Genomic DNA, 57,671 nt, shown 5'->3' with positions numbered 1-57,671 from the left:
CGAGACACACAGGACGGCCGGGAACGGGGTCGGCGCGAAGGACGGCCGGTAGCCGAGGAAGGGGGAGGACGCGCCCGCCTCTCGCAGCACGTCGTGCGCCACCTCGTCCAGTTCCAGCAGGGAAACGCCCACGTCGGCGGCCTTCCGGGCGGCCGTCAGCGCGCGGGCGACGACCTGGCCCGCCTCGTACATGGCGTCGATCGATGTGTCTGTCTTCAGCTCCACCATGCCAATTACTATACCGGTATTAGAATGGTGGCATGGTGCGCACCCCTCTCACCCCCGAAGAGCGCGAACGCGGCGAGCGGCTGGGCAGGCTGCTGCGTGAGGCGCGTGGCGACCGGAGCATGGCCGAGGTCGCGGCGAGCGCGGGCATCTCCGCGGAGACCCTCCGGAAGATCGAGACCGGACGGGCCCCGACCCCGGCCTTCTTCACGGTGGCCGCGCTGGCCGGCGTACTGGGTCTGTCGATGGACGAACTCGCCGGGCAGTGCGTCCTCGTGCCGCTCTGACCGGCCCCCGGAGAAGCCCGCTCCGCGGGTGAAAACTCCCCGTAGCACCGCTGTAACACGACTGGTGTTGCCTACGGGGCGGAGTGCTCCGGTCGGGCGGGAGTTGAGCGATGGCGGCGGATCGACTCCCGGCCGGGGTGCGGGAGTTCGCGAACTACCTGGACGGTCTCCTGGCGCGCCTCGACCCGTCCGGCGGCTGGTGCGCGGTGTTCTGGCAGCGGGATCCGGAGGGCATGCGGGCCTGCCTCGACGGGCGCGAGACGCCCCCCTGGGACGTGGTGGAGTCCCTGCTGGCCGACCTCGCCGTGCGGTACGGGCCGGGGAGCACCGGCCCGGAGACCGAACACGCCCGCGTCCTGCACGCCGCGGCCCTGGCCGCGTACGACACCCGGCCGGGCGTCCGCGACTCCCTCGCCGACCGCCTCGACGCCATGCTCCGCGAGCAGCAGTACGCGGCGGAACGCCAGGCCGCCCTGTCCCGCCAGCTGACCTCGGCCACCACCCCCGACCAGGCGGACGCCCTCCGCGTGGACCTGGCCTGGGCACGCGACGACCACGCACGCGCGACCGCACGCTGTGCGGAACTGCGGGCCCGGATGGCCCACGCCGACCGGCACGAGCGGGGAGCGGCCGCGGGGGAGTCCGGTGAGGCGGCCACTCCGCGCGGCGCCGGCGAGACCGGGCAGGACCGTGGGGGTGGTGGCGGGACGGCGGCCGTGCCCGCCCGGCAGGCCGGGCACGGCGAGACCACGCGCGGCTGGTCGGCGCCGGGCGACGGTGGCGGTAGGCCGTCGGTTCCCGACGGTCCTCATGGTGCCGTGGGGTCTTCGACGACACCGGGTCGGGGGGTGGCGCAGGGGGCCGGCGCGGGGAGTGCGGTCCGGTATGACGCGGGTGAGGGCGGGGGTGCGTCGGCGGTTGCCCGTGGTTCGTCCCGGCGTGGCCCGTCCGGCGCCCCGGCCCCCACCCCGGCCGCCCCAACTCCGACCGCCCCCTCCGCCGCCCCCACCCCCTCCGCCGCCCCCACCCCGGCCCCTCCTCCCGCGCCCTCCCCGGCGCAGGCGCAGAGCAGGACCCCGTCGCCCTCCGCCCCCAGGCTCCGCAGGCGCCGGCGCGGCAGTGCCCGGTTCGCCGGGGTCGTCGACGAGGACGACGTGCCCGTCGTGACGCCCGCCGCCGTGCCCGTGCTGCCCCTGCCCGGTGCCCCGGTCGCCGGGGGCGGTCCCCGGGGCGCCCGTTTCGCCGGGGCCGCCGAAGAGACGGGGGACGGGCGCGCGGTGGGGGAGGGGACCGCCGCCGGGGACGCCGACCGGGACGAGGTCGCCAGGGTCGTCGAGACGCTGGCGTGGCTGCGGGGCGAGGGGCGCAGCGGGGAGGCGCACGCCCTGCTCGTCGAGGCGGCCTCCTGGCAACCGGCCCGGTTCCCGCTGCTCGCCGAGCGGCTGCACCGCGCCGGGCTGGACGCCGACTGGCAGACCTTGCTCTGGGAGGCGGCCTCGCTGCCCGCCGGGCAACTGGTCGCCGCCGCCGACGCCCTGGCCGCGGCGGGACGCGAGAGCGACGCGCGGCAGATGCTGCGGCAGGGCGTCGCCCGCCCGCCGGACGAGATCGGCCGGGCTGTCCTCGCGCTGGCCGGCGAAGGGCGCCGGCGTGAGGTGCGCGTGCTGCTCGACGCCTACGTCAGGGTCCGCACCCCCGAGGAGGCCGCCCGCAGCGTCGGGCCCGACCCGCGGCGTCTCGTACCGCTGCTGCTGGAGGCCGCCGCGGCTGTGTCGGACGAGCGCCGCTGGGACCTCGTGCACGCCCTGCGGGTCGCCGGGCACCACGCCTGACCGGCGAAACCGTGGCTCCGGCGACTCACCCACAGGAGTGCGAATCGCGCGATGCCCCGCGGGTTGGCGACGATGGTCTTGGCAAGCCCGGGCGGGAGGCTTACGTTCGTGGCTCTACGGCCCGCTTCTACGGGCGTAGAGGCGCAGACGTCGCGTCGAAGGAGCAGCTCATGCCCAACGTCGTACGTGCCGCCCTGGTCCAGGCCACCTGGACCGGCGACACCGAGTCCATGGTGGCGAAACACGAGGAGCACGCCCGCGAGGCGGCCCGCCGGGGCGCGAGGATCATCGGGTCTAGGAAGTCTTCAACAGCCCCTACTTCTGTCAGGTCGAGGAGCCGGAGCACTACCGCTGGGCCGAGCCCGTCCCCGACGGGCCCACGGTCCGGCGGATGCGGGCGCTCGCCCGCGAGACCGGCATGGTGATCGTCGCGCCGGTGTTCGAGGCCGAGCAGCCCGGCTTCTACTACAACACCGCGGCCGTGATCGACGCCGACGGCAGCTACCTCGGCAAGTACCGCAAGCACCACATCCCGCAGCTGAAGGGCTTCCGCGAGAAGTTCTACTTCAAGCCCGGCAACCTCGGCTGGCCCGTCTTCGACACGGCGGCCGGCAGGGTCGGCGTGTACATCTGCTACGACCGCCACTTCCCGGAGGGCTGGCGGGAGCTCGGACTGGCCGGGGCCCAGCTGGTCTACAACCCCTCCGCCACGCACCGGAGCCTGTCGGCCCACCTGTGGCGGCTGGAGCAGCCCGCGGCGGCCGTCGCCAACGGCTACTACGTCGCCGCGATCAACCGCGTCGGGCAGGAGGAGTACGGCGACAACGACTTCTACGGCACGAGCTACTTCGTCGACCCGCGCGGGCAGTTCGTGGGAGACGTCGCCAGCGACAGCAAGGAGGAGCTCGTGGTCCGGGACATCGACCTCGACCTCATCGAAGAGGTGCGGCAGACGTGGGCCTTCTACCGCGACCGCCGCCCCGACGCCTACGAAGGGCTGGTGCGGCCGTGACCCACGACCTGCTGGGCCGCCACCGGGCCGTGCTCCCGGACTGGCTCGCCCTGTACTACGAGGAGCCGATCGAGATCACCCACGGCGAGGGCCGCCACGTCTGGGACGCCGAGGGCAACCGCTACCTCGACTTCTTCGGCGGCATCCTCACCACCATGACCGCGCACGCGCTGCCCGAGGTGACCAAGGCGGTGAGCGAGCAGGCCGGGCGGATCATCCACTCCTCGACCCTGTACCTCAACCGCCCGATGGTCGAACTGGCCGAGCGCATCGCCCAGTTGAGCGGCATCCCGGACGCCCGGGTGTTCTTCACCACCTCCGGCACCGAGGCCAACGACACCGCGTTGCTGCTCGCCACGACCTACCGGCGCAGCAACACGATCCTGGCCATGCGCAACAGCTACCACGGCCGCTCCTTCAGCTCCGTCGGCATCACCGGCAACCGCGGCTGGTCCCCGACCTCGCTGTCCCCGCTGCAGACGCTGTACGTGCACGGCGGCGTCCGCACCCGCGGCCCGTACGCCGCCCTGAGCGACGGCGACTTCATCGCGGCCTGCGTGGACGACCTGGCCGACCTGCTCGGCCACACCCGCCCGCCGGCCGCGCTGATCGCCGAGCCCATCCAGGGCGTCGGCGGCTTCACCTCACCGCCCGACGGGCTCTACGCCGCCTTCCGCGAAGTGCTGCACGAGCGCGGCATCCTGTGGATCGCCGACGAGGTGCAGACCGGCTGGGGCCGCACCGGCGAGCACTTCTGGGGCTGGCAGGCCCACGGGCAGCACGGGCCGCCGGACATCATGACCTTCGCCAAGGGCATCGGCAACGGCATGTCCATCGGCGGGGTCGTCGCCCGCTCCGAGATCATGAACTGCCTCGACTCCAACAGCATCTCCACCTTCGGCGGCACCCAGATCACCATGGCGGCGGGCCTCGCCAACCTGAACTACCTGCTGGAGCACGACCTCCAGGGCAACTCCCGGCGCGTCGGCGGCCTGCTCATCGAGCGGCTGCGGGCCGCCGCCGCGCAGGTGCCGGCCGTGCGGGAGGTCCGCGGCCGCGGCCTGATGATCGGCATCGAGATCACCAGGCCCGGCACCGACGAGGCCGACCCGGCGGCCGCGGCGGCCGTCCTGGAGGCGGCCCGCGAGGGCGGCCTGCTGATCGGCAAGGGCGGCGGCCACAACACCAGCGCGCTGCGGGTGGCCCCGCCGCTGTCCCTGAACGTCGCGGAGGCCGAGGAAGGCGCCGCGATCCTCGAGAACGCTCTGAGGAGCATCCTGTAGCGGTGCACTGACACAAGGGAACCTCACATGACCATCACCTCGGCTTCCCTCGAACCGGCCCTGTCGGTCCGGCAGGTCCTCACCCTGGAGCGGGTGCTCGCCGGGGAGCCCGAGGTGGTGGCCGGGGCGAGCCACCTCGACCGGCCCGTGCGGTGGGTGCACGTCGCCGAGGCCGCCGACGTCGGCGTCATGCTCAGGGGCGGCGAGATGGTCCTCACCACCGGCGTGCTGCTCGCCGGCGACGACGACAAGCAGGCGGAGTACGTCCGCTCGCTGCACCGCGCCGAGGCCGCGGCGGTCGTCCTCGGACTCGGCCGGGCCTTCCCCGCGCCGCCGGACGTGATGCGCCGGGCCGCCGAGCGGTGCGGGCTGCCGATGGTCGTCCTGCACCGGCCCTTCCCCTTTGCCGAACTGACCGAGGAGGTCCAGTCCCGGCTGGTGCGGCGCAAGTTCGCCGCCGTCAGCCTCTCCGAGGCCGTCCGCACCGAACTCACCGCCCTCATCACCGCGGGTGCCCCGCTGCAGCGCCTGCTCGACGAGGTCGCCCGGCACAGCGCCTGCCCCGTCGTCGTCACCAACCTCGCCCACCGCGTCCTCGGCACGGCGGGGGAGCGGCCCGCGGTCGACGACGTGCTGCGCGACTGGGAACGCATCGCCCGGCAGGCCTGGGGGCACCGCCCAGGCCTGCCGGGCACGGGGGGAGGCACCCAGGACGACGGCTGGATCCGGGCCGAACTCGGCGGGCGCGGGGAGCGCTGGGGCCGGATCGTGCTGTGCGGTTACCGCGGTGACACCGCCACCGGGCGGCTGCTGGCCGACCGCGCCGCCGAGGCCCTCGTCCTGCACCGCATGCTCGCCGGCGGCGCCACCCGCTCCTGGGAGGAGCAGTCCGCGCAGGGCCTGCTGACCGACCTGGTCAGCGGCGTCGTACCGGCGCGGCAGCTGCTGCCCCGGGCGCGGGCCGCCGGACTGCCGGTCAACCGGCGCACGTTCGTGCCGCTGGTGGTCCGCGACGGCGACCCCGCCCGCCTGGAACGGCTGCTGCGGCTGCTCGGCCTGTCCGGGCTGGTGGCGGAGCTGGCCGACGGAGCCACCGCCGTGCTCCTCAGCGTGGCCCGCGACCAGGACGCGGGCGCCCTCGCCGCGCACTTCGCGACCCGGCTGCGCACGGAGTCCGGGACGGTCCGCACCGTCGTCGCCGCGGCCGACCCGCGGCCCGCCTGGGACGACGTGCCCGCCGGTCTGCGCGAGGCCCGGCACGTCGCGGACGCCGTCGCCGACTCCTCGACGGTCCTCGACCTGCCACCGGTGGTCCGCCTGAAGGACGTCCACCTGCGCGGCCTGATCCGCCTGCTGCGCGACGACCCGCACGTGCAGTCCTTCGCGGAGCGGGAGCTGGACGGGCTGTTGCGCGAGGCGGACGAGGACCTGCTGTCTGTGCTGCGCACCTACCTCGCCACCGGCCGCAACAAGTCCCGTACCGCCCAGCTCCACCACGTCTCCCGGCCGGCCCTCTACCGCCGCCTGGAAGCGATACAGGCCCGGCTCGGCGTCGACCTCGACGACTTCGAGCAGGCCGCCTCGGTGCACATCGCGCTCCTCGCGCACGACGCGCAACAGCAGCGAAACACGCAACCACCTGGGAAAACGGCGGTGAAACATGAGACCGTTCGAGAGTGACACGGTGGCACGCCGCACGTCGCGGGACGTGACACGGTGCCACTCGAAGAGGACGTCCCGGCTTCCTAGGCTCACGGCACACCGAGCGACCGGAGGTCCCGATGAGCCGAGTGATCCGTGCCGCCGTCTTCCAGACCGCCTGGACCGGCGACAAGGAGTCGATGATCCAGGTGCACGAGCGGGCCGCCCGCGACGCCGCCGCGCAGGGCGCCCAAGTCCTCTGCTTCCAGGAGCTGTTCTACGGCCCGTACTTCTGCCAGGTGCAGGACCCCGCCTTCTACGAGTACGCCGAGCGGATCCCCGAGGGCCCGGTCGTCCGCCGCTTCCAGGCCCTCGCCGAGGAACTGGGCCTGGTCCTGGTGCTGCCGATGTACGAGGAGGAGCAGCCCGGCGTCCTCTACAACACCGCCGCCGTCATCGACGCGGACGGCTCCTACCTCGGCAAGTACCGCAAGACCCACATCCCCCAGGTCCGCGGCTTCTGGGAGAAGTTCTACTTCCGCCCGGGCAACAGCGGCTGGCCCGTCTTCGACACCGCGGTCGGCCGGATCGGCGTGTACATCTGCTACGACCGCCACTTCCCCGAGGGCTGGCGCGCCCTGGGCCTCGCGGGCGCCGAGATCGTCTTCAACCCCTCGGCCACCTCCCGGGGCCTGTCCGGCTACCTCTGGCAGCTGGAACAACCGGCGGCGGCCGTGGCCAACGAGTACTTCGTCGGCGCGATCAACCGGGTCGGCGTCGAGGAGTACGGCGACAACGACTTCTACGGCACCTCGTACTTCGTGGACCCGGAGGCCCAGTTCGTCGGCGAGGTGGCCAACGACAAGGAGCCCGAGCTGGTGGTGCGCGACCTGGACATGGCGAAGCTGCGCGAGGTACGCGACCGCTGGCAGTTCTACCGGGACCGGGCGCCCGGGGCCTACGGCCCGCTGACGGCCCCCTAGGGGCGCGGGGCCGTATTCGATATGCGGCTGCCGCCGCGTGCGCGCGACCAGCCACGACGAACCCGCAGGCACCCACAGTGAGGAGCGCCCGATGACCCGAACACTGATCCACGGCGGTCTAGTCATCACAGCTTCCGACGAAGTCCACGCCGACGTCCTGATCGAAGACGGCCGGATCGCCGCCCTGGCCGCGCCCGGAGTCCTCACCGCCGACCGCGCGATCGACGCCACCGGGAAGTACGTCATCCCCGGCGGCGTCGACGCCCACACCCACATGGAGCTCCCCTTCGGCGGCACCTTCGCCTCCGACACCTTCGAGACCGGCACCCGCGCCGCCGCCTGGGGCGGCACCACGACGATCATCGACTTCGCCGTGCAGAGCGTCGGCCACGCCCTGCGCGAGGGCCTCGACGCCTGGCACGCCAAGGCCGAGGGCAACTGCGCCATCGACTACGGCTTCCACATGATCGTCTCCGACGTCAACGAGGACACCCTCAAGGAGATGGACCTGCTGGTCGAGGAGGGCGTCACCTCCTTCAAGCAGTTCATGGCCTACCCGGGTGTCTTCTACAGCGACGACGGCCAGATCCTGCGCGCCATGCAGCGCTCCGCCGACAACGGCGGCCTGATCATGATGCACGCCGAGAACGGCATCGCCATCGACGTCCTGGTCGAACAGGCCCTGGCCCGCGGCGAGACCGACCCGCGCTACCACGGCGAGGTCCGCAAGGCCCTGCTGGAGGCCGAGGCCACCCACCGCGCCATCCGGCTCGCCCAGGTCGCCGGCGCACCCCTCTACGTCGTGCACGTCTCGGCGATGGAGGCCGTCGCCGAACTGGCCCGCGCCCGCGACGAGGGACTGCCCGTCTTCGGCGAGACCTGTCCCCAGTACCTGTTCCTGTCCACCGACAACCTCGCCGAGCCCGATTTCGAGGGCGCCAAGTACGTGTGCAGCACGCCGCTGCGGCCCCGCGAGCACCAGGCCAAGCTCTGGCAGGGCCTGCGCACGAACGACCTCCAAGTGGTCTCCACCGACCACTGCCCCTTCTGCTTCACGGGCCAGAAGGAGCTCGGCCGCGGCGACTTCTCCAAGATCCCCAACGGCCTGCCGGGCGTGGAGAACCGGATGGACCTGCTCCACCAGGCCGTCGTCGACGGGCACATCTCCCGCCGCCGCTGGATCGAGATCGCCTGCGCCACCCCGGCCCGCATGTTCGGCCTCTACCCCAAGAAGGGGACGATCGCGCCGGGCGCCGACGCCGACGTCGTGATCTACGACCCGCACGCCGAGCAGGTCATCTCGGCCGAGACCCACCACATGAACGTGGACTACTCGGCGTACGAGGGCCGGCGGGTCACCGGCCGCGTGGAGACGGTGCTCTCTCGCGGCGTACCGGTCGTCACCGAGCGGGAGTACACCGGACACGCCGGACACGGCGTCTTCACCCCGCGTTCCACCTGTCAGTACCTCGACTAGGAGTGGTGGGCATGGACTTCGGACTCGTCCTGCAGACCGACCCGCCGGCCTCGCGGGTGATCAGCCTGATGAAGCGCGCGGAACGCAACGGCTTCACCCACGGCTGGACCTTCGACTCCGCCGTGCTGTGGCAGGAGCCGTTCGTGATCTACAGCCAGATCCTGGCGAACACCACGAAGCTGAAGGTCGGGCCGATGGTGACCAACCCGGGCACCCGCACCTGGGAGGTCACCGCCTCCACCTTCGCCACCCTCAACGACATGTTCGGCAACCGCACGGTCTGCGGCATCGGCCGCGGCGACTCCGCGATGCGCGTGGCCGGCCGCAAACCCAACACCCTGGCCCGGATCAGCGACGCCATGCGGGTCATCCGGGCCCTCGGCAGCGGCCGGGAGGCCGACCTCGGCGGCGGCAGCGTCGTCAGGTTCCCGTGGATCAGGCCGGGCGCCGAACTGCCCGTGTGGATGGCCGCGTACGGCCCCAAGGCCCTGAAGATGACCGGCGAGGAGGCGGACGGCTTCATCCTCCAGCTGGCCGACCCGTACCTGACCGAGTACATGGTCAAGGCCGTGAAGGACGCGGCCGTCGCCGCCGGACGCGACCCGGCGGAGGTGACCGTCTGCGTGGCCGCCCCCGCCTACGTCACCGAGGACGACTCGCCCGAGGCGCTCGCCCACGCGCGCGAGCAGTGCCGCTGGTTCGGCGGCATGGTCGGCAACCACGTGGCCGACCTGGTCGCCAAGTACGGCGAGCACTCGGCCGCCGTACCCGGCGAACTCACCGCCTACATCAAGGCCCGCGAGGGCTACGACTACTCCCACCACGGCCGCGCCGGAAACCCGGACACCCGGTTCGTGCCCGACGAGATCGTCGACCGGTTCTGCCTGATCGGCCCGGTCGAGCGGCACGTCGAGAAGCTGAACGCACTGCGCGCCCTCGGCGTGGACCAGTTCGCCGTCTACGACATGCACGACGCGCAGGAGGCCGTGATCGACGCCTACGGCTCCCGGGTGATCCCGGCGGTCAACGGCTGACCCTCCCGCACAGCGGCCCTTCCCCACGCACTCCCCCTTCCCCCGGCCCGGGAAGGGGGCGCAGGACGCCCCGGGCGCACCCCCCATCGGCATCACCCGCACGGCCTTTCCCGTCCCACCTCCCTGATTGGCCCGGCCCATGACCGATACCGCTCCCACGGCCACACCCCCGAGCACCCAAGTCACCCTCGCCGACGGCCGGGTGGAGATCGCCCCCGGCGCCCCGGTGCCGAGCGGTCCCTACGCCAACGAGGACCTGCTGCCGGTCCCCGTCGCCCAACGCACCTGGACCACGTACAACTTCTCCGCACTGTGGGTCGGCATGGCCCACAACACGGCCTCCTGGACCCTGGCCTCCGGGCTCATCGCCGTCGGCATGGACTGGAAGCAGGCGGTGTTCACCATCGCCCTCGCCAACGTCATCGTGCTGATACCCATGCTCCTCACCGGGCACGCCGGGCCGAAGTACGGCATACCCTTCCCCGTCTTCGCGCGGGCCTCCTTCGGCATCCGCGGCGCCAACCTGCCCGCCGTGGTACGGGCGCTGGTGGCCTGCGGCTGGTTCGGCATCCAGACCTGGATCGGCGGCGAGGCCATCTACTTCCTGGCCGGGAAGCTCATCGGCGGCGGCTGGACGGACGCCGCGAAGGTCGGCGGCCACGCCTGGACCATGTGGCTGTCGTTCGCGCTCTTCTGGGCGCTGCAGGTCGTCATCATCTACCGGGGCATGGAGACGATCCGCCGCTTCGAGAACTGGGCGGCGCCCTTCGTGCTCATCGGCGCGTTCGTGATGCTGTGGTGGATGAGCGACAAGGCGGGCGGCTTCGGACCGCTGCTGGACCAGCCCTCCAAGCTCGGCTGGGGCGCCGACTTCTGGACGCTGTTCGCCCCCGCCCTCATGGGCATGATCGGCTTCTGGTCCACGCTGTCGCTCAACATCCCCGACTTCACCCGCTACGGCAGGAGCCAGAAGGCCCAGACCTGGGGCCAGGCCCTCGGCCTGCCCACCACCATGACGCTCTTCGCGTTCCTGTCGGTGATGGTCACCTCCGGCTCCCAGGCCGTCTACGGCGAGGCCATCTGGGACCCGGTGCAGCTCGCGGCCAAGACCGACAACACCGTGGGCCTGCTCTTCGCGCTGGTCACCGTCCTGGTGGCGACCCTGTCCGTCAACGTCGCCGCCAACCTCGTCTCACCGGCGTTCGACTTCTCCAACATCGCGCCGCGCCGCGTCAGTTTCCGCGCCGGGGCCCTCGCGACCTGCGTCCTCGGCGTGCTGATCTTCCCGTGGAAGCTGTACTCCGACCCGCAGGGCTACATCTTCACCTGGCTCGGCCTGGTCGGCGGCCTGCTCGGCACCGTCGCCGGCATCCTCATCGCCGACTACTGGATCCTGCGCCGTTCCCGGCTCGACCTGGCCGACCTGTACCGCACGGGCGGCCGCTACTGGTACGAAGGCGGCTGGAACTGGCGGGCCGTCGTCGCCTTCGCGGCCGGTGGTGTCCTCGCCGTCGGCGGCGCGAGCTTCGAGCCGCTGATCGACGGCCGTCCCCTCCCCGCCCTCGCCGGTCTGGCCGACTACGGCTGGGCGGTGGGCCTGGGCACGTCGATGGCGCTGTACCTGCTGCTGATGGCGCCGCGCGGCCGCGCGACCCGCTGAGCCGGGTGACCGCCGCGCCGGGGAGCGCTCAGCCCTTCTCGCTCTCCAGCGCGGCCACCGCCTCCTTCGCCGCCCTGATGGCGCCCTTGTTGATGGTGTCCGTGCCGGGCGCCTTCTTCGACTCGAAGTCGCTGCCGTTGTAGGTGATCGTCACCAGCGCGTTGGACGCCCGGGCGACCACCACGCCCTCCCGGGTCTGCTGCCCGTCCTCGGTGGTGAGGTTCACGACGGAGTACGCGCCGTCCCCCAGACCGGGGACGGCCCCGCCGCCGCTCCTGCGCTCCAGCTGCTCCCGGTACGACTTCTCGGCGGCCTCGTCCGACGCCATCACCTCGTAGGACACGTCGAGCCAGCGGTAGTCGTACCCCTTGAGGGCGTTCCACGAACAGGTCCGGCGCAGTGTCGAGTCCGTGGAGGGGATCTCCTTGCCGGCGGTCCTGGCGCCCGGGACCAGCGACTCGACGGTCTTCTCGGCGATGCTCTCGCAGGGGGCCGGTGCCGCCGCGTACGTCTTGGGCGCCGTGGACGTCGAGGGAGCGGAGGCGGACTGGGTCTCGGTCTTCTCCTCAACCGGCCTGTGCTCGGCGGCCGTCGGCGCGGCGAGCGGGCCGGCCGACAGCGCCCAGCCCGCCGCGGCGAGCACGGCCACCGGCGACAGGCGTGCGGTCAGGGCCAGGGGGAGGGGTAGGGAACGCACGGCGCCCTTCTCGTGGGGGAACGGACGGTGCGGAACGGGTCCGCACGGCGGACGGGACGACAGTTTCACACGAGTCCCTGTAGGGCGGAAGTACGAACTCGCAGCGTGGCCGCGCGGTGACGGTGCCGCAGTGCGCACGCGGGTGGTTCGGGCCGGTTGAGCGGCATGTGGCCGGTCTGCGGCCAGTCGCCCGGCATCGGCACACCGGAACCGAAGAGATCGTCAAGACTGCCGGACCCCGGCAGTGTCCCGGCATCCGCCGCCACGCCATAGTGGGGCGGCACCACGCCGGCGGGCCCGCTCAACAGCACCCGGGGGGACTGTTCGACCTGGACCGGGCGAACGCGTCGTCCCCCGGGCTGATGGGCTGCTCGTGCGGTTACGTGCAGCTGTTCGTCCATGGTGACCTGAGACCGCACCGGCTCTCGTGATCTTCGCGGCGCCGTTCCGCCGCAGGGCCCGCGCCTTCTCGTCACCCACGCAGTGAAAGCAGTCCCGTGGCCTTCCTCTTCTTCATGGCGTGCGGTTTCGTCACCGCCGCCCTCGCCGCCCTGTGGGGCAACTGGCGTGACGGATCCGCCGAGCGTGCCCGTGCCGCGGGCAGGGCGGTCGGAGTCCCCGCGGAGGTCTCCTGGCCGGAGGCCGACGGACGGGGCGCCGGGAACCGTCGCGTGCGGGGCGACCTGTGGCTGGCGGCCGACGCCGGCCTGCCGGTCCGCTTCGTGTCGGACTCCGCCGTGCTCACGGTCGCCCCCGGCGGCAGGATCGCAGACGTCGTCCCCTCGCACCGATGGGGTACCACCCGGCTGTCGTTCGGCCCGTGCAGCACCGTCCTCTACGAACTCCCGGGGACCGGCCGCGTCCTGGGGTTCACCGTGCCCCGGCCCGCCGCCGGGACCGTGAGCACGGCGCTCACCGCCCCCGTCAGCGAGGGAAGCCCCCGGCACGCGCAGGAAGACGCCTTGCGCGTTCCCCTCCTGCGGCGGGTACGGGTCCCCCGGGTTGCCGCCGTCCTGCTGAGCTGCGCGCTCGCCCTGGGAATCTTCGGGGCACACACCTTCGCGCTCGGCCGGGAAGTCACCGCACGGGTGACCGGAGTACGCGGCGACTCGTGCCGGGTGACGTGGCAGGATCCGTGGGACGGGAGTCACGACCGGCACGCGAGCGTGGACTGCTACGCGCAGCAGAAGCCGGGGGACACCCTGCGCGTCAGCGCCCGGCCGTGGCCGGTCCGCGGGGAGGCGGCCGATCTGGAGGACTCGCCGTTCATGACGGCTGTCGGCGTCGCCGTCACGGGAGCGGGGGGACTGGCCGGCACCCTGGCGGCGACCGCGGGGTACGCCCGCCGTCTGCGACGGCTGCGCACCCATCTGCGAACCGGTGACGGTCCGTCCGGCACCACGTCCCGGACGCTGGTCGTGCCCTGGTGGAGCTGGGCCGCCGGCACGGTGGGCGTGACGGGTCTGTGCGCGGTGGCGCTCGCGTACGGCTTCGGCCGGCCCGTCGAGGCGGAGGTGACCCGCGTGACCGAGTACGGCTGCGCGGTCACCTGGGCCGACCCCTGGGACGGTGCCCGCCGGACGGCGGAGGTCGACTGCGAGGGAGCCGCCCGCGGTGACAGGCTGGACATCAGCGCGCTGCCGTGGCCCCTGCGGGGCGAGGCGTTCGACCGGGACCTCACCCCGGTGGCCCTGGGCCTGGCCACCTTCCTCGGTGCGGGCATCGCGTCGGCCGGAATCGTCTACCGCACCCGCCGCGCACGGCGAGCGAACGCCCTCGCGGGTCTTAGCGCCCTTCCGCCCGCCGGTGACGCCGGCCGCCCGGCAGCCCGCGCCACGCCCCGGGCCCGGCCCGACGACGTACTGGCGCGGGACCACCTCGCCGCGGTCAGCGCCCTGCTCCTCGCGCGCACGGCCTCCGGCCACGGCGGGAAGCGGCGACCCGCCGAGCCCGGCCCGGGCGCCGGGCCGTGGTGGCGCTCACCGGCCCTGCGCCGCGTGGCGGCGAGATCGGGCATCTCCTGGGGCGCGCTGATCGCCCTGGCCGTGATCGGCGGGTTGTCGGGGGAGTGGTGGCTGACCACGGCCCGGCTCGCCACGGACGCGCCCGTGGCCGCGACCGCGCGGGTCCAGCTGGTCCACAGAGGACTGCCGTCGGAGCCATGGCTGCTGCCGGCCACGGCCGAGATCGGCTTCACGACCGCGAACGGCCGCAGCGTCGTCACCGACATCGCCGTCGCCGGTCCCGTTCCGGCCGAGGGCGCCACCGTGCGCATCGAGTACGCACCCGGCGCTCCGTCCGCCGCGAGGATCCCCGGGGACCCCGGTCTCACCCGCGGACTGTGGGTGAGCGCCACCGCCGCGTCGCTGGCCCTCGGCCGTGCGGTCTGGTGCGCCGTCGCCGCCGGCCGGACGCTGCGCCGGGTGCTGCGCGCCGCCCGCTCGTCACCGGCGGGAACCTTCGACTACCTGGTCCTGCCCGACGGCGAGGAACCGGTGTCCGAGCCGCCCATGCTGCTGCTGTTCGAACCCGGCGCCGACCGGCCGGCCGCGCTGCTGTACGTCGAACCGGGCGCTCTCCACCTGCCGCCGTGGGGCACCGCCCGTCTGCACCGGGCCGCCGGGGACCCGTGGGCCGTGGCCTTCGTCGAGGGGCGGCCGGTATGGCCGACCAGTCCCCTGTTCGACCTCACCGACGAGGAAGAGGCCAAGGACCTGCGGGCGTACGTGGAGGAGCTCGTGCCGCCCGGTGTCATCCCGGCCGTCGAGACTGCCGGGAGAGAATCCCGGGCAGGCGAAAGCCCGGTCACCAACGCCGACAACCGATAGGTGAGGAGCCGTATGTTCACCACCCGCCCGACCCTGCAGGGCACCTTCGGCATGGTCTCCTCCACCCACTGGCTGGCCTCCCAGGCGGCGATGGCCGTGCTGGAGGACGGGGGCAACGCCTGCGACGCGGCCGTCGCGGGCGGCTTCGTGCTGCACGTGGTCGAACCCCACCTCAACGGCCCGGCCGGCGAGGTGCCGATCCTGTTCGCGCCGCCCGGCGGCGACGTGCGGGTGGTGTGCGGGCAGGGCGTCGCACCGGCCGGGGCGACCGTCGGCCACTACCGCGGCCTCGGCCTGGACCTCGTCCCCGGTACCGGGCCGCTCGCCGCCGCCGTGCCCGGCGCCTTCGACGCCTGGATGCTGCTGCTGCGCGACCACGGCACCAAGCCCCTCGACGACGTCCTGAAGTACGCCATCGGGTACGCCGAGCACGGCCACCCGCCCGTGGAGCGCGTCGGCCAGACCGTCGAGACCGTACGGGAGCTCTTCGAGACCGAGTGGACCTCCTCGGCGGAGGTCTACCTGCCCGGCGGCAAGGCACCGCGCCCCGGCGAGCTGTTCCGCAACCCCGCGCTCGCGGCCACCTGGAAGCGCCTGCTCGCGGAGACCGCCGGAGCCGGTGACCGGGAGGCGCGGATCGACGCGGCGCGGCGGGTGTGGCGCACCGGGTTCATCGCCGAGGCCCTGGTCCGGCAGGCCGCCCGCCCCACCCTCGACACCAGCGGCACCCACCACACCGGCACCCTCGCCGCCGACGACCTCGCCGCCTGGTCCGCGACCTGGGAGACACCGGCGACGTACGACTGGAACGGCTGGACCGTGTGCAAGCCCGGCCCCTGGAGCCAGGGCCCGGTCCTGCTGCAGCAGCTCGCCCTGCTCCCGCCCGAGCTGCCCCCGTACGGCTCGGCCGACTACGTCCACCTCCTGGTCGAGGGCTGCAAGCTCGCCATGGCCGACCGGGAGGCCTGGTACGGCGACGCCGCCGGCGTACCGCTCGACGACCTGCTGTCCACCGGGTACAACACCGCCCGCCGGGCCCTCGTCGGCGAGCGGGCCGAGCACGACCTGCGGCCCGGCAGCCCCGGCGGACGCACCCCGCGTCTGAGCGCGCACGCGCGCGTGGCGGCCGCCGCCCAGGAAGGCTTCGACGCGCTCGGCACCGGCGAACCCACGGTCGCGAAGCTCCCGGCCTCGCCCGTGCCCGGCGAACCGGAGATCCTCCCCGACGGCAGCACCCGGGGCGACACCTGCCACCTGGACGTCGTCGACCGCTGGGGCACCATGGTCTCGGCCACGCCCAGCGGCGGCTGGCTCCAGTCCAACCCCGTCGTGCCCGAACTCGGCTTCCCGCTCGGCACCCGGCTGCAGATGACCTGGCTGGAGGAGGGCCTGCCCGCCACTCTCACCCCCGGTCGCCGTCCCCGCACCACGCTCTCCCCGTCGATCGCGCTGCGCGAGGGCGTGCCCGCCGTGGCGTTCGGCACGCCCGGCGGCGACCAGCAGGACCAGTGGCAGCTGCACTTCCTCCTGGCTCTCGCGCTGCGCCCCCAGGCCCGCGGCGGGCCCGACCTGCAAGGCGCGATCGACGCCCCGAACTGGCACAACGACAGCTTCCCCGGCTCCTTCTACCCGCGCGGCATGCGCCCGGGCAGCGTGACGGTGGAAGGCCGCACCGACCCGGCCGTCGTGGCGGAGCTGCGGCGACGCGGCCACGAGGTGACCGTCGGCGCCCCCTGGTCGGAGGGCCGGCTCTGCGCGGTCGCCCGGGACCCGGAGACGGGCGTGCTGTCGGCGGCGGCGAACCCGCGCGGCATGCAGGGGTACGCCGTCGGCCGGTGACCGCGCCCCCGAGCACGCCGGAGTTCACCGCGATGCCACCCGGGGTGCACCCGGCGGGTGGGGATTGTCAGCGGCGCGTGTTGTGATGGAAGGGTGATCGACAGCAACGAAACCATCGAAGAGTTTCTCGGCCGGCACGCCTCCGACGTCGAAGAGACGATCCGCAAGGCGGCCGCCGCGGAGATCCTGCCGCGCTGGCGCCGGCTCGCCGCGCACGAGATCGACCAGAAGGCCGGCCCGCACGACCTGGTGACCGACGCCGACCGCAAGGCCGAGCTGTACCTGACCGAGGAACTGGTCGCCCTGCTGCCCGGCTCGGTCGTGGTGGGCGAGGAGGCGGTCCACGCCAACCCGTCCACCTACGAGGCGATACGCGGCGACGCCCCGGTCTGGATCGTCGACCCGGTCGACGGCACGCGGCAGTTCGTACACGGCGAGGCCGGGTTCTGCACCCTCGTCGCGCTGGCCCTCGGCGGCACCCTCCTCGCCTCCTGGACCTACGCCCCCGCCCGCGACCGGCTCGCCACCGCCCAGCGGGGCAAGGGCGCCTACCTGGACGGCGAGCGGCTGTTCGCCGGCGTTCCCGAGCCGGGACGGGACCTCCGCGTGGCCACCTCCCACCCGGACTACACGACGGACGAGCAGAAGCACGCCCTGCTCGCCCTGCGCACCGAGGGCGTGGCACCGCGCGCGTGCGGGTCGGCCGGCCTGGAGTACCTCGCCATCGCCCGCGGCGAGTCGGACGCCACGGCCTTCTCCTGGGAGGCGGCGTGGGACCACGCGGCCGGTCTGCTCCTCGTCGAGGAGGCGGGCGGCGCCCATCTGACCCTGACCGGCGAGCCGTTCCGGATCACGGGCGGCAACGCCCTGCCGTTCACCGCGGCCCGGGACGCGGCCACGGCCCGCCGGATCGCGGGGCTGCTGGCGGGCGGCGCGTGACGGCGGAGCCGTCGCGCGGTGCGCACCGGCGACGACCCTGCGCGCACGGGCGGGCGGCCACCGTCGCGAACCGGTCGCCCGCTGCGGATGTCCCCCGCGGCCGGTGACGGTCCGTTCCCGGGCATATCCTGATCCCCAGTGGCCGTCGGCTGACGAAGGGGTCCGAAGGTGCCGTCGATGCTCGATGCGGTCGTAGTGGGTGCGGGTCCGAACGGACTGACCGCGGCCGTGGAGCTGGCCCGGCGCGGCTTCTCCGTCGCCGTCTTCGAGGCCAGGGGCACCGTGGGCGGCGGTGCCCGCACCGAGGAGCTCACCCTGCCCGGCTTCCGGCACGACCCGTGCGCCGCGGCCCACCCCCTCGCCGTCAACTCCCCGGCGTTCCGCGCCCTGCCGCTGGAGCGGTACGGCTTGCAGTGGCTCCATGCCGAGCTGCCCATGGCCCACCCCTTCCCCGACGGCTCGGCGGCCGTGCTGTCCCGGTCCGTCGGCGAGACCGCCGCCTCCTTCGGCCCGCGCGACGCCGGGGCCTACCGGCGGCTGGTCGAGCCCTTCCTGCCCAAGTGGGACACGCTCGCCCGGGACTTCATGTCCCTGCCGCTCACGGCGCTGCCGCGCGACCCGGTCACGCTCGCCCGCTTCGGGCTCGCCGGCCTGCCCCCGTCGACCCTGCTGATGCGCCGCTTCCGCGACGAACCGGCCAGGGCGCTGTTCGCCGGGCTCGTCGCCCATGTCATGGCACCGCTCGGCGGGCTCGCCACCGGCGCCGTCGGCCTGGTCTTCGCGCTCGCGGCACACGCCCGCGGCTGGCCGCTCGCCCGCGGTGGCTCCCAGGCGCTCTCCGACGCCCTCGCCGCCCACCTGCGCGACCTCGGCGGCAGCGTCCACACCGACTACGAGGTCAAGCGCCTCGACGACCTGCCGCCCGCCCGGGCCTACGTCTTCGACACCTCGCCCACGGCCCTGGCCCGCATCGCCGGATTCGGCAGCCACTACGCCGGCTACCGCTACGGACCGGGCGTGTTCAAGATCGACTACGCGCTGGACGGGCCCGTGCCGTGGACCGCGAAGGAGGCCCGCGTCGCCGGCACCGTGCAGGTCGGTGCGGACAGCGCGGAGATCGGTGCGGCCCTGCGCGCGGCCGCCCGTGAGGGCAGGGCCCCCGACCGGCCGTTCCTCATCACGACCCAGCCGAGCGTGGTCGACCCGACCCGCGCTCCCGAGGGCAAGCACGTCTTCTGGGCCTACGGGCACGTCCCGCACGGCTGGACGGGCGACCTCACCGACGCCGTCGAACGCCAACTGGAGCGCTTCGCCCCCGGGTTCCGCGACCGCGTCCTGGCCCGCGCCACGGCCGGCCCGCCCGAACTCGCCGCCCGTAACCCCAACTACGTCGGCGGCGACATCGCCACCGGTGCCGCCTCCGGCCTCCAGCTCCTGCTGCGCCCGAAGCTCACCCTGTTCCCGTACCACACGCCCCACCCGGCGGTCTTCATCTGCTCCTCGGCGACCCCGCCGGGCCCGGGCGTGCACGGCATGTCGGGACACAACGCGGCGAAGGCCGTCTGGAAGCGACTGAGGCAGACATGACCACCATCGAAGCGGTCCGGGGCGACATCACGCGCGAGAGCGTCGACGCGATCGTCAACGCGGCCAACTCCTCGCTGCTGGGCGGGGGAGGGGTCGACGGCGCGATCCACCGGCGCGGCGGCCCGGCGATCCTGGAGGCCTGCCGCGAGCTGCGCGCTTCCCGCTACGTCAAGGGCCTGCCCACCGGCCAGGCGGTCGCCACCACCGCCGGGGACCTGGACGCCCGCTGGGTCATCCACACCGTCGGCCCCGTCCACAGCACCACCGAGGACCGTTCCCACCTCCTCGCCTCCTGCTACCGCGAGTCGCTGCGCGTCGCCGACGGACTCGGCGCCCGCACGGTCGCGTTCCCGGCCGTCTCCACCGGCGTCTACGGCTGGCCCATGGACGACGGCGCCCGCATCGCCGTCGAGACGGTCCGGGCGGCGGACACGGCGGTCGAGCGGGTCAGGTTCGTGCTCTTCGACGAGCGGGCCCACGAGGTGTTCGCCGCTCGGCTGCGCTGAGGCACCACTCGGGGCGGTCGCGTCGCCGTCGTACGGATCCGGCCCGAACGGATGGCGGCCCCGACCGCATCGACCTCCCCTGGGCGCGTCCGGCACAGTCCTGGACGAACACGGCCCGCCGGAGTGGCCCCCCACGCGCTCAGGCGTGCCGGCGCACCAGCAGCAGGGCCACGTCGTCGTCCGGCTCCGGACGCAGCGCGCCGAGCAGGTGGTCGCCGGCCCGCTGCAGGTTCGGCGCCGCGTTCCCCACCAGGCGGGTCAGCGTGTCCAGGCCGGTGTCGATCGGCTCCCCCCGCGTCTCCACCAGCCCGTCGGTGTACAGCGCGAGCAGCGAGCCCGGGGCGAGTTCCACCTCGACCGTGCCGAACTCCACGCCGCCCACCCCGAGCGGCACACCGCCGGGCACGTCGACGAGGCGAGCGCTCCCGTCCGCCCTGGCGAGCACGGGCGGCAGGTGACCGGCGCTGGACAGCTCGCACACGCCGCGCCCCAGGTCGCACACGGCGTACACGCACGTGGCGATCGCGTCGCCGAGGGAGCCCGCGATGTCGTCGAGGTGCCGCAGCAGTTCCGCGGGCGGCAGGTCGAGCCGGGCCAGCGCCCGGGTCGCCGTGCTCAGCTGCCCCATGATCGCCGCGGCCTGGACGCCCTTGCCCATCACGTCCCCGACGACGAGTCCCGTGCGCCCCGGTCCCAGCCGCAGTACGTCGTACCAGTCGCCGCCGACCTCGCTGAGGGCCGGGCGGTAGCGGGCGGCGATGTCCAGCCCCTCCTGGGCGGCGGGCGCGGCCGGGAGCAGGCTGCGCTGGAGGGTCAGCGCGGTGCCGCGCTCGCGTCCGTAGAGGCGGGCGTTGTCGATGCAGATCGCGGCGCGGGCGGCGAGTTCGGAGGCGAGCAGCTGGTCCCGTGAGTCGAAGGGGCGTTCGTTGACCGTGCGGTACAGCGAGAGCGTGCCGAGCACCTTGCCCCGGGCCAGCAGCGGCAGCGCCAGGTAGGAGTGGGCACCGGCCTCGTGCAGGGCCTGGGCGGCCCGCGCGTCCCGCGCGAGGCGACGCAGCATCCGGGAGTCCACGTGCTCCACCAGAACGGGGCGGGCGTTGCGCACGCACCGCGTGATGATCCGCGACGAGCCGTAGGTGGCCACCTCGCCCACCGGGTCGGCGGCGTGGATGGCGTCGGTGGGGTAGCCGGCCGCGACGGCCAGGGCCCGGAACTCGGCGGGCGCGCCGCCCGTCACGGGCACGATCGTGCCGTGGGCGACGACGGACTCGAGCACGTCCACGGCGGCCAGGTCCGCCAGCTGCGGCACGACCACGTCGGCCAGCTCCCGGGCGGTCTGCCGCAGGTCCAGAGTGGTCCCGATCCGCACCCCCGCGTCGGCGATCACCGACAGGTGCTGGCGGGCCTGCGCGACCTCGGCGGCGGCCTGCTGGCGCTCGGTGACGTCCAGCACGGCCACGGCGAGACCCAGGACCCGCCCGTCGATGTCCTCGATGCGGTGGTACGACTCCGAGTACGCCCGGTCCTGGGTGGCCCCCGGCGTGCGGCCGACGGTCTGCTGGTCCAGCAGCGGGCGGCCGGTCCGCAGCACGTGCCGCATCCGGGCCTCGATGGCCGCCACGTCCAGACCGGGCAGCACCTCGCCGACCCGGCGCCCCAGCAGGGCCTCCTCGGGCACGTTGTTGATCCGCTCCAGCGCGGGGTTGACCCCCACCCAGCGCAGGTCGTTGTCGAAGACGGCGATGCCGATCGGGGTCTGGTTGACGAGGCTGTGCGAGAGGGCGAGGTCCCGCTCCACCTTCCGCACGGTCGTCGCGTCCGTGGCGAGCCCGAGCAGGTGGGGCTGGCCGTCGGGGTCGAGGAGGCGCATCGTGCGGAACTCCACGGCGCGTGCCGTGCCGTCGCGGTGGCGCAGCGGGAAGACACCGGCCCAGCGTTCGCCCGCGGCGACCTGGGCGAACAGCTCCCGGCCCCGGGTCCGGTCCGCGGGCGCGACCAGCAGCGTGTCGGCGCGCTGCCGCAGGGCCTCCTCGGCGGTCCAGCCGAGCAGCTGTTCGATCTCGGGGCTCCACAGGGCGATGTGCCCGGACGCGTCCAGGACCACGGCGGCGACCTTCAGCAGGTCCAGCAGTCCGCCGGGCGCGCCCGTGACGGCGTCGGGGTCCGAGGTCGCGTAGCCGCTCATGCGAGCCGCTCCTTCCGGCGCGGCAAGAGGTACCGCCGAGATCCGTTCCAGGCCGTCCGATGAGGTCACAGTACGGTTGTCGGAGCGGCACTGTCGCGCCGAAATGACAAAACCCCCCGCCGTGCGGAGCGAAGGAGCAGCGTCTTGAGTGACTGGTCGTTACGCCGACATGTGGCCACCGCGTCGGGAACCGTCCGCTGGGACCGGTTCGGCGACCCCGGCGGCGAACCGGTCGTGCTGCTGCACGGCACGCCCTTCTCCTCCTACGTGTGGCACGAGATCGCTCCCGCGCTGGCCGCCGCCGGGCACCTGGTGCACGTGTGGGACATGGCGGGCTACGGCGCCTCGGAGATGCGATCCGGCCAGGACGTCTCACTGGCCGCCCAGGGCCGCGTCCTCACCGAGCTGCTCGCCCACTGGGGCCTGGACGAGCCGTCCGTCGTCGCGCACGACTTCGGCGGCTGTGTGGCACTGCGCGCCCACCTGCTGCACGGCGCCCGCTACCGGCGGCTCGCCCTGGTCGACGCCGTGGCCCTGAGGCCCTGGGGCACACCCTTCTTCCGGCTGGTGGGCGAGCACGGCCGCGTCTTCGAGCAGCTGCCGCCGGCGTTGCACCGGGCCCTGGTGCGGGAGTACGTCTCGTCGGCCAGCCACCCCGGACTGCGCCCCGCCACGCTGGACGCGCTGGTCGAACCGTGGACGGGAGAGACGGGCCAGGCCGCCTTCTACCGTCAGATCGCGCAGGCCGACCAGCGCCACACCGACGAGATCCAGCCGCTGTACCCGACGCTCGACCTGCCGGTGACGGTCTGCTGGGGTGCCGAGGACACGTGGATCCCCGCCGGCAAGGGGGAGGAGCTGGCCGGGCTCGTCCCGGGTGCCCGGCTGGTACGCGTCCCGGAGGCCGGGCACCTGGTGCCGCTCGACGCGCCCGCCCGGCTGACGAGTGAGCTGCTGAGGTTCCTGGGGAGCTGAACCACCGGGTCCGGTGAGCTGAGCTGTCGGGGGCCCGCGGAGGCGAACCACCAGGACCGCACAAAGTCCGACGCGGTCATTGCTTCGATTGTGTTCGGGTCCTAGGGTGTGCCTGCTCAGCAGTTGCTCCGTCACCGTCAGTTGCCCGGGTCCCCGCAGAACCCCCCGTCGCGGGCGCCCCGTTGAAGGTCCCAGCTGACGTGCCTCAGTCCGTGCAGCACGACCCTGTCGAACCGAGGAAGGCCACGGTATGCCGCACCCGCACCCCTCTCCCGCCGACCGGCCCGCCCACCCCGAGCGGCCGGTCGTCAGCCGTCGCCGCCTGCTGGAGGGCGGAGCCGCCGTGCTCGGCGCGCTGGCGCTGTCCGCGTCGCCGCTCGCGGCGCACGCGGCCGGCCGGCGCCCGGCGGCGGACGGTCCGCCGGAGTGGAACGACGGACTGTCGGTGTACCGCGTGGGCACCGAGCCGCCGCACACCACGCTCATGCCCTACGCGAACCTCACCCAGGCCCTGGCCGGTGACCGCGAGCGCTCGCCGTTCCGGCTGAGCCTGGACGGCACCTGGAAGTTCGCCTACGCCGACCGCCCGGACGACCGCGACCCCGACTTCCACCGCACCGACGTCGACGACTCCGGCTGGGACACCATTCCCGTGCCCTCCGCCTGGCAGCTGCACGGCTACGACTTCCCGATCTACGTCAACATCACCTACCCCTGGTGGGGCCCCAACGGCGGCGGCGAGAACGCCCAGCCGCCGGCCGCCCCCACGCGCTACAACCCCGTCGGCCAGTACCGCCGCACCTTCACCGTCCCCCGCGACTGGCGCGGCCGGCGCACCTTCCTGCACTTCGAAGGCGTCAAGTCCGCCCACTACGTGTGGATCAACGGCGAACTGGTGGGCTACCACGAGGACTCCTACACCTCCGCCGAGTACGACATCACCCGCCACCTCAAGCCGGGCACCAACCAGATCGCCGTGGAGGTGTACCGCTACTCCGACGCGGAGTGGCTGGAGGACCAGGACATGATCCGGCTGAGCGGCATCTTCCGCTCGGTCCACCTCTACTCCACGCCGAACGTGCACCTGCGCGACTTCAAGCTGGACACCCCGCTCGGCGACGGCTACACCTCCGCCGAGCTGAAGGTCACCGCGCACGTGCGCGACTACGGCGGCGAGGGCGGGGGCCGCTACACGGTCGAGACCCAGCTGTACGACGCCCGCGGTCACGCCGTCTGGTCCCGGCCCCTGAGCCGGCCCGTCGAGGTCCCCGACGGCGACGAGGCCACCGCCGCGGCGTCCCGGGCCGTGCCGTCGCCCAGGCTCTGGTCGGCCGAGCACCCGGACCTCTACACGGCCGTGCTGCGGCTGCGCGATCCGTCCGGCAAGGTGGTCGAGACCCTCTCGCACCGGGTCGGCTTCCGCGAGTTCGCGCTGAAGGACGGCCTGATGCGCATCAACGGCAAGCCGGTCTCCTTCCGCGGCACCAACCGCCACGAGATGCACCCCGTCACCGGCTCGGCACTGACCCGGGCGCAGATGATCGAGGACATCACGATCATCAAGCGGCTCAACATCAACAGCGTCCGCACCTCGCACTACCCCAACAACCCGCTGTGGCTCGACCTCGCCGACGAGTACGGCCTGTACCTCGTCGACGAGACCAACCTCGAAACCCACGGCATCCGCGACAGGTACCCCGGCAGCGGCCGGCCCGAGTGGACCGAGGCGTGCGTGGTGCGCGCGCAGAACATGGTCCACCGCGACAAGAACCACGCCTCGGTGGTCATCTGGTCCCTCGGCAACGAGGCGGGCGGCGGCACCACCTTCAACGCCATGCACGACTGGATCCGCTCCTACGACCCCAGCCGGGTCATCCAGTACGAGGGCGACGACCGCCCGGGCATCAGTGACATCCGCTCCGAGATGTACGACAGCCCGCAACGGGTCGAGCAGCGCGCCAAGGACCCGAACGACACCCGCCCCTACGTGATGATCGAGTACTCGCACGGCATGGGGAACTCCAACGGCAACTTCAAGAAGTACTGGGACGTCGTCCGCCGCTACGAGGTCCTCCAGGGCGGCTGGATCTGGGACTTCGCCGACCAGGCCCTGCGCTGGCCCACTCCGGCGCGCAGACTGCTGACCGAGTCGGGTCCGGGCGCGCTGCGTGGCGAGATCATGGCACCGGCCGGCACCTTCGACCGCGACAGGGGCGTCTCCGGCGGCACCGTCTTCCCGCGCGACCCCCGCCTCGACCTCACCGGCTCCCTCACCCTGGAGGCCTGGGTCACCCCGCACATCACCGGCGGACACCAGCCCATCCTCGCCAAGGGCGACACCCAGTACGCCCTGAAACAGACCGAGAGGACACTGGAGTTCTTCATCCACGGCGGCGGCCAGTGGGTCACCGCGAGCTGGGCCCTGCCCGAGGACTGGACCGGCAGGGAGCACCACGTCGCGGGCGTCTTCGACGCCGAGGCGGGCACGCTCACCCTCCACGTCGACGGCCGGGTGCGCGGCACCCGCACCACCACCCGGCGCCCCGGCGTCAACACGGCGCCGCTCTCGCTCGCCACCGATGTCGACAACCCCACCCGGGAGTTCAGCGGTACCGTCCGCCGGGCCCGCGTCTACGCCCGCGCTCTCGGCGCCGCCGAGCTCGCCTCGGACACCCGCGGCCCCGACGACGAGGGCGTGCGCTTCTGGTTCGACGCCGCCACCGCCGGCCTCACCGAGAGGCGCCCGCGCGACAAGACGTTCTACGCCTACGGCGGCGACTGGGGCGACAACCCCAACGACGGCGCCTTCGCCGGAGACGGCATCGTCCTGCCCGACCGCGCCCTCACCGGCAAGTCCGCCGAGGTCAAGCAGATCTACCAGGCGATCAACGTCATCCGCGCCCAGGGCGGCCCCGGCGCCGTCACGCTCGTCAACGAGTACCTCTTCACGCACCTGCGCGAGTTCGACGGACGGTGGTCGCTGATCGCCGACGGCAAGGCGGTCCAGCGCGGCCGGCTGACCCGGGAGCAGCTGGACGTCGCACCGTCGAGCCGCAAGGACATCGAGGTGCCGGTGCGGCTGCCGGCCACGCCCGCGCCCGGCACCGAGTACTTCCTGCAACTCTCCTTCACCACCAGGGAGACCACCCCCTGGGCCAAGGCCGGCTTCGAGGTGGCCAAGCAGCAGATCGCCCTCGACGCGGGCGGCCCGGCCGTGAGACCCGCTCCCCTGCGCAGCGTGCCCGCCCTGCGCCACACCGACGGGGAGAAGACCGTCACGGTCAAGGGCAAGGGCTTCGCGGTCACCGTCGACAAGGCGACCGGCACCCTCACCTCCTTCGAGGCGGGGGGCGAGCGGCTCATCACCTCCGGCCCCGTCCCGAACTTCTGGCGGGCGCCCACCGACAACGACCGGGGCAACGGCCACCACACCCGCAACCAGACGTGGCGCGACGCCGGAGCGAAGCGGACGGTGGCGGACGTCCGCGTCCGGCCGCTGGACGACCGGGCCGTGGAGATCGCCTTCACCGGCACCCTGCCCACCAGCACGGCGTCCACGTTCAGCACCACGTACACGGTCTTCGGCAACGGCGAGATCAAGGTCGACAACACCCTGCACCCGGGCGCGGCCGGCCTGCCGTACATCCCCGAGGTCGGCACCCTGCTGTTCCTCCCGCGCCGCCTGGACCGGCTGCACTACTACGGCCGCGGCCCCGAGGAGAACATGTGGGACCGCAACAACGCCAACGACGTGGGTCTGTACTCCGGGAAGGTCGCCGAGCAGTGGACGCCCTACCTGCGCCCCCAGGAGAACGGCAACAAGACCGACGTCCGCTGGGCCGCCCTGACCGACGCCGCCGGGCGCGGACTGCTCGTCTCGGGTGAGCCCCTGCTGGAGGTCAACGCCTCGCACTTCACGCCCGAGGACCTGTCGGCCGGGGTCCGCCACGACTACCAGCTGACGCCCCGGGACGCGGTCGTCCTGCGCCTCAACCACCGCCAGATGGGCGTGGGCGGCGACGACAGCTGGGGCGCCCACACGCACGACGAGTTCAAGCTGTTCGCCGACCGGGACTACGCCTACACCTACCGGCTGCGTCCGCTGGCGCGCGTGAGCGAGGCGATGCGGGCCTCACGGCGGCCGACCGCCACCGAGTAGGACGGGCGGGCAGACAGCGGCGCCCCCTCACTCGTCGGCGGCGTCGCTGAGGCCCAGGCGCAGGTGCTCCACGTGGTAGACGGCCTGGTCGAGCAGTTCGGCGACATGGTGGTCGTGCAGTGCGTAGACCACCGAACGGCCCCTGCGCTCGCCCACCACCAGGCCCAGGTTGCGCAGCAGCCGCAGCTGGTGCGAGCAGGCCGACTGCTCCATGCCCACCTCGGCCGCCAGCTCCGTGGCCGGCAGCGGCCCCTCGCGCAGGCGCGCCAGGATCAGCAGCCGGGAGGGCGTGGACAGGGCCTGGAGCGTGGTGGCGACCTTCGCGACGTTGTCCGCGTCCAGGCGTACGCGCTGCGCGTCCTGCGCGGGGATGACGGCTCCATGACCCATGACGTCATCGTACCGGGCCGGCACGAACACATGAATGAATCTTCATCTGTCCCGGTGCGCGGCGCCGTGCCACGAGGTCCATGTCGGATTCTCGCCAGACCCGCCCCGACGCGTGCCCGATGCTGGAGGCATGCAGATGGGGATGCACACCGACACCGAGCGCTGCGTGCGCGCCGTCCGGTCCAAGGACGCGCGGTTCGACGGATGGTTCTTCACGGCCGTCCTGACGACCGGCATCTACTGCCGTCCCAGCTGCCCGGTGGTGCCGCCCAAACCGGAGAACATGGTCTTCCACCCCAGCGCGGCCGCCTGCCAGCAGGCCGGATTCCGGGCCTGCAAGCGCTGCCGGCCCGACACCAGCCCCGGCTCCCCGGAGTGGAACCAGCGCGCCGACCTGGTGGCCCGGGCCATGCGGCTGATCGCCGACGGCGTCGTGGACCGCGAGGGCGTGCCCGGGCTCGCCGCCCGGCTCGGCTACAGCACCCGGCAGGTCGAACGCCAGCTCCTCGCCGAACTCGGGGCGGGGCCCCTCGCGCTCGCCCGCGCCCAGCGCGCCCAGACCGCACGGCTGCTCATCGAGACGACGGCCCTGCCGATGGCGCGGATCGCCTTCGCCGCGGGCTTCGCCTCCATCCGCGCCTTCAACGACACGGTCCGCGAGGTCTTCGCCCTCTCCCCGAGCGAGCTGCGCGCCCGGACCCCGAAGCGGCAGGGACCGAGCACGCCAGGCGCGCTCTCCCTGCGGCTGCCGTTCCGCGCCCCGCTCAACCCCGACAACCTCTTCGGCCACCTCGCCGCCACGGCCGTACCCGGCGTGGAGGAGTGGCGCGACGGCTCCTACCGGCGCACCCTGCGCCTGCCCTACGGCCACGGCATCGTCTCCCTCACCCCCGGCCCCGACCACATCGCCTGCCGCCTCACCCTCGGCGACCTGCGCGACCTGCCCGTCGCCATCAGCCGCTGCCGGCGCCTGCTCGACCTGGACGCCGACCCGGTCGCCATCGACGACCAGCTGCGCGCGGACCCCGTCCTGGCACCGCTGGTCGACAAGGCGCCCGGGCGGCGCGTCCCGCGCACGGTCGACGAGGCGGAGTTCGCCGTCCGGGCCGTGCTCGGCCAGCAGGTCTCCACGGCCGCCGCCCGCACCCACGCGGCCCGCCTGGTCAGCGCGCACGGCGAACCGGTCGACGACCCCGAGGGCGGCCTCACCCACCTCTTCCCGGCCCCCGGCGCCCTCGCGGAACTCGACCCGGAAACCCTGGCGATGCCCCGCACCCGCCGCGCCACCTTCACCACCCTGGTCCGCCGGCTCGCCGACGGCGAGCTGCGCCTCGGCGTGGGAAGCGACTGGCCGCGCACCCGCGCCCAGCTCCTGGAGCTGCCCGGCTTCGGCCCCTGGACGGCCGACGTCATCGCCATGCGCGCCCTGGGCGACCCCGACGCCTTCCTCCCCACCGACCTCGGCATCCGCCGCGCCGCCCGGGAGCTCGGCCTGCCGTCCACGCCCGCTGCGCTCACCGCACGCGCGGCGGCCTGGCGCCCCTGGCGCGCCTACGCCGTCCAGTACCTGTGGGCCACCGACAACCACCCGATCAACTTCCTTCCGGTATAGGGACGTCCGATGAAGCAGCACACCGTGACCGACAGCCCCTGCGGCCCCCTCACCCTCGTCGCCGACGACGGCGTCCTGTGCGGCCTCTACATGACCGGCCAGCGCCACCGCCCGCCGGAGGAGACCTTCGGCCCTCGCGACGACACCCTCTTCGCGGAGGCCGAGGAACAGCTGAAGGCGTACTTCGCGGGCGAGCTGCGGGAGTTCACCGTCCCGCTGCGCCTGACCGGCACCCCGTTCCAGCGCCTGGTCTGGGAGGAGCTGCGCCGCATCCCGTACGGCGAGACCCGCACCTACGGCCGGCTGGCCGCCGACCTCGGCAGTCCCACCGCCTCCCGCGCGGTCGGCCTCGCCAACGGCCGCAACCCCATCGGCATCATCGTCCCGTGCCACCGCGTCATCGGCGCGAACGGCGGCCTCACCGGCTACGGCGGCGGCCTGGAACGCAAGCAGCGCCTGCTGGACTTCGAGCGCGGAGCGGCTCTTTTCTGACCGGTCCGGCCATCCCGCCACCTCGGCTCGTCAAGTTTGACTAGGGTGGCTGTCATGCCGGACAAGACGATCCCGGTCCTGCCCTGCCGGACCCTCCAGCCCGTCCTCGACTTCTACACCGCCCTCGGCTTCGAGGTGACGTACGCGCAACGCAGCCCCAATCCGTACGCGGTGGTGGAACGCGGCGCCATCGAACTGCAGTTCTTCGCGATGAAGGACTACGAGCCGGCCGGCTCGTACAGCACCTGCTACGTCCTGACCGACGACGTCGACGGCCTGCACGAGGCGTTCCGGTCCGGGCTCAAGGCGGCGCACGGCAGGATCCCCACCCGGGGACTGCCCCGGCTCGGGCCCTTGAAGGACATGTCCTACGGCGTGCGGCAGTTCCTCATGACCGACCCGGGCGGCAACTGCGTCCGGATCGGACAGCGCACCGGAGCGCACCCCGGCCACGGGCCCGCCCCCGAGGAGACGTTCGCCCGGGCCCTGCACCACGCGTCCCTGCTGGCGGACTCCAAGGCGGACCCGGCGGCGGCCGCGAAGGTCGTCGACCGGGTCCTGGCCCTCACCGGCGAGACACCGACGGACGTACAGCTGGTGCAGCTGCTCGTCCTGCGCGGGGACGTCGCCGGACGGCTCGGGGACGAGGACGGGGCGGACCACTTCCTGACCCGGGCCGCCGCGGTCCGCCTCGGCGACGCCGAGCGCGAGGCGGCCCGGGACGCGCTCAGCCGGCTGGAGGACCTGCGGGCCGGCCCCCGGCCATGAGCCCGCGCAGCAGCGCGGGCAGGGCCGTGCCGATGGGCTCGCGGACGATCTCGTCGGCACGGTCGTCGTACGGCGTCGGCTCGGCGTTGACGATGATCAGCCGGGCACCGTGGTCGGCGGCGACACCGGCGAGACCGGCCGCCGGATGCACCTGAAGGCTCGTGCCGACGGCGACGAAGATGTCACAGGCCTTGCTGACGGCGGCCGCCTCGCCGAGGACGACCGGGTCGAGGCGCTCGCCGAACATCACCGTCGCCGGCTTCAGGATCCCGCCGCACGCCCGGCAGCGCGGATCATCCTCACCGGCCTCGATCCGCGCGAGCGCGTCCTCCATCGGGCCGCGTGCGTGACATCCGGTGCATACGAATTCCCGCGCCGTGCCGTGCAGCTCGAACACCTTGCGGCCGGGCATACCGGCCTGCTGGTGCAGCCCGTCCACGTTCTGCGTGATCACCCGCACCGGCACCCCGGACCGCTCCAGCTCGGCCACCGCCCGGTGCGCGGCGTTCGGCTCGGGGCGCAGCGCGTGGGTCCGCAGCCGCATCCGCCACGACCGGCGGCGGATTGCCGGGTCGCCCATGTAGTACTCGTACGTGACGAGCTTCTCGGCGTCCGGATCCTGCCGCCACAGCCCGTTCGGCCCGCGGTAGTCGGGGATGCCGGAGTCGGTGCTGACACCGGCACCGGTGAGCAGGGCGAGAAGGGGCTTGGCCATGTCAGCGAGGGTAGGCCGCACCCCGGGGCCGCGGCGAGCGGATATCGAACTGAAGGCCGCCGGGCGCGGAACCCGTGTCCCGGGGGGCCGTCAGCCGACCCGGTGGCCGTTCTCCAGCTCCGCCGTGCCCGAGCCGTCCGCCAGGACGTCCAGGCCCGCCAGGACCCGGCGGCCGAGGGCGCCCGGCAGGTACTGGGGCAGCTCCTCGCGCGGGACCAGCCGCCAGGACAGCAGCTCCTCCTCCTGGAGGCGGATCGCCTTCAGGTCGTCCTCGCCGAGCACGCCGCCGTCGTACAGGTACGCCACCAGCGGCGGGCGGCCCGTGCCGTGGACCCAGTCCACCGCCAGCAGCCGGCCGGGCTCCCGGTCCAGGCCGATCTCCTCGGCCGTCTCACGCCGCGCGCCCTGCCGCGGGGTCTCCCCGTCGTCGGACTCGACGGTCCCGCCCGGCAGTGCCCAGCCCTCCCGGTAGTTGGGCTCCACGAGCAGGACCCGCCCCTCGCCGTCCCGGAACAGCGCGGCGGCGCCGGCGAGGACGCGAGGCAGGGACGCGATGTAGGCGGCGTAGTCCGAGGTGCTCATCCCGGCAGGATAGCGGCGCGGCGACTCGGGACCCCCGGGAGCCGGCGGATCAGCCGCCGGCCTCCGCGAGCCGCACCGTCCGCTCCGCCAGTTCGCTGATCCGCACGCCGTCGAAGCCGAACACCGCGCTGCGGACCGTGTCCTCCAGCGGAACCTTCCACTGGTCCGGGATGGCCGCGGCCCCGCCGAACACACCCGCCACGGAGCCCGCGGTCGCGCCGTTGGAGTCGGTGTCCAGACCACCGCGGACGGTCAGCGTGATGGTGCGGGTGAAGTCGCCGTCGCCGTAGAGCAGGCCCGCGGTGAGGACGGCGGCGTTGGGGACGGTGTGGATCCAGCCCAGCCCCGCGGTCTCCTCGGAGACGGTGGTGAGCGTGTCCTCCCAGGACATCCGGGTGTCGTGCAGGGAGGCGACCCGGCGCACCGTGCGGGCGAGGCGGCTGCTCGCCGGGATCACGCTCAGCGCCTCGTCGAGGGCGTGCCGCACGGTGGGCGCGGTGAACGCCGCCGCGATCAGCGCCGCCGCCCACATCGCCCCGTAGACCCCGTTGCCGGTGTGCGAGAGCACCGCGTCGCGCCGGGCCAGCGAGGCGGCCCGGCGCGGCACGCCGGGGCAGGTCCAGCCGTAGACGTCGGCGCGGATGAGGGCACCGATCCACTCCTGGTACGGGTTGTCGTACGTCGCCGTCAGCGGCGGCTTCAGCCCGTTGGCAAGATTGCGGTAGGCGGCCCGCTCGGCCGTGAAGGTCTGCAGGTACGGCAGCCGCAGCAGCCACAGGTCGCCGACCTGCTCGGTGCTGAAGCCGAAGCCGTGGGTCTCCAGCAGGTCCAGGCCCAGGATCGCGTAGTCGACGTCGTCGTCGCGGCAGCTGCCGTGGATGCGGCCGCGGACGCACTGGCGCCATTCCGGACGCAGCTCGTAGCCGTCGTGCTCGCTGATCGGCTCGGGCAGGTAGTCGGTGAGGGGCAGGGCGGCGGCCCGCCGGAGGTAGCGGTCGATGCGGTCGCGGGTCCACACCTCGCCCTGCTCGACGGGCTTGCCCAGCATGTTGCCCGCGATGCGGCCCTGCCAGCCGCCCAGGACGCGGTTCGCCAGCTCTATTTCGGTGCGTGCGGGGGTCATGGTTACGGTCTACCCGTTCCGGGGCGTGGTCCGAGGGCTGGGCAGAGGCTGACGGCCGGGGTGTCCGCCGGTTAGGGTCGCAGCGGCGCGACTGGCCCTGACGTGCGTGAGGGCCCGGAGAGCAAGGGGAGTGCAAGTGGCGGACGCTGCAGTGGGCGGCAACCGAGGGACCCGGCGGGTGCTCGTCGCCGCGGACAAGTTCAAGGGATCCCTGACGGCCGTGGAGGTCGCCGAACGGGTGACGGCAGGGCTGCGCCGGGCCGTGCCGGGCCTTCAGGTCGAGGCGCTGCCCGTGGCCGACGGCGGCGACGGGACCGTGGCCGCGGCGGTCGCGGCCGGGTTCGAGCGCCGGGAGGTACGCGTCGCCGGTCCCCTCGGCGACGAGGTGACGGCGGCGTTCGCGCTGCGCGAGGGCACCGCGGTCGTGGAGATGGCCGAGGCCAGCGGACTGCAGCGGCTGCCGGCCGGGGTGTTCGCCCCGCTCACCGCGTCGACGTACGGCTCGGGCGAGCTGCTCGGGGCCGCCCTGGACGCGGGAGCCCGCACGATCGTCTTCGGGGTCGGCGGCAGCGCCACCACCGACGGCGGTGCCGGAATGCTGTCGGCGCTCGGCGCCCGCTTCCTGGACGCGGACGGAGAGCCGGTGCCCCCGGGCGGCGGCGGTCTGGCCGGACTGGCCTCGGCGGACCTGTCGGGTCTTGACCCGCGTCTCGCCGAGGTCGAACTGGTCCTCGCGAGCGACGTGGACAACCCGCTGACCGGCCCGAAGGGCGCGCCCGCGGTCTACGGGCCGCAGAAGGGCGCCTCACCCGGCGACGTCGAGGTGCTGGACGCGGCCCTCGCGCACTTCGCGAAGGTCCTGGAGGGCGCGGTCGGCCCCAGAGCCGCCGAGTACGCCGCCTCGCCGGGCGCGGGAGCCGCCGGCGGCATCGGCTACGGCGCGCTGCTGCTCGGCGCCCGGTTCCGCCCCGGCATCGAGGTCATGCTCGACGTGCTGGGCTTCGCCCCCGCGCTGGAGCGCGCCGACCTGGTGATCACGGGTGAGGGCTCGCTCGACGAGCAGACCCTGCACGGCAAGGCCCCGGCCGGCGTCGCCGCCGCGGCCCGGGCGGCGGGCAAGGACGTCGTGGCGGTCTGCGGCCGCCTGGCGCTGCCGCCGGAGGTCCTGGGCCGGTCCGGCTTCCGCCGCGCCTACCCGCTGACGGACGCCGAGCCGGACGTGGCGAAGTGCATCGCCCAGGCGGGCCCGATCCTGGAACGGGTCGCGGAACGCATCGGGCGGGACTTCCTGACCTGAGCCGGTGGGTCCGTGTGCCGCACCGGCCGCGAGCACGACGAAGGCCCCGGGCGTTCAGCCCGGGGCCTTCGTCGTCGTTCCGTCGGATCGGAAGCAGCTTCCGCCGTTACGGCAGCTGCGCCGCCCGTGCCTCCCGCCGGTTGTCACGGAAGTTGTTCACCCGCCGGGCCGTCGCGAACAGCGGGATCACCGCCCCCATGACCAGCTGCAGCGCGCACCCCGTCTGCAGCAGCAGCTGCCCGCTGGGCGCGTCGAACGCCCACGCCGCCAGCAGACCCATGCTCAGCACGATCCACGACAGCATCGCCACCGCGAGTCGTCCCCGGGGTTTGGGGTATTCCACACGGGACACCATCAACCACGCGGTCCCCAGGATCGCCAGCAGCGTCGCCACGAAGGGCAGCTCCAGCAGGACGATGGACACGACGGTCAGCGCGCCGAACGGCGACGGCATGCCCTGGAAGGTGCCGTCCTTCACCGTGACGCACGAGAACCGGGCGAGCCGCAGCACCACCGCCAGCAGCACCACGATCGCCCCGACCGCAGCCACCCGCTGGTGCGCGTCGTCCGCGACCATGCCGTACACGAGCACGAAGTACGCCGGTGCCAGGCCGAAGCTGATCAGGTCGGAGAGGTTGTCCAGCTCCGCGCCCATGGGGGAGGAGCGCAGCTTGCGCGCCACCAGCCCGTCGAAGAGGTCGAAGACCGCCGCGCAGAGCATCAGGATGACCGCCGTCGCCGCGCTGTGGCGGGCCATGCCGGTCTCCTGGCTGCCCGTGAGGTGCGGGATCAGGATGCCGGTGGTGGTGAAGTACACCGCCATGAAGCCGCACGTGGCGTTGCCCAGCGTCAGGGTGTCCGCTATCGACAGACGCAGAGAGAGGGGCATCTCCTCTTCTTCGTCGACGTCGTCGGCCTCCGGGACCCAGCCGGCCTTGGTGTCAGGATCAATCACGGTCAATGCGAGTCACCCCAGCCACGGTCTTCTGCCCCACCTCGACCGCGACCTCCACGCCCTCGGGCAGGTAGAGGTCGACCCGCGAGCCGAAGCGGATCAGGCCGATCCGCTCGCCCTGCTCGACCTTGGTGCCCTCGGGCACGTAGGGGACGATGCGGCGGGCGACCGCGCCGGCGATCTGGATCATCTCGATGTCGCCGAGCTCGGTGTCGAAGTGCCAGACGACGCGCTCGTTGTTCTCGCTCTCCTTGTTGAAGGCGGGAACGAAGCCACCGGGGATGTGCTCGACCGACGTCACGGTGCCGGCCAGCGGGGCGCGGTTCACGTGGACGTTGAGCGGGCTCATGAAGATCGCGACGCGGGTGCGGCCGTCCTTCCACGGCATGATGCTCTGCACCACACCGTCGGCGGGCGAGATGACCCGGCCCTGGGCGATCTCGCGCTCGGGGTCGCGGAAGAACCACAGCATTCCCGCCGCGAGCGCGGTGGCGGGAACGGCGACGGCCTTCGCGGCGCCGGAGCGGCGGGCGCGGGCCAGGCTGAGGGCTGCGGTGGCGACGGTCGGAAGGAGCCACGGCGATGCTCCGCGCGCGAGGCGTACGCCGGCCCGGCTGTCGCGAGGTGCAGAGGTTTGGCTGTGGGGCATGGATGACCTTCGTAGCGGATGATGCCGCACTCTGACGGGGGACGGCGGCTTTCCGGCGATCGTAGCGGCTCGGGGCCGTAACTGGGTAAGCCAGGCAGCCGAGTCGGCGGCCGAAGAGTGCTGACGGGGTGTGATCTTCTTCTCCAAGAAAACACCCCGTATCCGGACATTCAGCCCTGGAATCGATACTCCTCGAGCAGGCGCCTGCCGATGATCATTTTCTGGATCTCGGCGGTACCTTCACCGATCAGCAGCATCGGCGCCTCACGGTAGAGGCGTTCGATCTCGTACTCCTTGGAGAAGCCGTAGCCGCCGTGGATCCGGAAGGCGTCCTCCACGACCTCCTTGCAGTATTCGGAAGCGAGATACTTCGCCATACCGGCTTCAAGGTCGTTTCGTTCCCCGGAGTCCTTTTTGCGTGCTGCGTTCACCATCATCGCATGCGCGGCCTCGACCTTGGTAGCCATCTCGGCCAGCTTGAACTGGATCGCCTGGTGCTGGGCGATGGGCTTCCCGAACGTGTGACGCTGCTGGGCGTACTGGACGCCCAGTTCGAACGCACGCTGAGCGACGCCGCAGCCACGCGCCGCCACGTTCACGCGGCCGACTTCGACCCCGTCCATCATCTGGTAGAAACCACGGCCGGTGACCCCGCCGAGCACCCGATCCGCAGGAATCCGCAGGCCATCCATGATGAGTTCGGTGGTGTCGACCCCCTTGTACCCCATCTTGTCGATCTTGCCGGGGATGGTGAGGCCGGGCCGGACCTCGCCGAAGCCGGGCTCCTTCTCGACGAGGAAGGTGGTCATCGACTTGTGCGGCGCGGTGCCCTCGGGGTGACCTTCGTCACTTCGCACCAGAACGGCCACCAGAGAGGAGGTTCCGCCGTTCGTGAGCCACATCTTCTGGCCGTTGAGGACGTACTCGTCGCCGTCCTTGACCGCCTTCGACGTGATCGCCGACACGTCGGAGCCGAGCCCCGGCTCCGACATCGAGAACGCGCCCCGGATGTCACCGGCCGCCATCCTCGGCAGGAAGTGGTCCTTCTGCTCCTGCGTGCCGTGCTGCTTGAGCATGTACGCCACGATGAAGTGGGTGTTGATGATGCCGGACACCGACATCCAGCCGCGGGCGATCTCCTCCACGCAGAGGGCGTAGGTCAGGAGCGACTCGCCCAGACCGCCGTACTCCTCGGGGATCATCAGGCCGAACAGGCCCAACTCCTTCAGCCCGTCGACGATCGCCTGCGGGTACTCGTCGCGGTGCTCCAGCTCCGTGGCGACCGGAATGATCTCCTTGTCCACGAAGTCCCGGACGGTGGACAGGATCTCCTGCTGGACGTCCGTCAGACCGGCGGTCTGGGCGAGTCGCGCCATGACTACTTCTCCTGCTCTCGCAGCTCCGGGCGGCCGGGCTGCTCGCCGCCGCGCTCCTTGATGTAGGTCTCGGTCGGCACCATCACCTTGCGGCGGAACACGCAGACCAGCGTGCCGTCCTGCTTGTAGCCCTTGGTCTCGACGTAGACGATGCCGCGGTCGTCCTTGGACTTCGACGGCCACTTGTCGAGCACCGTCGTCTGCCCGTAGACCGTGTCGCCGTGGAAGGTCGGCGCCACGTGCTTGAGCGACTCGATCTCCAGGTTGGCGATGGCCTTGCCGGAGATGTCCGGCACGGACATGCCGAGCAGCAGGGAGTAGACGTAGTTGCCCACGACGACGTTCTTGCCGAAGTCGGTCGTCTTCTCCGCATAGTTGCTGTCCATGTGGAGCGGGTGGTGGTTCATGGTGAGGAGGCAGAACAGGTGGTCGTCGTACTCCGTGACCGTCTTGCCCGGCCAGTGCTTGTACGTCGCCCCGACCTCGAACTCCTCGTAGGTGCGCCCGAACTGCATCGCGCTCAGCCCTCCGGGATCTCGAACTTGCTGGTGCGCTTCATGCCGGCGGCGCGTCCCTTGCCCGCGATGACCAGGGCCATCTTCCGGCTGGCCTCGTCGATCATCTCGTCGCCGAGCATCGCCGAGCCCTTCTTGCCGCCCGCCTCGGACGTGTAGTACTCGTACGCGTCCAGGATCAGCTCGGCGTGGTCGTAGTCCTCCTGGGACGGCGAGAAGATCTCGTTGGACGCCTCGACCTGGCCCGGGTGCAGCACCCACTTGCCGTCGAAGCCGAGCGCGGCGGCGCGCTGCGCGACCTCGCGGTAGCCCTCGACGTTGCGGATCTGCAGGTAGGGGCCGTCGATCGCCTGGAGGTCGTTGGCGCGGGCCGCCATCAGGATCTTCATCAGGATGTAGTGGTAGGCGTCCGCCGGGTAGCCGGGCGGCTGCTCGCCCACGACCAGCGACTTCATGTTGATGGAGGCCATGAAGTCGGCCGGGCCGAAGATGATGGTCTCCACGCGCTGGGAGGCCTGAGCGATCTCGTTGACGTTGTTCAGGCCCTGGGCGTTCTCGATCTGCGCCTCGATGCCGATGCGGCCGACCTCGAAGCCCATCGTCTTCTCGATCTGCGTCAGCAGCAGGTCCAGGGCGACGATCTGCTGGGCGTCCTGGACCTTCGGGAGCATGATGCAGTCGAGGTTCTGCCCGGCGCCCTCGACGACCGTGACGACGTCGCGGTACGTCCACTCGGTCGTCCAGTCGTTGACCCGGACCACGCGCGTCTTGCCCGTCCAGTCGCCCTCGTTGAGGAACTTGACGATGGTGTGCCGCGCCTCGGGCTTGGCCAGCGGGGCGCAGGCGTCCTCCAGGTCGAGGAAGACCTGGTCGGCGGGGAGGCCCTGGGCCTTCTCCAGGAAGCGCGGGTTCGAGCCCGGTACCGCCAGGCAGGAACGCCGGGGGCGAAGGCGGTTGACCTGCGGAGCAGGGCTGGTCATGCGGGGACCTCCAGGGGGTCGAGCTGGTTCGCTTTCCGGATCTCGTCGACGATGCGGCCGATGATTCCGGTGATGTCGAAGTCCTTCGGGGTGAAGACCGCGGCCACTCCGGCTGCCCTGAGCTGCTCGGCATCACCGTTCGGGATGATGCCACCGGCGATCACCGGTATATCTGTGGCACCGGCCACACGGAGCCGTTCGAGGACGTCCGGCACCAGCTGGGCGTGCGATCCGGAGAGGATGGACAGGCCGACCGCGTGCACGTCCTCGGCGAGGGCCGCGTCCACGATCTGCTCCGGCGTCAGCCGGATGCCCTGGTAGACCACCTCGAAGCCGGCGTCACGGGCGCGCACCGCGATCTGCTCGGCGCCGTTGGAGTGCCCGTCCAGGCCCGGCTTGCCGACCAGGAAGCGCAGCTTGCCCACGCCCAGGTCCTTGGCCGTCAGTTCCACCTTGCGGCGCACCAGGGCCAGCGTGCTGCCCTCCTCGGCGGGCACGGCCACCGGCGCCGAGGACACGCCCGTGGGGGCCCGGAACTCGCCGAACACCTCGCGCAGCGCCCCGGCCCACTCGCCGGTCGTCGCGCCGGCGCGGGCGCACTCCAGGGTGGCCTCCATGAGGTTCTCGGTGCCCCTCGCGGCCTCCTTCAGCCGCTCCAGGGCCTTGCAGGGCCGCGGGTGGTTGAAGGGCGGCTGGTAGCGGCTGTCGCGCCACTGCTGGAGCGCCTCGATGACCCGGGCCTCGACCGCCGGGTCCACCGTCTGGATCGCGGTGTCCAGGTCGGCGGTGAGCGGGTTGGGCTCGGTGCCCTCGAAGATGTTGACGCCGACGATCTTCTCCTGGCCGGACTCGATCCGGCCCCGGCGCTCGGCGTGCGAGGCGACCAGCTGCGACTTGAGGTAGCCGGACTCGACGGCCGCCATCGCGCCGCCCATCTCCTCGATGCGCCCCATCTCGGCGAGCGCCGCCTCGACCAGGCCCTCGACCTTTCCCTCGATGACCTTCGAGCCCTCGAAGATGTCGTCGTACTCCAGCAGGTCGCTCTCGTAGGCCAGCACCTGCTGGATGCGCAGCGACCACTGCTGGTCCCAGGGGCGGGGCAGGCCCAGGGCCTCGTTCCAGGCGGGCAGCTGCACGGCACGCGCGCGTGCGTCCTTGGAGAGGGTCACGGCCAGCATCTCCAGCACGATCCGCTGGACGTTGTTCTCCGGCTGCGCCTCGGTCAGACCCAGGGAGTTGACCTGGACGCCGTAGCGGAAGCGGCGGTGCTTGGGGTTCTCGATGCCGTACCGCTCGCGCGTGACCTTGTCCCAGATGCGGCCGAAGGCGCGCATCTTGCACATCTCCTCGATGAAGCGGACGCCCGCGTTCACGAAGAACGAGATGCGGCCGACGACATCGCCCATGCGCTCCTGCGGCACCTGGCCGGAGTCGCGCACGGCGTCCAGGACGGCGATGGCGGTGGACATCGCGTACGCGATCTCCTGGACCGGCGTGGCGCCCGCCTCCTGCAGGTGGTAGCTGCAGATGTTGATGGGGTTCCACTTCGGCATGTGGGAGACCGTGTACGCGATCATGTCCGTCGTCAGGCGGAGGGAGGGCCCCGGCGGGAAGACGTGCGTGCCGCGGGACAGGTACTCCTTGACGATGTCGTTCTGGGTCGTGCCCTGGAGCTTGGTGATGTCGGCACCCTGCTCCTCGGCGACGACCTGGTAGAGCGCCAGCAGCCACATGGCCGTGGCGTTGATGGTCATCGAGGTGTTCATCTGCTCCAGGGGGATGTCCTGGAACAGCCGGCGCATGTCACCGACGTGCGCGATCGGCACGCCGACCCGGCCCACCTCGCCGCGGGCGAGGACGTGGTCGGAGTCGTAGCCGGTCTGCGTGGGCAGGTCGAACGCCACCGACAGACCCGTCTGGCCCTTGGCGAGGTTGCGCCGGTACAGCTCGTTGGACGCCTCGGCCGTGGAGTGGCCGGCGTACGTGCGCATGAGCCACGGCCGGTCCTTCTCCCGCCTGCCTTCGGCTGGCTGACGCTCAGTCATCTATGGCCTCCGCTGCCTTCAGACGTTCCGGAAGCGGTTGATGGCGTCGATGTGCCGGGCGCGCTTGTCCTGGTCGCGCACGCCCAGGCCCTCCTCGGGGGCCATGCACAGCACGCCGACCTTGCCCTGGTGCAGGTTGCGGTGCACGTCGTAGGCCGCCTGGCCGGTGTCCTCCAGGGAGTACACCTTCGACAGGGTCGGGTGGATCTTGCCCTTCGCGATGAGCCGGTTGGCCTCCCAGGCCTCGCGGTAGTTGGCGAAGTGCGAGCCGATGATCCGCTTGAGGGACATCCACAGGTAGCGGTTGTCGTACTCGTGCATGTAGCCCGAGGTGGAGGCGCAGGTGGTGATGGTGCCGCCCTTGCGGGTGACGAAGACGGACGCGCCGAAGGTCTCGCGGCCGGGGTGCTCGAAGACGATGTCGATGTCCTCGCCGCCGGTGAGCTCGCGGATGCGCTTGCCGAAGCGCTTCCACTCCTTGGGGTCCTGGGTGTTCTCGTCCTTCCAGAACCTGTAGCCCTCGGCGTTGCGGTCGATGATCGCCTCGGCGCCCATGGACCGGCAGATCTCCGCCTTCTGCGGCGAGGAGACGACACAGACCGGGTTGGCGCCGCCGGCCAGCGCGAACTGCGTGGCGTAGCTGCCCAGTCCGCCGCTCGCGCCCCAGATGAGCACGTTGTCGCCCTGCTTCATGCCGGCGCCGTTGCGGGAGACCAGCTGCCGGTAGGCGGTGGAGTTGACCAGGCCGGGGGCGGCGGCCTCCTCCCAGCTGAGGTGGTCGGGCTTGGGCATCAGCTGGTTGGACTTCACCAGCGCGATCTCGGCGAGGCCGCCGAAGTTGGTCTCGAAGCCCCAGATGCGCTGCTCGGGGTCGAGCATCGTGTCGTTGTGGCCGTCCGAGGACTCCAGCTCGACCGACAGGCAGTGCGCGACGACCTCGTCACCGGGCCGCCAGGCGTTGACGCCCGGGCCGGTGCGCAGCACGACGCCCGCGAGGTCGGAGCCGATGATGTGGTACGGCAGGTCGTGGCGCTTGGCCAGCTCGCTGGTGCGGCCGTAGCGCTCCAGGAAGCCGAACGTCGACAGCGGCTCGAAGATCGAGGTCCACACCGAGTTGTAGTTGACCGAGGAGGCCATGACGGCCACCAGGGCCTCGCCCGGGCCGAGCTCGGGCAGCGGCACCTCGTCCAGGTGGATCGACTTGCGGGGGTCCTTGTCGCGCGTGGCGAGCCCGGCGAACATCTCCGTCTCGTCCTTGTGCACGGTGATCGCGCGGTACGACTCGGGGAGCGGGAGGGCGGCGAAGTCCTCCGACGTGGAGTCGGGCGACTGGATCGCGGCCAGGATGTCCTTCACGGTCACGGTGTTGCCTCCGGCGGTGAGCGCCCTGAGGGAGGGGCGCCGATGGGTACGTCGGTGCTGCTGAGGGTCGAGGGTGTGCCGTCGGTTCGGCGGTGGTGCTGTTCGGCAGCGCTGGTGGCGCGGGAGGTGCCTGTGACGCAGGCGTCCGGGGCGGACGGGCGCGGAGCCCGTTGGGACGTCGCCCGGACCCCCTCAACGTATGACACCGCGTGTCACCCCGCAAGGCACTGAGTGCCAGAACTTGCTCTCAGATGAAATCTTTGCGTAACAGATGAGCGATGATCGATCGAACGGGCTCGCCGAGGCCCTGCAAAACGGCTCCTGACATGCCAAAACGGCCACCCCGTGGGGTGGCCGTCATCACAGCGGCGGCAGCGCGGAGGGCGCCGCTCAGCGCTCCTTGAGCGCCTGCTCGATCGTGCGCATGACCTCGTCGAGGGGGGCGTCGGTGCGGGCGACCGTGACCAGCACCTCGCCCTGAGCCGAGGCCGCGGCCGGCTGCGGCTCCGCCGAACGCCCGGCGCCGATCCCGGTGCCGAACGTCCTGCGCACGATCGCGAAGGCGTGGTCGAGCTGCGCCTCCACGTCACCCTGCCCGCCGGCCCGCAGCCAGCGCCGCAGGACGTGGTTGTGGGCGGTGACGACCGCGGACGCGGCGACCTCCGCCAGCAGCGGGTCGTCGTTGGCGTCGTCGGCGTGCGCGCGCTCGTCGAAGTGGCCGAGGAGGTAGCGGGTGAACAGGCGCTCGTAGCGGGCCACCGACGCGATCTCCGCCTCGCGCAGGGTGGGCACCTCGCGCGTCAGCTTGTAGCGGGCGACCGAGATCTCCGGCCGCGCCGCGTACATCCGCATGACCTCCTTGATGCCGCGGCACACCGTGTCGAGCGGATGCTCGTGCGCCGGCGCCGCGTTGAGCACCGCCTCGGCGCGGATCAGGGTGTCGTCGTGGTCGGGGAAGATCGCCTCTTCCTTGGAGCGGAAGTGGCGGAAGAAGGTGCGGCGGGCGACCCCGGCCTGGGCCGCGATCTCGTCGACGGTGGTCGCCTCGTACCCCTTGGTCGCGAACAGCTCCATCGCGGCGGCCGCCAGTTCCCGGCGCATCTTGAGCCGCTGGGCGGCGGCACGGGAGCCTGCGGCACTTTCCGGCGCGTCGGCCGTAGCGGGTGTACGTGAGGACTTGGCGGGCTGGGACATGCCCTGAACGTACTGCATGTGCGCAGCTCGGTGCGCATGAGCCGGTTCCCCGCCCCGGCCGGAGGGGGGCGGGAACCGGTCCGGGCCGAGCAGGCCGCCCCACTCGGAGCCGGACCGGAACCAGTCGCCGGGACGCTCAGCGCTTGGCATATTCGCGGAAGCCACGGCCGGTCTTGCGGCCGAGGCAGCCCGCGGCCACCAGATGCTCCAGCAGCGGCGCCGGGGCGAGGCCCGGGTCGCGGAACTCGCGGTGCAGGACCTTCTCGATGGCGAGCGAGACGTCGAGCCCGACGACGTCCAGCAGCTCGAACGGGCCCATCGGGTAGCCGCCGCCCAGCTTCATCGCCGCGTCGATGTCGTCGAGCGAGGCGTAGTGCTCCTGGACCATCTTGACCGCGTTGTTGAGGTACGGGAACAGCAGCGCGTTCACGATGAACCCGGCCCGGTCCCCGCAGTCCACCGCGTGCTTGCGGATCCGCCCGCACACCTCGCGGACCGTGGCGTGGACGTCGTCGGCGGTCAGCACCGTGCGGACGACCTCGACCAGCTTCATGGCCGGCGCCGGGTTGAAGAAGTGCATGCCGATCACGTCCTGCGGGCGCGCGGTGGCCCGGGCGCAGGCGACGACCGGCAGGGACGAGGTGGTGGTGGCCAGGACCGCGCCCGGCTTGCAGACCTTGTCCAGCGCGGCGAACAGCTGCCGCTTGACGTCCAGGTCCTCGGCGACCGCCTCGACGGCCAGGTCGACGTCGGCGAAGTCCTCGTACCTGCCCGTGGCCGTGATGCGGTCCAGGGTCTCGGCGGCCGCCTCCGCGGTCATCCGGCCCTTGTCGACCGAGCGGGCCAGGGACTTGCCGATCCGGGCCTTGGCGGTCCGCGCCTTCTCCTCGCTGCGGGCGGCCAGCACGACCCCGTAGCCGGCCTTGGCGAAGACCTCGGCGATCCCGGAGGCCATGGTGCCGGAGCCGGCGACGCCGACCGAGCGGACCGGACGTCCGGCGACCAGGTCACCGCCCTCCGGCGGGGTCAGCGCGTCCGGCACGACCGTGGCGCTGCCCGGCGCCTCGTAGGTGTAGAAGCCGCGCCCGGCCTTCCGGCCCGTCAGGCCCGCCTCGCTGAGCTGCTTGAGGATCGGCGCGGGGGCGTGCAGCCGGTCGTGCGACGCGGTGTACATCGCCTCCAGGACCGTGCGGGCCGTGTCGACGCCGATCAGGTCGAGCAGCGCCAGCGGCCCCATGGGCAGCCCGCAGCCGAGCCGCATCGCGGCGTCGATGTCCTCGCGGGAGGCGTACTTCGCCTCGTACATCGCGGCGGCCTGGTTGAGGTAGCCGAACAGCAGGCCGTCGGCGACGAAACCGGGCCGGTCGCCGACCGCGACGGGCTCCTTGCCCAGGTCGAGGGCGAGGTTCGTGACGGCCGTGACGGCGGCGGGGGCGGTCAGCACCGAGGAGACGACCTCGACCAGGCGCATCGCCGGGGCCGGGTTGAAGAAGTGCAGGCCCAGCACCCGCTCGGGACGTGCCGAGTCGGCGGCAAGCCGCGTCACGGACAGGGCGTTGGTGCCGGTGGCCAGGATGGTTTCGGGACGCACGATCCCGTCGAGCTCCCGGAAGATCTGCTGCTTGACCTCGTACGACTCCGGCGCGACCTCGATGACCAGGTCGGCGTCGGCCGCGGCCCGCAGGTCGGCGGAGGTGCGGACGCGGGCGAGGATCGAGGCGCGGTCCTGCTCGGTCAGCCGCCCACGCTCGACGCCGCGGGCCGTGGAGGCCTCCAGGGCGGCGACGCACTTCGCGGCCTGGGCCTCGCTGATGTCGATGCCGACGACCTCGCGGCCGGCCTTGGCGAGGACCTCGGCGATGCCGGTGCCCATCGTGCCGAGGCCGACGACGGCGACGGTCCGCAGCGGGGACAGGGACGGGTCGGAAAGGGGAGTGGCCATCGCGGGACTCCAGGATGAGGGTGACGACGGGGAACGCCGCCCGGGTGCGCCGGGGACGGCCCGGCGAGGGCCGGGGTCCCGGGCGCACACCGGGTGCGTGAGAAGTGCGGGTGTGGACCGGGCTGCTTCGCGCACACGCCCGGTGCCGTCCGTCGCGGGCGTGCACACGCCCGGGATCGACGGCCGTTCCGACCGGCCCTGTCCCGGGGCCGAGCCGTACTGCGGTACCAGAAGGCACCGAACCGACTTCCCCCACTGCCCCAAGGCCGTGGGAGGAACACCCATCGCGGTGGCCGCGTCACCAGACCGCCGCGAGGAAGGCGAGTGGGTAACTCGCTCGTCTGAGCTTAACTGGCGGGTAACGAGCGCGCCAGTCCCCGTCTTTGTGATGTACGTCCCGAGCGGCGGGCCGGGGTCCTAACCTCGGTGTCATGGACGAAGAGTTGCGATCACTCACGGAGCGCTTACGGCGGGAGTCGGGGGCGTCGCCCGCCTTCGAGCGGCTCGTGGCGACCAACGACCTCGACGCCCTGGCGGGGGTGCTGACCGAGCCCGGACAGCCGCTGTGGGCCCGGGAGCTGGCCGCGTTCCGGCTCGGTCTCGCCGGGGACCGGCGGGCCTTCGAGTCCCTGGTGCTGCTGCTCAACCACCGTGATCCGCCACGCTGCGCCTCCGCCGCGTACGCCCTCGCCCGCCTCGGCGACCCGCGCACCGCCCGCGCCGCCGCCGCCCTCGCCACCAACGAGCTGCGCGTCGCCTACGCCCTGCACCCGGTCCGCCTCCTGGTCGAGCTGCGCGCCCCGGAGGCCGTACCCGCGCTGATCACCACGCTGCAGCGCCGGCTGCGCCCGCACGATCCCTACCGCCGCGTGGCCCTCGCCTGCGTGGACGGTCTGGGCACGCTGGGGGACGGCCGGGCCAGACCCGTCCTGAACGAGGCCCTGGCGCACCCGGCCCTGGCGGAGGCGGCGGTACGGGCCCTGGGGCGGATCCCGAAACAGAGGTGAGTCACAGCGCCGCGCCTTCAGGGCGCCTCGGCAGAGTCAGCTCGCAGCGGCCTGCCGTGGGGCGCCCCGGCAGCGGTGGGTCGCAGCGCCCCCTGCGCCGCACCTCGGCGCAGGCGGGTCACAGCGGCCTGCCGTACCGGACCTCCGGCACCGCGACGCCCTCCACCTCGAAGGGCTCCTCCGCGCCGTCCGGCCGGAAACCGGCCCGTTCGTAGAAGCGGCGGGCGCGGGCGTTGTCCTTGAGCACCCACAGCAGGAGACGGCCGTGGCCCGCGGCGGCGCAGCGCGTGAGCGACTCCGCGAGCAGGGCCTGCCCCGCCCCCCGGCCGAGATGCTCCGGGTGGACGTAGATGGCGTACAACTCGGCTTCACCGGTGAGGATTTCGCCCTCCCGGTACGGCCCGTGGCAGGCCCAGCCGACGATCTCGCCGCCCGCGTCCTCGGCGACCAGGTTCACCACCCCGCCGTCGGCCTGGCCGAGATACGCGCGGCGCCGCTCGGCGTCCTCCACGACGCTGAGCCCGTCGAGGTACGACTGCGGCACCATGCCGCGGTACGCCTGCTGCCAGCCGCGGACGCGGATCTCCGCGACGCGGTCGCAGTCGGCGGGACTCATCTCCCGTACCCGCACGCCCGTCATGCGGGCACCACGGCGAACGCCTCGATCTCCAGCAGGCAGTCGGGACGGACCAGCCCGGCGACCCGCACCGCCGACGCGGCCGGCAGCCGGTCGTCGGGTATGTACGCCGCCCGGGCGGCGCGGATCGCGGGCATGTGGGCCATGTCCGTGACGAAGTAGGTGAGCTTGACGACGTCGTCGAAGGCCGCCCCGGCGGCGGCTAGGCAGCGCCGCAGGTTCTCGAAGACCTGGCGGGCCTGGGCCGCCGGGTCGCCCGCGCCGACCGGCCGCCCCTCCTCGTCGAGCGGGAGCTGACCGGCGATCGCCACGAAACGGCCCGTGCCCATGACCACATGGCTGTACTGCGCCGCGGGCGCCACCCCGGCGGGAGCGGGAATCCTCGTCAGATCGTTCACCGGTCCATGATGGATCACCGGTCCGGCGACGCCCGCACCGGCCGGCGGGCCGTCAACGGCCTAGCCGCGGAAGCCGAGCAGACCGTGCAGCGTCGAGCCCCTCGAGGCGGCCGACCCCGTCTTCTTCGACGCCCCCTCGGCCGCCGCCGGCTGCGGATCCGGCAGCGCCTCGCACACCGCGTCCGCGGTGCCGTACCCGCGCGGCACGGTGCCGTCGGCCAGGTACGCCGCCAGGTGCTCGTCCAGACAGGCGTTCCCGCTCAGGGTGATGCCGTGGTTGCCGCCGCCCTCCTCCACGACCAGACTGCTGCGGGCCAGCAGCCGGTGGGCGGTGACGGCGCCCTCGTACGGGGTGGCCGCGTCGCCGGTGGCCTGGAACAGCAGCACCGGTGGCAGCTTGCCGTTGGCGACGTTCACCGGAGGCAGTGAGTCCGTGGGCCAGAAGGCGCAGGGCGCGTTGTACCAGGCGTTGTTCCAGGCCATGAACGGGGCCTTCTCGTACACCGCCCAGTTGTCCTCGCGCCACCGCCGCCAGTCGCGCGGCCAGTCGGCGTCCCGGCACTGCACGGAGGTGTAGACGCTGTAACTGTTGTCGTCGGAGGCGTCGACCGCGCCGAGGTCCTGGTACGCCTCGACCAGCGGCCCGGGGTCCTTGTCGTTGACGTAGGCCGCGAAGGCCTCGGCGAGAGCCGGCCAGTAGCCGTTGTAGTAGCCGCCCGGGACGAAGGTGTCCTCCAGTTCCGAGGCGCCCACCGTGCCGCCCGCCGGCTTCTTCGCCAGGGCGGAGCGCATCGCGTACCACCGGGCCTCGATCTTCTCCGGGTCGGTGCCCAGCTCGTACGTCGCGTCGTGCCGGGCGACCCAGGCCAGGAAGGCGCGGTGGCGGTCGTTGAAGGCCAGGTCCTGGTTCAGGTTGGCCTCGTACCAGACGCCGGTCGGGTCGACCACCGAGTCCAGGACCAGCCGCCGGACCCGCTCCGGGAAGAACTTGGCGTAGACCGCGCCGAGGTAGGTGCCGTACGAGTAGCCGAAGTAGCTGAGCTTCCCGGCGCCCAGGGCCCGCCGGATGGCGTCCATGTCGCGCACGGCGCTGGGGGTGTCGATGTACGGCAGGAGGTCCCCGTACTTCCGGCCGCAGGCGGCGGCGAAGGCCCGGGCGCGGTCGAGGTTGGCCTTCTCGACCGAGGGCGAGGTGGGCAGGGAGTCCGGGCGGACCGGGCCGGAGTGGCCCGGCCGGCAGTCCAGCGCCGGCTTGCTCGCTCCCACGCCGCGCGGGTCGAAGCCGATGACGTCGTACTGGGCCGCGACCTCCTTCGGCAGCGCGGAGGCGACGAACCCGGCGAGCGTGCGGCCGCTGCCGCCGGGACCGCCCGGGTTGACCAGGAGCGGGCCCTGGTAGGTCCTGGCGGTGTGCGGGACGCGCGACAGGGCGAGGGTGAGCTGCCGCCCCTGCGGCCTGCGGTGGTCCAGCGGCACCTTCAGGGACGCGCACTGCAGCGTCGGGTACTTCTCGGTGGCGCACTTCTTCCAGGTGAGTTTCGTGGTGTGCGCCCGGTTCGCGGTGCCCGGTGCGCTCGCCTCGGCGGGAACGGCCGTGAAGGTCCCGGCCAGGACGACGGCGGCGCCGCACAGCGCGGCTGCGCGTTTTCTCATGGAGTCCTCCCAGGACGGCGGGATCGAGGCCCGCGAGGGTCGCCGTCCTCGCCGCATCGTCCCGGAAAGCGGTCCTGGAAGAACTCATTCCGTCACACTCATGACCCAATTGGATCTTCGGATGCGCTCGTATGCTCCTAAAGAAGCGAAAGTTGGGTGGGGCCGGACACGGGGGGTTCCTCCGCCGGCTCGGGAGGCCGGATCCGGCGCGGCGTCTCCGCGCGCGTGGGCCCGATGCCGTACTCCTCGGCCAGTTCGTGCACCTGACGGGTGATCCGGCGCTGGTACCACTTGGGCGCGTAGGAGCCCTCCGCGTACAGCCGCTCGTAGCGCGGCACCAGGTGCGGGTGGTGCCGCCCCAGCCAGGTCATGAACCACTCGCGGGCGCCGGGCCGCAGATGCAGCACCAGCGGGGTGACGGAGGTGGCGCCGGAGGCGGCTATCGCCCGCACGGTGTGCCGCAGTTGCTCGGGCCGGTCGCTCAGGAACGGGATGACCGGCGCCATCAGCACCCCGCAGCCGATGCCGTGCTCGCCGAAGGTGCGCACCACCTCCAGGCGCCGCTCCGGCGCGGGCGTGCCCGGCTCGACGGTGCGCCACAGCTCCTGGTCGGTGAAGCCGACCGAGACGGAGACGCCGACGTCGGTCACCTGCGCCGCCTGCCGGATCAGGTCCAGGTCGCGCAGGATCAGCGTGCCCTTGGTCAGGATGGAGAAGGGGTTCGCGTGGTCGCGCAGGGCCGCGATGATGCCCGGCATCAGCCGGTAGCGGCCCTCGGCGCGCTGGTAGCAGTCGACGTTCGTGCCCATGGCGATGTGCTCGCCCCGCCAGCGGGGTGAGGCGAGCTGCCGGCGCAGCAGCTCCGGCGCGTTGATCTTGACGACGATCTGGCTGTCGAAGCCGAGGCCCGTGTCGAGGTCGAGGTAGCTGTGCGTCTTGCGGGCGAAGCAGTACACGCACGCGTGCGAGCAGCCCCGGTAGGGGTTCACCGTCCACTGGAACGACATCCGGGAGACCGCCGGCACCCGGTTGATGATCGACCGGGCCCGGATCTCGTGGAAGGTGATCCCGCGGAACTCCGGCGTGTCGAAGGTACGGGTCGTCACCGCGTCCGCGCCGAACAGCGCGGCGTCGGCCCGGCTGTGTTCGGAGTCCACTGTGAGGTTCTCCCAGCGCATGGCGCCTCCTCGGTAGCACTGACCACAGAATAGAACACATGTTCCCTTGATCGTGCGAGGGTGTTTTCCGAACGTGTTCGACCAGCTGGGGACACCCCGATTTGGGGGGCCGGGCGGCGGGGTGGTTGGCTTTGCCCCGACCCCCGAGCAACCAGGTCCTGGAGGTAAGCGATGGCGCAGGTCGAGGCCACTACGGAGCGGATCGTCGCGGCGGACGCGGAGACGGTGTTCGACGCCCTCGCCGACTACAGCGGCACACGCGCGCGGCTGATGCCCGAGCAGTTCAGCGAGTACGAGGTCCGCGAGGGCGGCGACGGCGAGGGCACCCTCGTCCACTGGAAGCTCCAGGCCACCAGCAAGCGGGTGCGCGACTGCCTGCTGGAGGTCACCGAGCCCACCGACGGGGAACTGGTGGAGAAGGACCGCAACTCCTCCATGGTCACCACCTGGCGCGTCACCCCGGCCGGCGAGGGCAAGTCCCGGGTCGTCGTCACCACCACCTGGACCGGCGCCGGCGGCATCGGCGGCTTCTTCGAGAAGACCTTCGCGCCCAAGGGCCTCGGCCGCATCTATGACGCCCTGCTCGCCAGGCTCGCCGCCGAGGTCGAGAAGTAACCCCTGCGGGCTCAAGCCCCAAGTGGGCGGCGGGTGTTGAGCCCCTCACCGGTTCGGGTGATCTCCGTACCGCTCGGCTCTGTGCCGTAACTCGTCGCGCTTGCTCATAGTTGTCGCTTTTACGCGGGAATGGTGCAGCAGCGCGACGAGGGGAGCGGTGAGTGGGCGGGATCACTCTGGCGCAGGACGAACCGGCGGTGGCACCTCCCGACACCCCCGCCCCACCTCCGACTCCGGCCGCCGGACTGAGCCCCCGGCGGGTGCGGTTGGTCTTCATCGCGCTCATGCCGGCCCTGCTCCTGGCGGCCCTGGAGCAGATGATCGTCGCCACGGCCCTGCCGAAGATCGTCGGCGAACTGCACGGCCTGGACCGGATGTCCTGGGCGATCACCGCCTACCTGCTCACCGCCACGGTCGGCCTGCCGATCTACGGCAAGCTCGGCGACCTGCTCGGCCGCAAGGGCGTGTTCCAGTTCGCCATCGTCGTCTTCGTCGCCGGCTCCGCGCTCGCCGGCCGGGCGCAGACCATGGACCAGCTGATCGCCTTCCGCGCGCTCCAGGGCGTCGGCGCGGGCGGCCTCATGATCGGCGTCCAGGCGATCATCGCCGACATCGTGCCGCCCCGGCAGCGCGGCCGCTACCTGGGGCTGATCGGCGCCGCCTTCGGTCTCGCCTCGGTGGCCGGGCCGCTGCTCGGCGGCTACTTCACGGACCACCTCAGCTGGCGCTGGTGCTTCTACGTCAACGTGCCCTTCGGCCTGCTCACGCTCGTCGTCGTCGCCGTCGCGCTGAAGCTGCCCAAACCGGCCGTGAGGGCCCGGCTGGACCTCCTCGGCGCGCTGCTGCTCACCGCCGCCTCCACCTGCCTGGTCCTGCTGACCAGCTGGGGCGGTACCGAGCACGCCTGGGACTCGCGCGTGATCCTCGGCCTCGGGGCCGGAGCCGCGGCGTCCACCGTCCTCTTCCTCGTCGCCGAGCACTTCGCCGCCGAACCCCTCATCCCGCTGCGGCTGTTCCGGGACTCCGTCTTCAACGTCACCGGCCTGATCGGCCTGGTGGTCGGGGCCGGGCTGTTCGGCGCCGCCAGCTACCTGCCGACGTACCTGCAGATGGTCGACGGGGCCTCGGCCACCGAGTCGGGCCTGCTGATGCTCCCGATGATGGGCGGCATCGTCGGCGCCTCGATCATCGCCGGGCAGCTCATCAGCCACACCGGCCGCTACAAGGCCTATCCCCTCCTCGGCGGCGCCCTGTCCGTGGCCGGCATGTGGCTGCTGTCCCGTCTGGAGGTGGGCACACCCCGGCTGCACTACAGCATCTGGATGGCCGTCCTCGGCGCCGGCATCGGCATGGTGATGCCGGTGCTGATCCTGGCCGTGCAGAACTCGGTGCGCCCCGCCGACCTCGGCACCGCCACCAGCGCCAACAACTACTTCCGGCAGATCGGCGGCAGCGTCGGGGCCGCCGTCTTCGGCACCCTCTTGGCCGACCGGCTCACCGACGCCCTGGCCGACCGCCTTCCCGCGCGGGCGGGCGGCGCCCTGCCCGACCCCGAGTCCCTCACCCCGCAGCTCGTGCACAGCCTGCCCCCGGCCCTGCGCGACGGCTACATCCGGGCGTACGCCGACGCCATGCCGCGGATCTTCCTCTACCTGGTGCCGGTGCTGGTCCTCGGACTGCTCGCCGCCCTCTTCCTCAAGGAGAAACCCCTGGTGTCCCACAACGCCTCCGTCACCGACCCGGACACGGCGCCGGGGAGGGCCCCGATCCCGCCGGCGCGCGGCGCCCACACCGCCGGAGTGCCCGTCTGCGGCTCGGTGCAGCACCACGACGGAACCGTCGTGCCCCGCGCGGCCCTCACGCTCATCGACGTCACCGGACAGCAGACCGGGCGCGGCGCGAGCGGCGAGGACGGCCGCTACGCGCTCGCCACACCGGGCCCCGGCTCGTACGTGCTGATCGCCGCGGCCGGCGGCCACCAGCCGCAGGCGGTCTCCGTGACCGTCGGCGAACGCCCCGTCGAGCTCGACATCGTCCTCGGCGGCGCCGGCAACCTCGTCGGCAGCGTCGTCACCGCCGACGGCACCCCCGTCCGGGACGCCACCGTCACGCTCACCAACGTGCACGGTGAGGTCGTGGCCACCACCCGCAGCGGCCGCGAGGGCGGCTACGTCATCACCGAGCTGGTCGCCGGCGAGTACACCCTCGCCGCCAGCGCCCCCGCCTTCCGCCCGGCCGCGCTCCCCGTCACCGTCCAGGCCGCCCGCGAGACCCGCCGGGACATCGAGCTGGCCGGCGGCGCCGTGCTGCGCGGCACCGTCCGGGCCGGGGGCGGCCGGCCCGTGGAGGACGCCCGCGTGACCCTGCTCGACGTGGCAGGCAACGTCGTCGACACCCTCACCACCGGCCCCGACGGCACGTTCCGCTTCGTCGACCTGTCCTCCGGCGAGTACACCGTCATCGCCGCCGGTTACCCACCCGTCGCGACCGTCCTCCAAGTGGCCGGGGGCGGACGGACCGAGCGGGATCTGCAGCTGGGGCACGAGCACTGAATCCGACGGCGCGCGGGGTCGTACGCCGGTGCGCACCCCGCGCGAGCAATTCCCCCATTGCCTCACATCGCGCGGGGCGGTCGCCGTACGGTGGTGACGCTGGCACAGATGTTGCGGATCCGTGGGGAGAGAGGGCCTGGGCCATGGACCGTGGCACCGAGAGGGACACGCCTCCCCGCCCGGAAGCAGGGCAGGGCGCGCCGGGGGAGCCCGCCGAGCCCGGACGCGTCCCCCTGGCGGTGGTCGTCGTCGACCGGGAAGGCCTCGTGTCGCACTGGAGCCGGGGCGCACGCCGCCTGTTCGGCGTCCCCAAGGAAGAGGCCATCGGCCGTACGGCCCTCGACCTGCTGCCCGTCTCCGGCGCCCTGGCCGGGGAGCGGGAGGCGCCTCCGTACGCCGACGACGGTCTCGGCCCCGGCCTCGAGTCCTCCCTGGACGGCGGGTTGTCCTACCCCGCGGCGGGCCGCGCCCGCCTCGCCGCGCCCGGCCGGGAGCGGGCCGACGTCCTGTGGTGGGCCTACCCGCTGGTCGGCCCCGGACCCGAGCGGCTGCTCGTGCTCGCCGCCGACGCCGACGCGGACGGACTGCGCCCCGGCGACGGGACCTTCGAGCGGATCGCACCCGGTTTCGCGCTGCACACCGACTTCCCCGGCGCCGAGGACCTCGCCCGCCGGCTGCCCGAGATCCTGCCCAGCATGAGCGTCGGCGAGAGCGCGCGCATCGTCGGTCAGATCCTCGAACTCGGCTACCCCGTCCTGGAGTTCAGCAAGAACGACCGGGTGCCCGTCACCCCCGACTGGGGCGTGGCCCGGCGCGCCGGGCGCAGGGCGCGCCGCGAGCGGGCCGCCCGGGCCCGGGCCGCCGGCGAGCCCGTGCCGGAGGAACTGCGCGACGAGGGCGAGGACCTGGAGTACGCCGCCGTCCGCGAACGCCTGGAGTTCCTCAACGAGGTCAGCGGCCGCATCGGCACCTCCCTCGACCTGTCCCGCACGATCGTCGAGGTCAGCAGGGCCGTCGTGCCGCGCTTCACGGACGTCGCCGGCACCTATCTGCGCGAACAGGTCGTCGCGGGCGAGGGGTTCCCCGACGGCGTGCCCGACACGACGACCCTGTGGCACCGGGTCGCCGTCGAGCACACCGACGAACCCGGCCGCTGGGACGACGTCGTGCCGGTCGGCGAGGCCATGCCGTTCCCCGCGCACACGCCGTTCTTCCAGTGCATGACCAGCGGCGAGCCCGTGCTGGTGCCGCGCATCAGCGAGGAGATGGGCCACGCCATCGCCGCGCAGTTCGAAAAGCGCGACATCCGGCCGCTCATCACGGGCCGCTCGATGCTGGTGGTGCCGCTGAAGGCACGCAACGTCGTCCTCGGGTTCATGATCCTGCTGCGCCACCCCGAGCGGCCCGTCTTCAACGACATGGACCGGGTCACCGGCGCCGAACTCGCCGCCCGGGCGGGCCTGGTGCTGGACAACGCGCGCATGTACACCTTCCAGGAGAACGTCGCCGAGACGCTCCAGGACAGCATGCTGCCGCACATCCCGCCCCGCATGGCGGGCTGCGACATCGCCACCCGCTACCTGCCGGGCACCCTGCTCGGACGGGTCGGCGGCGACTGGTTCGACGCGGTGAAACTGCACGGCGGGCGCACGGCGTTCGTCGTCGGGGACGTCATGGGCCACGGCCTGAACTCGGCCGCCATGATGGGCCAGCTGCGCACGGCCGTGCAGACGATGGCGGGACTGGACCTGCCGCCCGCCCAGCTGCTGCGCAACCTCGACGACCTCGCCCAGCGCCTCGGCGACACCTACCTCGCCACCTGCCTCTACGCCGTCTACGATCCCATCGCCAGCGAGCTCCACCTCGCCAACGCCGGGCACATCCCGCCCGTCCTGGTCCGCGCCGGGGACGGCCGCAGCGAACTGCTCGACCTGCCCACGGGGGCGCCCATCGGCGTCGGCGGCGTGCCCTTCGAGGCGGTCCGGGTGCGCGTCGAGCCCGGCGACCGGCTGGTGATGTGCACCGACGGACTGGTCGAGGTGCGCGGCGAGGACATCGGCGTGGGCCTGGCGACCCTGTGCGAGTCCGCCGCCCATCCGGCCGCCTCCATGGACGACGCCTGCGACACGATCATCCGCTCCCTCAACACGCGCGGCGGCCGCAAGGACGACGTGGCCCTGCTGATGGCCCGCCTCAACGGCATCGCACCGGACGACGTGGCCGAATGGCACCTGGCCCTGGACCCGGCCGAGGCCGGCCGCGCCCGCGCGGTGGTCCGCGAGCACCTGCACGGCTGGGGGCTGGCCAAGCTGGCCGCGCCCGCCGAACTGCTGGTCAGCGAACTCGTCACCAACGCCGTGCGGCACTCCCACGCCCGCCCGGTCGTCCTGCGCCTGGTGCGCGGTGACACCCTGCTGTGCGAGGTGGACGACGACGACCACGAGTTGCCGACGCTGCTGAGCGCGCGCCCCCTGGACGACCGGGGACGCGGACTCAGGGTCGTCAGCACGCTGGCCCGGGAGTGGGGGACCAGCCGCACCGGCACGGGCAAGACGGTCTGGTTCGAACTGACCCTGCCGCGCCGCTGAACTCCCTTGTGCCGAACGCGAGGTGAAGGAACGCGCCGCCGTCTTGTGGCCGTGGCCCGGGCGCGATACACCGGACGAGCCCCGTCGCTGCCGCGGGCGGGATCGGTTCGCACCCCGGGGAGTGGGCATGAGCGTGACGAGTCGGTACCGGGAGTCCTGGGAGGGGTTCTGGCGTGAGGCGTCCGACGCGCCGGGGGCGGTGCTGTGGGACGCGGAACCGGCCCTGACCGCCGGCCCGCACCTGGCCCTGTTCGAACCGCATCTGGCCGATCCCGCGCTGCCGCTGGTGGATCTCGGCTGCGGCAACGGCACACAGACCCGGTACCTCGCCGGCCGCTTCCCGCGGGTCGTGGGGGCCGACCTGTCCGCCGCGGCCCTGGAGCACGCCCGCCGGGCCGACCCGGCGGGGCAGGCGACGTACCGGCAGCTCGACGCGGCCGAGAAGGGTGAGGTGCAGGCCCTGCACGCGGAACTCGGCGACACCAACGTCTACGTGCGGGGCGTCCTGCACCAGTGCGAGCCGGACGACCGCCAGGCGCTCGCCGACGGCATCGCCACGCTGGTCGGCGACCGCGGCCGGGCCTTCCTCGTGGAACTCTCCGACGCGGCCAAGGCGGTGCTCAGGGGCCTGGCGAGCGGTCCGGACGGCCCGCCGCCCAAGCTGGCGCCGGTCTTCCGGCACGGCATCGCGCCCGGTGAGGTCGCCGACGAGGCCGTGCCCGCGTATCTGCGCTCGGCGGGGCTCACCGTCCTCGCGAGCGGCGCACTGCCCCTGACCACCACGGAGTACCGCGCCGACGGCACGCGCATCGAGCTGCCGTCCCAGTGGCTGGTGGCGGGGCGCACCGGCTGAGAGCGGCCGACCGGACCCTCGGACGCGCACCCTGGCGACCTCGCATTTTGTCGGTGTACCGTCACTGCGCGTGGTCCGTGCGCCCCACCCCCGTCCCCGCCCCGGAGGTCAGCCATGTCGTCGCCCTGGTTACGGACGCTGCTCGCCTCGGCGGTGTCGACGGTGCTGCTGGGCACCTCCACCGCCGTCACCGCCGCCGCGCCGGACGGACCGGGCGTGTCGGCGCGCGTGCACACCGCCGGGCGGGTGCAGGACTCCGGAGACGTGCTCCGCTACAGCTGGCCCGGCGTGTACTTCGAAGGCCGGTTCCGCGGCACCGGGGTGGGTGTCGTGCTCGACGACCCGGCCGCCGACTACGACGTCCAGGTCGACGGAGAGACCGTCGCCACGCTCGTCACGCCGGGCCGCACCACGCACTGGGTCAGGGGCCTGCGCGACGGCGCGCACACCGTCCGGCTCGTCAAGCGGAACGACACGCCCTGGAGCACCAGTTCCTTCGGCGGCTTCGTCGCCGCGCCGGGCGGCGCCGTCCTGGCCCGGCCCGCCGCCCGCGCCCGCCAGATCGAGTTCGTCGGCGACTCCCTCACGGCCGGTTACGGCAACCTCTCCGCCTCCCGGGACTGCACCGGCGAGCAGGTCAGCCGCACCACCAACGCCGACGTCGGCTACGGCGCCCTGACCGCCCGGAGACTGCGCGCCGACTACCAGCTCAACGCCTATTCGGGCCTGGGCATGGTGCGCAACTACAACGGCGGGTCCCCCGAGGTGACCTACCGCAGCTTCTACGACCGCGCGCTGCTGAACGTGCCCGGCGACGTCTGGCACAACCCGGGCACCTGGCGCCCCGGCCTCGTCGTCGTCCACCTCGGCACCAACGACTTCTCGACCCCCGTCAACCCGGGCGAGCCCTGGACGGACGACACCCTGGCCGCCGCGTACCGCGGCGCCTACGCCGGTTTCCTGGAGAAACTGCGCGCCCGCTACGGCCCCGGCACCACCCTCCTGGCCGTCGGCGCCGGGCCGTTCACCGGGCATGTCGAGCAG

At 72.8% G+C, this 57,671-nt stretch carries 45 protein-coding genes and 1 pseudogene (2 of these 46 running past the window's edge); 26 read left to right on the top strand and 20 right to left on the bottom strand.

Annotated elements, in window-relative coordinates; genetic code table 11:
* Nucleotides 1-228 carry the start of a type I methionyl aminopeptidase gene (map, locus tag AC07DA_RS08125; protein WP_479125666.1) on the bottom strand. The gene continues 540 nt to the left of window position 1, outside the view, so 228 of the gene's 768 nt are visible here — the first part of the coding sequence; it begins with the start codon at nucleotides 226-228; its stop codon lies off the left edge, out of view.
* Nucleotides 229-260: 32 nt separating this feature from the next.
* Between map and AC07DA_RS08120 the strand changes: the two genes are divergently transcribed.
* The 9 genes and pseudogenes from AC07DA_RS08120 to AC07DA_RS08080 all read left to right on the top strand — a co-directional run bounded on the left by AC07DA_RS08120 (nucleotide 261) and on the right by AC07DA_RS08080 (nucleotide 11,434).
* Nucleotides 261-512, top strand: coding sequence for a helix-turn-helix domain-containing protein (locus AC07DA_RS08120; protein WP_479125664.1), 252 nt, complete (start codon nucleotides 261-263; stop codon nucleotides 510-512).
* 110 nt (nucleotides 513-622) lie between these two features.
* Nucleotides 623-2,344: a hypothetical protein gene (locus AC07DA_RS08115; RefSeq protein WP_479125663.1), complete on the top strand. Its 1,722-nt coding sequence runs from the start codon at nucleotides 623-625 to the stop codon at nucleotides 2,342-2,344.
* Nucleotides 2,345-2,514: 170 nt separating this feature from the next.
* A pseudogene (locus AC07DA_RS08110) lies at nucleotides 2,515-3,356 on the top strand (nitrilase-related carbon-nitrogen hydrolase).
* Nucleotides 3,353-4,639 carry an aspartate aminotransferase family protein gene (locus AC07DA_RS08105; RefSeq protein WP_479125661.1) on the top strand — a complete coding sequence of 429 codons (1,287 nt, stop codon included), beginning with the start codon at nucleotides 3,353-3,355 and terminating at the stop codon, nucleotides 4,637-4,639. Before AC07DA_RS08110 ends, AC07DA_RS08105 begins: the two are co-directional and overlap by 4 nt.
* Nucleotides 4,640-4,666: 27 nt before the next feature.
* Nucleotides 4,667-6,319, top strand: a complete 1,653-nt coding sequence (locus AC07DA_RS08100) for a PucR family transcriptional regulator (protein WP_479125660.1) — start codon at nucleotides 4,667-4,669, stop codon at nucleotides 6,317-6,319.
* Between the two features lie 101 nt (nucleotides 6,320-6,420).
* Entirely contained in the window at nucleotides 6,421-7,263 is an 843-nt protein-coding gene (locus tag AC07DA_RS08095; RefSeq protein ID WP_479125659.1) for a nitrilase-related carbon-nitrogen hydrolase, read from the top strand.
* 91 nt (nucleotides 7,264-7,354) lie between these two features.
* On the top strand, nucleotides 7,355-8,740 hold the full coding sequence (gene hydA / locus AC07DA_RS08090) for a dihydropyrimidinase (RefSeq protein ID WP_479125658.1): 1,386 nt from the start codon (nucleotides 7,355-7,357) through the stop codon (nucleotides 8,738-8,740).
* An 11-nt stretch (nucleotides 8,741-8,751) separates the two neighbouring features.
* A complete protein-coding gene (locus AC07DA_RS08085; protein ID WP_479125657.1) occupies nucleotides 8,752-9,774 on the top strand; it encodes a TIGR03842 family LLM class F420-dependent oxidoreductase in 1,023 nt (340 codons plus the stop codon).
* Nucleotides 9,775-9,913: 139 nt separating this feature from the next.
* A complete protein-coding gene (locus tag AC07DA_RS08080) occupies nucleotides 9,914-11,434 on the top strand; it encodes an NCS1 family nucleobase:cation symporter-1 (RefSeq protein ID WP_479125656.1) in 1,521 nt (506 codons plus the stop codon).
* A 28-nt stretch (nucleotides 11,435-11,462) separates the two neighbouring features.
* On the opposite strand, the gene AC07DA_RS08075 is transcribed toward AC07DA_RS08080, so the two are convergent.
* The gene (locus AC07DA_RS08075; protein ID WP_479125654.1) at nucleotides 11,463-12,131 is read right to left on the bottom strand and encodes a hypothetical protein; all 669 of its coding nucleotides are present in this window, start codon (nucleotides 12,129-12,131) and stop codon (nucleotides 11,463-11,465) included.
* A gap of 497 nt (nucleotides 12,132-12,628) precedes the next feature.
* Between AC07DA_RS08075 and AC07DA_RS08070 the strand changes: the two genes are divergently transcribed.
* From AC07DA_RS08070 to AC07DA_RS08050, 5 genes are all read left to right on the top strand, one after another.
* Nucleotides 12,629-14,959 carry a hypothetical protein gene (locus AC07DA_RS08070; RefSeq protein ID WP_479125653.1) on the top strand — a complete coding sequence of 777 codons (2,331 nt, stop codon included), beginning with the start codon at nucleotides 12,629-12,631 and terminating at the stop codon, nucleotides 14,957-14,959.
* Between the two features lie 12 nt (nucleotides 14,960-14,971).
* A complete protein-coding gene (locus AC07DA_RS08065) occupies nucleotides 14,972-16,798 on the top strand; it encodes a gamma-glutamyltransferase family protein (protein ID WP_479125651.1) in 1,827 nt (608 codons plus the stop codon).
* A 93-nt stretch (nucleotides 16,799-16,891) separates the two neighbouring features.
* Nucleotides 16,892-17,737: an inositol monophosphatase family protein gene (locus tag AC07DA_RS08060; RefSeq protein ID WP_479125649.1), complete on the top strand. Its 846-nt coding sequence runs from the start codon at nucleotides 16,892-16,894 to the stop codon at nucleotides 17,735-17,737.
* Nucleotides 17,738-17,914: 177 nt separating this feature from the next.
* On the top strand, nucleotides 17,915-19,324 hold the full coding sequence (locus AC07DA_RS08055; protein ID WP_479125647.1) for a phytoene desaturase family protein: 1,410 nt from the start codon (nucleotides 17,915-17,917) through the stop codon (nucleotides 19,322-19,324).
* Complete coding sequence (locus AC07DA_RS08050) at nucleotides 19,321-19,830, top strand: O-acetyl-ADP-ribose deacetylase (RefSeq protein WP_479125646.1); 510 nt, start codon at nucleotides 19,321-19,323, stop codon at nucleotides 19,828-19,830. The genes AC07DA_RS08055 and AC07DA_RS08050 overlap by 4 nt, the downstream gene beginning before the upstream one ends.
* A 139-nt stretch (nucleotides 19,831-19,969) precedes the next feature.
* On the opposite strand, the gene AC07DA_RS08045 is transcribed toward AC07DA_RS08050, so the two are convergent.
* On the bottom strand, nucleotides 19,970-22,015 hold the full coding sequence (locus AC07DA_RS08045; protein WP_479125645.1) for a SpoIIE family protein phosphatase: 2,046 nt from the start codon (nucleotides 22,013-22,015) through the stop codon (nucleotides 19,970-19,972).
* 144 nt (nucleotides 22,016-22,159) lie between these two features.
* Between AC07DA_RS08045 and AC07DA_RS08040 the strand changes: the two genes are divergently transcribed.
* Together AC07DA_RS08040 and AC07DA_RS08035 are read left to right on the top strand one after the other, a co-directional pair.
* Complete coding sequence (locus tag AC07DA_RS08040; RefSeq protein WP_479125643.1) at nucleotides 22,160-22,990, top strand: alpha/beta fold hydrolase; 831 nt, start codon at nucleotides 22,160-22,162, stop codon at nucleotides 22,988-22,990.
* A gap of 250 nt (nucleotides 22,991-23,240) precedes the next feature.
* Complete coding sequence (locus AC07DA_RS08035; protein WP_479125641.1) at nucleotides 23,241-27,149, top strand: glycoside hydrolase family 2 TIM barrel-domain containing protein; 3,909 nt, start codon at nucleotides 23,241-23,243, stop codon at nucleotides 27,147-27,149.
* Between the two features lie 27 nt (nucleotides 27,150-27,176).
* Here the strand turns inward: AC07DA_RS08035 and AC07DA_RS08030 are convergent, their stop codons facing one another.
* Nucleotides 27,177-27,539 carry an ArsR/SmtB family transcription factor gene (locus AC07DA_RS08030; RefSeq protein ID WP_479125640.1) on the bottom strand — a complete coding sequence of 121 codons (363 nt, stop codon included), beginning with the start codon at nucleotides 27,537-27,539 and terminating at the stop codon, nucleotides 27,177-27,179.
* A gap of 130 nt (nucleotides 27,540-27,669) precedes the next feature.
* Between AC07DA_RS08030 and AC07DA_RS08025 the strand changes: the two genes are divergently transcribed.
* From AC07DA_RS08025 to AC07DA_RS08015, 3 genes are read left to right on the top strand one after another with little or no spacing between them, the layout of a single operon-like run.
* On the top strand, nucleotides 27,670-29,151 hold the full coding sequence (locus AC07DA_RS08025) for an AlkA N-terminal domain-containing protein (RefSeq protein ID WP_479125639.1): 1,482 nt from the start codon (nucleotides 27,670-27,672) through the stop codon (nucleotides 29,149-29,151).
* A 9-nt stretch (nucleotides 29,152-29,160) separates the two neighbouring features.
* Nucleotides 29,161-29,643, top strand: a complete 483-nt coding sequence (locus AC07DA_RS08020; protein WP_479125637.1) for a methylated-DNA--[protein]-cysteine S-methyltransferase — start codon at nucleotides 29,161-29,163, stop codon at nucleotides 29,641-29,643.
* Nucleotides 29,644-29,697: 54 nt separating this feature from the next.
* Nucleotides 29,698-30,411 carry a bleomycin resistance protein gene (locus AC07DA_RS08015; RefSeq protein ID WP_479125636.1) on the top strand — a complete coding sequence of 238 codons (714 nt, stop codon included), beginning with the start codon at nucleotides 29,698-29,700 and terminating at the stop codon, nucleotides 30,409-30,411.
* On the opposite strand, the gene AC07DA_RS08010 is transcribed toward AC07DA_RS08015, so the two are convergent.
* From AC07DA_RS08010 to AC07DA_RS08000, 3 genes are all read right to left on the bottom strand, one after another.
* Complete coding sequence (locus AC07DA_RS08010) at nucleotides 30,371-31,126, bottom strand: SIR2 family NAD-dependent protein deacylase (RefSeq protein WP_479125634.1); 756 nt, start codon at nucleotides 31,124-31,126, stop codon at nucleotides 30,371-30,373. The genes AC07DA_RS08015 and AC07DA_RS08010 overlap by 41 nt on opposite strands.
* A 90-nt stretch (nucleotides 31,127-31,216) precedes the next feature.
* Nucleotides 31,217-31,708: an NUDIX domain-containing protein gene (locus AC07DA_RS08005; RefSeq protein WP_479125632.1), complete on the bottom strand. Its 492-nt coding sequence runs from the start codon at nucleotides 31,706-31,708 to the stop codon at nucleotides 31,217-31,219.
* Nucleotides 31,709-31,757: 49 nt separating this feature from the next.
* Nucleotides 31,758-32,831, bottom strand: a complete 1,074-nt coding sequence (locus AC07DA_RS08000) for an ADP-ribosylglycohydrolase family protein (protein ID WP_479125630.1) — start codon at nucleotides 32,829-32,831, stop codon at nucleotides 31,758-31,760.
* Between the two features lie 178 nt (nucleotides 32,832-33,009).
* Here AC07DA_RS08000 and AC07DA_RS07995 point away from each other — a divergent pair, with 178 nt between their 5' ends.
* Nucleotides 33,010-34,128, top strand: coding sequence for a glycerate kinase (locus AC07DA_RS07995; protein ID WP_479126100.1), 1,119 nt, complete (start codon nucleotides 33,010-33,012; stop codon nucleotides 34,126-34,128).
* Between the two features lie 106 nt (nucleotides 34,129-34,234).
* Here AC07DA_RS07995 and pssA read toward each other — a convergent pair whose 3' ends face one another.
* The 9 genes from pssA to AC07DA_RS07950 all read right to left on the bottom strand — a co-directional run bounded on the left by pssA (nucleotide 34,235) and on the right by AC07DA_RS07950 (nucleotide 45,146).
* Nucleotides 34,235-35,017: a CDP-diacylglycerol--serine O-phosphatidyltransferase gene (pssA, locus tag AC07DA_RS07990; protein ID WP_050810223.1), complete on the bottom strand. Its 783-nt coding sequence runs from the start codon at nucleotides 35,015-35,017 to the stop codon at nucleotides 34,235-34,237.
* A gap of 58 nt (nucleotides 35,018-35,075) precedes the next feature.
* Nucleotides 35,076-35,732, bottom strand: a complete 657-nt coding sequence (locus tag AC07DA_RS07985; RefSeq protein ID WP_114256304.1) for a phosphatidylserine decarboxylase — start codon at nucleotides 35,730-35,732, stop codon at nucleotides 35,076-35,078.
* Between the two features lie 170 nt (nucleotides 35,733-35,902).
* Nucleotides 35,903-37,108: an acyl-CoA dehydrogenase family protein gene (locus AC07DA_RS07980; protein WP_094056016.1), complete on the bottom strand. Its 1,206-nt coding sequence runs from the start codon at nucleotides 37,106-37,108 to the stop codon at nucleotides 35,903-35,905.
* A 2-nt stretch (nucleotides 37,109-37,110) separates the two neighbouring features.
* Entirely contained in the window at nucleotides 37,111-37,623 is a 513-nt protein-coding gene (locus AC07DA_RS07975) for a MaoC family dehydratase (RefSeq protein WP_479125628.1), read from the bottom strand.
* A 5-nt stretch (nucleotides 37,624-37,628) separates the two neighbouring features.
* Nucleotides 37,629-38,603 carry an HpcH/HpaI aldolase/citrate lyase family protein gene (locus AC07DA_RS07970; protein WP_479125627.1) on the bottom strand — a complete coding sequence of 325 codons (975 nt, stop codon included), beginning with the start codon at nucleotides 38,601-38,603 and terminating at the stop codon, nucleotides 37,629-37,631.
* On the bottom strand, nucleotides 38,600-40,648 hold the full coding sequence (locus AC07DA_RS07965) for a protein meaA (protein ID WP_479125625.1): 2,049 nt from the start codon (nucleotides 40,646-40,648) through the stop codon (nucleotides 38,600-38,602). The genes AC07DA_RS07970 and AC07DA_RS07965 overlap by 4 nt, the downstream gene beginning before the upstream one ends.
* A gap of 18 nt (nucleotides 40,649-40,666) precedes the next feature.
* Nucleotides 40,667-42,004, bottom strand: coding sequence for a crotonyl-CoA carboxylase/reductase (ccrA, locus tag AC07DA_RS07960; protein WP_479126097.1), 1,338 nt, complete (start codon nucleotides 42,002-42,004; stop codon nucleotides 40,667-40,669).
* A 396-nt stretch (nucleotides 42,005-42,400) separates the two neighbouring features.
* The gene (locus tag AC07DA_RS07955) at nucleotides 42,401-43,204 is read right to left on the bottom strand and encodes a TetR family transcriptional regulator (protein ID WP_479125623.1); all 804 of its coding nucleotides are present in this window, start codon (nucleotides 43,202-43,204) and stop codon (nucleotides 42,401-42,403) included.
* A gap of 136 nt (nucleotides 43,205-43,340) precedes the next feature.
* A complete protein-coding gene (locus AC07DA_RS07950) occupies nucleotides 43,341-45,146 on the bottom strand; it encodes a 3-hydroxyacyl-CoA dehydrogenase family protein (RefSeq protein ID WP_479125622.1) in 1,806 nt (601 codons plus the stop codon).
* 431 nt (nucleotides 45,147-45,577) lie between these two features.
* Here AC07DA_RS07950 and AC07DA_RS07945 point away from each other — a divergent pair, with 431 nt between their 5' ends.
* Nucleotides 45,578-46,153, top strand: coding sequence for an adenylosuccinate lyase (locus tag AC07DA_RS07945; RefSeq protein ID WP_479125620.1), 576 nt, complete (start codon nucleotides 45,578-45,580; stop codon nucleotides 46,151-46,153).
* A 118-nt stretch (nucleotides 46,154-46,271) separates the two neighbouring features.
* Here AC07DA_RS07945 and AC07DA_RS07940 read toward each other — a convergent pair whose 3' ends face one another.
* The 4 genes from AC07DA_RS07940 to AC07DA_RS07925 all read right to left on the bottom strand — a co-directional run bounded on the left by AC07DA_RS07940 (nucleotide 46,272) and on the right by AC07DA_RS07925 (nucleotide 50,019).
* Complete coding sequence (locus AC07DA_RS07940; protein WP_479125619.1) at nucleotides 46,272-46,793, bottom strand: N-acetyltransferase family protein; 522 nt, start codon at nucleotides 46,791-46,793, stop codon at nucleotides 46,272-46,274.
* Entirely contained in the window at nucleotides 46,790-47,188 is a 399-nt protein-coding gene (locus AC07DA_RS07935; RefSeq protein ID WP_479125617.1) for a RidA family protein, read from the bottom strand. The genes AC07DA_RS07940 and AC07DA_RS07935 overlap by 4 nt, the downstream gene beginning before the upstream one ends.
* A gap of 60 nt (nucleotides 47,189-47,248) precedes the next feature.
* A complete protein-coding gene (locus AC07DA_RS07930) occupies nucleotides 47,249-48,841 on the bottom strand; it encodes an alpha/beta hydrolase (protein WP_479125616.1) in 1,593 nt (530 codons plus the stop codon).
* A gap of 137 nt (nucleotides 48,842-48,978) precedes the next feature.
* The gene (locus AC07DA_RS07925; RefSeq protein ID WP_479125614.1) at nucleotides 48,979-50,019 is read right to left on the bottom strand and encodes an Rv2578c family radical SAM protein; all 1,041 of its coding nucleotides are present in this window, start codon (nucleotides 50,017-50,019) and stop codon (nucleotides 48,979-48,981) included.
* Nucleotides 50,020-50,190: 171 nt separating this feature from the next.
* Here AC07DA_RS07925 and AC07DA_RS07920 point away from each other — a divergent pair, with 171 nt between their 5' ends.
* From AC07DA_RS07920 to AC07DA_RS07900, 5 genes are all read left to right on the top strand, one after another.
* On the top strand, nucleotides 50,191-50,634 hold the full coding sequence (locus AC07DA_RS07920) for an SRPBCC family protein (protein WP_344534742.1): 444 nt from the start codon (nucleotides 50,191-50,193) through the stop codon (nucleotides 50,632-50,634).
* 161 nt (nucleotides 50,635-50,795) lie between these two features.
* The gene (locus AC07DA_RS07915; protein WP_479125612.1) at nucleotides 50,796-53,186 is read left to right on the top strand and encodes an MFS transporter; all 2,391 of its coding nucleotides are present in this window, start codon (nucleotides 50,796-50,798) and stop codon (nucleotides 53,184-53,186) included.
* Between the two features lie 143 nt (nucleotides 53,187-53,329).
* Nucleotides 53,330-55,774 (top strand): ATP-binding SpoIIE family protein phosphatase, encoded by a 2,445-nt coding sequence (locus AC07DA_RS07910; RefSeq protein ID WP_479125610.1) that lies wholly within the window; start codon nucleotides 53,330-53,332, stop codon nucleotides 55,772-55,774.
* 127 nt (nucleotides 55,775-55,901) lie between these two features.
* On the top strand, nucleotides 55,902-56,627 hold the full coding sequence (locus AC07DA_RS07905) for a class I SAM-dependent methyltransferase (RefSeq protein WP_479125608.1): 726 nt from the start codon (nucleotides 55,902-55,904) through the stop codon (nucleotides 56,625-56,627).
* A gap of 114 nt (nucleotides 56,628-56,741) precedes the next feature.
* Nucleotides 56,742-57,671, top strand: partial view of an SGNH/GDSL hydrolase family protein gene (locus AC07DA_RS07900; RefSeq protein WP_479125606.1) — the 5' portion only. The gene runs 168 nt beyond the window's last position; the window shows 930 of its 1,098 coding nt (coding positions 1-930); the start codon lies at nucleotides 56,742-56,744; its stop codon lies beyond the right edge, outside the window.

It is taken from the genome of Streptomyces sp. NPDC044921 (assembly GCF_056432865.1).
The sequence above is the reverse complement of the archived record's forward strand: the minus strand, read 5'-3'. Positions and strand labels throughout refer to the sequence as shown.

Bases quoted from the DNA above. Each gene is read 5' to 3' on its own strand.
- AC07DA_RS08120 (WP_479125664.1), top strand. From the start codon at position 261: ATGGTGCGCACCCCTCTCACCCCCGAAGAGCGCGAACGCGGCGAGCGG.
- AC07DA_RS08115 (WP_479125663.1), top strand. From the start codon at position 623: ATGGCGGCGGATCGACTCCCGGCCGGGGTGCGGGAGTTCGCGAACTAC.
- AC07DA_RS08100 (WP_479125660.1), top strand. From the start codon at position 4,667: ATGACCATCACCTCGGCTTCCCTCGAACCGGCCCTGTCGGTCCGGCAG.
- AC07DA_RS08095 (WP_479125659.1), top strand. From the start codon at position 6,421: ATGAGCCGAGTGATCCGTGCCGCCGTCTTCCAGACCGCCTGGACCGGC.
- hydA (WP_479125658.1), top strand. From the start codon at position 7,355: ATGACCCGAACACTGATCCACGGCGGTCTAGTCATCACAGCTTCCGAC.
- AC07DA_RS08085 (WP_479125657.1), top strand. From the start codon at position 8,752: ATGGACTTCGGACTCGTCCTGCAGACCGACCCGCCGGCCTCGCGGGTG.
- AC07DA_RS08080 (WP_479125656.1), top strand. From the start codon at position 9,914: ATGACCGATACCGCTCCCACGGCCACACCCCCGAGCACCCAAGTCACC.
- AC07DA_RS08065 (WP_479125651.1), top strand. From the start codon at position 14,972: ATGTTCACCACCCGCCCGACCCTGCAGGGCACCTTCGGCATGGTCTCC.
- AC07DA_RS08055 (WP_479125647.1), top strand. From the start codon at position 17,915: ATGCTCGATGCGGTCGTAGTGGGTGCGGGTCCGAACGGACTGACCGCG.
- AC07DA_RS08050 (WP_479125646.1), top strand. From the start codon at position 19,321: ATGACCACCATCGAAGCGGTCCGGGGCGACATCACGCGCGAGAGCGTC.
- AC07DA_RS08045 (WP_479125645.1), bottom strand. From the start codon at position 22,015: ATGAGCGGCTACGCGACCTCGGACCCCGACGCCGTCACGGGCGCGCCC.
- AC07DA_RS08035 (WP_479125641.1), top strand. From the start codon at position 23,241: ATGCCGCACCCGCACCCCTCTCCCGCCGACCGGCCCGCCCACCCCGAG.
- AC07DA_RS08030 (WP_479125640.1), bottom strand. From the start codon at position 27,539: ATGGGTCATGGAGCCGTCATCCCCGCGCAGGACGCGCAGCGCGTACGC.
- AC07DA_RS08025 (WP_479125639.1), top strand. From the start codon at position 27,670: ATGCAGATGGGGATGCACACCGACACCGAGCGCTGCGTGCGCGCCGTC.
- AC07DA_RS08020 (WP_479125637.1), top strand. From the start codon at position 29,161: ATGAAGCAGCACACCGTGACCGACAGCCCCTGCGGCCCCCTCACCCTC.
- AC07DA_RS08015 (WP_479125636.1), top strand. From the start codon at position 29,698: ATGCCGGACAAGACGATCCCGGTCCTGCCCTGCCGGACCCTCCAGCCC.
- AC07DA_RS08010 (WP_479125634.1), bottom strand. From the start codon at position 31,126: ATGGCCAAGCCCCTTCTCGCCCTGCTCACCGGTGCCGGTGTCAGCACC.
- AC07DA_RS08005 (WP_479125632.1), bottom strand. From the start codon at position 31,708: ATGAGCACCTCGGACTACGCCGCCTACATCGCGTCCCTGCCTCGCGTC.
- AC07DA_RS08000 (WP_479125630.1), bottom strand. From the start codon at position 32,831: ATGACCCCCGCACGCACCGAAATAGAGCTGGCGAACCGCGTCCTGGGC.
- pssA (WP_050810223.1), bottom strand. From the start codon at position 35,017: ATGCCCCTCTCTCTGCGTCTGTCGATAGCGGACACCCTGACGCTGGGC.
- AC07DA_RS07985 (WP_114256304.1), bottom strand. From the start codon at position 35,732: ATGCCCCACAGCCAAACCTCTGCACCTCGCGACAGCCGGGCCGGCGTA.
- AC07DA_RS07980 (WP_094056016.1), bottom strand. From the start codon at position 37,108: ATGGCGCGACTCGCCCAGACCGCCGGTCTGACGGACGTCCAGCAGGAG.
- AC07DA_RS07975 (WP_479125628.1), bottom strand. From the start codon at position 37,623: ATGCAGTTCGGGCGCACCTACGAGGAGTTCGAGGTCGGGGCGACGTAC.
- AC07DA_RS07970 (WP_479125627.1), bottom strand. From the start codon at position 38,603: ATGACCAGCCCTGCTCCGCAGGTCAACCGCCTTCGCCCCCGGCGTTCC.
- AC07DA_RS07965 (WP_479125625.1), bottom strand. From the start codon at position 40,648: ATGACTGAGCGTCAGCCAGCCGAAGGCAGGCGGGAGAAGGACCGGCCG.
- AC07DA_RS07955 (WP_479125623.1), bottom strand. From the start codon at position 43,204: ATGTCCCAGCCCGCCAAGTCCTCACGTACACCCGCTACGGCCGACGCG.
- AC07DA_RS07950 (WP_479125622.1), bottom strand. From the start codon at position 45,146: ATGGCCACTCCCCTTTCCGACCCGTCCCTGTCCCCGCTGCGGACCGTC.
- AC07DA_RS07945 (WP_479125620.1), top strand. From the start codon at position 45,578: ATGGACGAAGAGTTGCGATCACTCACGGAGCGCTTACGGCGGGAGTCG.
- AC07DA_RS07940 (WP_479125619.1), bottom strand. From the start codon at position 46,793: ATGACGGGCGTGCGGGTACGGGAGATGAGTCCCGCCGACTGCGACCGC.
- AC07DA_RS07930 (WP_479125616.1), bottom strand. From the start codon at position 48,841: ATGAGAAAACGCGCAGCCGCGCTGTGCGGCGCCGCCGTCGTCCTGGCC.
- AC07DA_RS07925 (WP_479125614.1), bottom strand. From the start codon at position 50,019: ATGCGCTGGGAGAACCTCACAGTGGACTCCGAACACAGCCGGGCCGAC.
- AC07DA_RS07920 (WP_344534742.1), top strand. From the start codon at position 50,191: ATGGCGCAGGTCGAGGCCACTACGGAGCGGATCGTCGCGGCGGACGCG.
- AC07DA_RS07910 (WP_479125610.1), top strand. From the start codon at position 53,330: ATGGACCGTGGCACCGAGAGGGACACGCCTCCCCGCCCGGAAGCAGGG.
- AC07DA_RS07905 (WP_479125608.1), top strand. From the start codon at position 55,902: ATGAGCGTGACGAGTCGGTACCGGGAGTCCTGGGAGGGGTTCTGGCGT.